The 56834-nt window shown below is 73.0% G+C and carries 55 protein-coding genes (2 of these 55 only partly in view); 48 read left to right on the top strand and 7 right to left on the bottom strand.

The genetic code is table 11. The features are described from left to right. Both rsmD and coaD read left to right on the top strand, forming a co-directional pair. Positions 1-36, top strand: partial view of a 16S rRNA (guanine(966)-N(2))-methyltransferase RsmD gene (rsmD, locus tag ACL03H_RS19140; protein ID WP_412812642.1) — the end only. The gene continues 558 nt to the left of window position 1, outside the view; 36 of the gene's 594 nt are visible here — the last part of the coding sequence; its start codon lies beyond the left edge, outside the window; it ends in the stop codon at positions 34-36. Positions 37-109: 73 nt separating this feature from the next. Then, positions 110-601 carry a pantetheine-phosphate adenylyltransferase gene (gene coaD, locus ACL03H_RS19135; RefSeq protein ID WP_412812641.1) on the top strand — a complete coding sequence of 164 codons (492 nt, stop codon included), beginning with the start codon at positions 110-112 and terminating at the stop codon, positions 599-601. Here coaD and ACL03H_RS19130 read toward each other — a convergent pair. Continuing rightward, positions 598-1053 (bottom strand): GNAT family N-acetyltransferase, encoded by a 456-nt coding sequence (locus ACL03H_RS19130; RefSeq protein WP_412812640.1) that lies wholly within the window; start codon positions 1051-1053, stop codon positions 598-600. The two genes, coaD and ACL03H_RS19130, sit on opposite strands and share 4 nt — an antisense overlap. Positions 1054-1156: 103 nt before the next feature. On the opposite strand from ACL03H_RS19130, the gene ACL03H_RS19125 reads away from it, so the two are divergent. From ACL03H_RS19125 to ACL03H_RS19080, 10 genes are all read left to right on the top strand, one after another. Then, on the top strand, positions 1157-1597 hold the full coding sequence (locus ACL03H_RS19125) for a guanyl-specific ribonuclease (protein ID WP_412812639.1): 441 nt from the start codon (positions 1157-1159) through the stop codon (positions 1595-1597). 204 nt (positions 1598-1801) lie between these two features. Continuing rightward, positions 1802-2539, top strand: a complete 738-nt coding sequence (locus tag ACL03H_RS19120; protein ID WP_412812646.1) for a DivIVA domain-containing protein — start codon at positions 1802-1804, stop codon at positions 2537-2539. A 299-nt stretch (positions 2540-2838) separates the two neighbouring features. Beyond that, positions 2839-3417 (top strand): YceD family protein, encoded by a 579-nt coding sequence (locus ACL03H_RS19115; protein WP_412812638.1) that lies wholly within the window; start codon positions 2839-2841, stop codon positions 3415-3417. Between the two features lie 2 nt (positions 3418-3419). Then, a complete protein-coding gene (rpmF, locus tag ACL03H_RS19110) occupies positions 3420-3602 on the top strand; it encodes a 50S ribosomal protein L32 (protein WP_184481814.1) in 183 nt (60 codons plus the stop codon). A gap of 17 nt (positions 3603-3619) precedes the next feature. Beyond that, a complete protein-coding gene (gene rnc, locus ACL03H_RS19105) occupies positions 3620-4420 on the top strand; it encodes a ribonuclease III (protein WP_412812637.1) in 801 nt (266 codons plus the stop codon). A gap of 134 nt (positions 4421-4554) precedes the next feature. Beyond that, positions 4555-5469, top strand: coding sequence for a bifunctional DNA-formamidopyrimidine glycosylase/DNA-(apurinic or apyrimidinic site) lyase (gene mutM / locus ACL03H_RS19100; RefSeq protein ID WP_412812636.1), 915 nt, complete (start codon positions 4555-4557; stop codon positions 5467-5469). A gap of 546 nt (positions 5470-6015) precedes the next feature. After that, complete coding sequence (locus tag ACL03H_RS19095; protein ID WP_412812635.1) at positions 6016-7299, top strand: bifunctional glycosyltransferase family 2/GtrA family protein; 1284 nt, start codon at positions 6016-6018, stop codon at positions 7297-7299. Further along, positions 7296-9383: an ArnT family glycosyltransferase gene (locus tag ACL03H_RS19090; RefSeq protein ID WP_412812634.1), complete on the top strand. Its 2088-nt coding sequence runs from the start codon at positions 7296-7298 to the stop codon at positions 9381-9383. The genes ACL03H_RS19095 and ACL03H_RS19090 overlap by 4 nt, the downstream gene beginning before the upstream one ends. 97 nt (positions 9384-9480) lie before the next feature. Beyond that, positions 9481-10206: a response regulator transcription factor gene (locus ACL03H_RS19085; RefSeq protein ID WP_412812633.1), complete on the top strand. Its 726-nt coding sequence runs from the start codon at positions 9481-9483 to the stop codon at positions 10204-10206. Continuing rightward, positions 10200-11645: a sensor histidine kinase gene (locus ACL03H_RS19080; RefSeq protein ID WP_412812632.1), complete on the top strand. Its 1446-nt coding sequence runs from the start codon at positions 10200-10202 to the stop codon at positions 11643-11645. Before ACL03H_RS19085 ends, ACL03H_RS19080 begins: the two co-directional genes overlap by 7 nt. A gap of 43 nt (positions 11646-11688) precedes the next feature. On the opposite strand, the gene asnB is transcribed toward ACL03H_RS19080, so the two are convergent. Then, complete coding sequence (asnB, locus tag ACL03H_RS19075) at positions 11689-13524, bottom strand: asparagine synthase (glutamine-hydrolyzing) (RefSeq protein WP_412812631.1); 1836 nt, start codon at positions 13522-13524, stop codon at positions 11689-11691. Between the two features lie 450 nt (positions 13525-13974). Here asnB and kdpF point away from each other — a divergent pair, with 450 nt between their 5' ends. The 6 genes from kdpF to ACL03H_RS19045 all read left to right on the top strand — a co-directional run bounded on the left by kdpF (position 13975) and on the right by ACL03H_RS19045 (position 21712). Continuing rightward, positions 13975-14070, top strand: a complete 96-nt coding sequence (kdpF, locus tag ACL03H_RS19070; protein WP_412812630.1) for a K(+)-transporting ATPase subunit F — start codon at positions 13975-13977, stop codon at positions 14068-14070. Then, entirely contained in the window at positions 14070-15731 is a 1662-nt protein-coding gene (gene kdpA, locus ACL03H_RS19065) for a potassium-transporting ATPase subunit KdpA (RefSeq protein WP_412812629.1), read from the top strand. The genes kdpF and kdpA overlap by 1 nt, the downstream gene beginning before the upstream one ends. Further along, positions 15728-17809, top strand: coding sequence for a potassium-transporting ATPase subunit KdpB (gene kdpB / locus ACL03H_RS19060; protein ID WP_412812628.1), 2082 nt, complete (start codon positions 15728-15730; stop codon positions 17807-17809). The genes kdpA and kdpB overlap by 4 nt, the downstream gene beginning before the upstream one ends. A 43-nt stretch (positions 17810-17852) precedes the next feature. After that, entirely contained in the window at positions 17853-18455 is a 603-nt protein-coding gene (locus tag ACL03H_RS19055; protein ID WP_412812645.1) for a potassium-transporting ATPase subunit C, read from the top strand. 78 nt (positions 18456-18533) lie between these two features. Then, on the top strand, positions 18534-21032 hold the full coding sequence (locus ACL03H_RS19050; protein ID WP_412812627.1) for a DUF4118 domain-containing protein: 2499 nt from the start codon (positions 18534-18536) through the stop codon (positions 21030-21032). Further along, positions 21032-21712, top strand: coding sequence for a response regulator (locus ACL03H_RS19045; protein ID WP_412812626.1), 681 nt, complete (start codon positions 21032-21034; stop codon positions 21710-21712). Before ACL03H_RS19050 ends, ACL03H_RS19045 begins: the two co-directional genes overlap by 1 nt. Here ACL03H_RS19045 and ACL03H_RS19040 read toward each other — a convergent pair. Next, positions 21694-21966, bottom strand: a complete 273-nt coding sequence (locus ACL03H_RS19040) for a hypothetical protein (protein WP_412812625.1) — start codon at positions 21964-21966, stop codon at positions 21694-21696. The two genes, ACL03H_RS19045 and ACL03H_RS19040, sit on opposite strands and share 19 nt — an antisense overlap. 148 nt (positions 21967-22114) lie before the next feature. Here ACL03H_RS19040 and ACL03H_RS19035 point away from each other — a divergent pair, with 148 nt between their 5' ends. The 8 genes from ACL03H_RS19035 to ACL03H_RS19000 all read left to right on the top strand — a co-directional run bounded on the left by ACL03H_RS19035 (position 22115) and on the right by ACL03H_RS19000 (position 28617). Further along, on the top strand, positions 22115-22975 hold the full coding sequence (locus ACL03H_RS19035; RefSeq protein ID WP_412812624.1) for a helix-turn-helix domain-containing protein: 861 nt from the start codon (positions 22115-22117) through the stop codon (positions 22973-22975). A 12-nt stretch (positions 22976-22987) separates the two neighbouring features. After that, a complete protein-coding gene (locus ACL03H_RS19030) occupies positions 22988-23188 on the top strand; it encodes a DUF397 domain-containing protein (protein ID WP_412812623.1) in 201 nt (66 codons plus the stop codon). 210 nt (positions 23189-23398) lie between these two features. Next, a complete protein-coding gene (locus ACL03H_RS19025) occupies positions 23399-23764 on the top strand; it encodes a hypothetical protein (protein ID WP_412812622.1) in 366 nt (121 codons plus the stop codon). Further along, complete coding sequence (locus ACL03H_RS19020) at positions 23761-24387, top strand: DUF3558 domain-containing protein (protein ID WP_412812621.1); 627 nt, start codon at positions 23761-23763, stop codon at positions 24385-24387. Before ACL03H_RS19025 ends, ACL03H_RS19020 begins: the two co-directional genes overlap by 4 nt. A gap of 23 nt (positions 24388-24410) precedes the next feature. Continuing rightward, complete coding sequence (locus ACL03H_RS19015; protein WP_412812620.1) at positions 24411-25667, top strand: PPE domain-containing protein; 1257 nt, start codon at positions 24411-24413, stop codon at positions 25665-25667. Positions 25668-25669: 2 nt separating this feature from the next. Further along, positions 25670-26488, top strand: a complete 819-nt coding sequence (locus ACL03H_RS19010) for an ESX secretion-associated protein EspG (protein WP_412812619.1) — start codon at positions 25670-25672, stop codon at positions 26486-26488. A 147-nt stretch (positions 26489-26635) separates the two neighbouring features. Continuing rightward, positions 26636-27994: a sugar porter family MFS transporter gene (locus ACL03H_RS19005; protein WP_412812618.1), complete on the top strand. Its 1359-nt coding sequence runs from the start codon at positions 26636-26638 to the stop codon at positions 27992-27994. Next, on the top strand, positions 27991-28617 hold the full coding sequence (locus ACL03H_RS19000; protein WP_412812617.1) for a nucleoside/nucleotide kinase family protein: 627 nt from the start codon (positions 27991-27993) through the stop codon (positions 28615-28617). The genes ACL03H_RS19005 and ACL03H_RS19000 overlap by 4 nt, the downstream gene beginning before the upstream one ends. A gap of 356 nt (positions 28618-28973) precedes the next feature. Here the strand turns inward: ACL03H_RS19000 and ACL03H_RS18995 are convergent, their stop codons facing one another. Next, a complete protein-coding gene (locus ACL03H_RS18995; protein ID WP_412812616.1) occupies positions 28974-29873 on the bottom strand; it encodes an NBR1-Ig-like domain-containing protein in 900 nt (299 codons plus the stop codon). Between the two features lie 249 nt (positions 29874-30122). Here ACL03H_RS18995 and ACL03H_RS18990 point away from each other — a divergent pair, with 249 nt between their 5' ends. After that, positions 30123-30497 carry a hypothetical protein gene (locus tag ACL03H_RS18990; RefSeq protein ID WP_412812615.1) on the top strand — a complete coding sequence of 125 codons (375 nt, stop codon included), beginning with the start codon at positions 30123-30125 and terminating at the stop codon, positions 30495-30497. A 535-nt stretch (positions 30498-31032) separates the two neighbouring features. Here ACL03H_RS18990 and ACL03H_RS18985 read toward each other — a convergent pair. Beyond that, the gene (locus ACL03H_RS18985) at positions 31033-31341 is read right to left on the bottom strand and encodes an acylphosphatase (protein WP_412812614.1); all 309 of its coding nucleotides are present in this window, start codon (positions 31339-31341) and stop codon (positions 31033-31035) included. 137 nt (positions 31342-31478) lie between these two features. Here ACL03H_RS18985 and smc point away from each other — a divergent pair, with 137 nt between their 5' ends. Then, positions 31479-35162, top strand: coding sequence for a chromosome segregation protein SMC (gene smc / locus ACL03H_RS18980; RefSeq protein ID WP_412812613.1), 3684 nt, complete (start codon positions 31479-31481; stop codon positions 35160-35162). Between the two features lie 153 nt (positions 35163-35315). Then, on the top strand, positions 35316-36098 hold the full coding sequence (locus ACL03H_RS18975) for a hypothetical protein (protein ID WP_412812612.1): 783 nt from the start codon (positions 35316-35318) through the stop codon (positions 36096-36098). Between the two features lie 121 nt (positions 36099-36219). On the opposite strand, the gene ACL03H_RS18970 is transcribed toward ACL03H_RS18975, so the two are convergent. Both ACL03H_RS18970 and ACL03H_RS18965 read right to left on the bottom strand, forming a co-directional pair. Beyond that, a complete protein-coding gene (locus ACL03H_RS18970) occupies positions 36220-37731 on the bottom strand; it encodes a sodium:solute symporter (RefSeq protein WP_412812611.1) in 1512 nt (503 codons plus the stop codon). Further along, the gene (locus ACL03H_RS18965; protein ID WP_412812610.1) at positions 37728-38921 is read right to left on the bottom strand and encodes an anhydro-N-acetylmuramic acid kinase; all 1194 of its coding nucleotides are present in this window, start codon (positions 38919-38921) and stop codon (positions 37728-37730) included. The genes ACL03H_RS18970 and ACL03H_RS18965 overlap by 4 nt, the downstream gene beginning before the upstream one ends. A gap of 108 nt (positions 38922-39029) precedes the next feature. Between ACL03H_RS18965 and ftsY the strand changes: the two genes are divergently transcribed. From ftsY to ACL03H_RS18870, 19 genes are all read left to right on the top strand, one after another. Then, positions 39030-40454 carry a signal recognition particle-docking protein FtsY gene (gene ftsY / locus ACL03H_RS18960; RefSeq protein ID WP_412812609.1) on the top strand — a complete coding sequence of 475 codons (1425 nt, stop codon included), beginning with the start codon at positions 39030-39032 and terminating at the stop codon, positions 40452-40454. A 97-nt stretch (positions 40455-40551) separates the two neighbouring features. Then, entirely contained in the window at positions 40552-41745 is a 1194-nt protein-coding gene (locus tag ACL03H_RS18955; protein ID WP_412812608.1) for a CynX/NimT family MFS transporter, read from the top strand. A gap of 132 nt (positions 41746-41877) precedes the next feature. Then, the gene (locus ACL03H_RS18950; RefSeq protein WP_412812607.1) at positions 41878-43215 is read left to right on the top strand and encodes an ammonium transporter; all 1338 of its coding nucleotides are present in this window, start codon (positions 41878-41880) and stop codon (positions 43213-43215) included. Beyond that, positions 43212-43550, top strand: a complete 339-nt coding sequence (locus ACL03H_RS18945; protein WP_412812606.1) for a P-II family nitrogen regulator — start codon at positions 43212-43214, stop codon at positions 43548-43550. The genes ACL03H_RS18950 and ACL03H_RS18945 overlap by 4 nt, the downstream gene beginning before the upstream one ends. 399 nt (positions 43551-43949) lie before the next feature. Further along, positions 43950-44537, top strand: a complete 588-nt coding sequence (locus tag ACL03H_RS18940) for a P-loop nucleotide/nucleoside kinase family protein (protein ID WP_412812605.1) — start codon at positions 43950-43952, stop codon at positions 44535-44537. A 319-nt stretch (positions 44538-44856) separates the two neighbouring features. After that, the gene (locus ACL03H_RS18935) at positions 44857-46842 is read left to right on the top strand and encodes a DEAD/DEAH box helicase (RefSeq protein WP_412812604.1); all 1986 of its coding nucleotides are present in this window, start codon (positions 44857-44859) and stop codon (positions 46840-46842) included. Positions 46843-46997: 155 nt separating this feature from the next. Beyond that, entirely contained in the window at positions 46998-48578 is a 1581-nt protein-coding gene (gene ffh, locus ACL03H_RS18930; protein ID WP_412812603.1) for a signal recognition particle protein, read from the top strand. Continuing rightward, complete coding sequence (locus ACL03H_RS18925; RefSeq protein ID WP_412812602.1) at positions 48575-49651, top strand: amidohydrolase family protein; 1077 nt, start codon at positions 48575-48577, stop codon at positions 49649-49651. Before ffh ends, ACL03H_RS18925 begins: the two co-directional genes overlap by 4 nt. Positions 49652-49817: 166 nt before the next feature. Beyond that, positions 49818-50624, top strand: a complete 807-nt coding sequence (locus ACL03H_RS18920) for a CPBP family intramembrane glutamic endopeptidase (RefSeq protein ID WP_412812601.1) — start codon at positions 49818-49820, stop codon at positions 50622-50624. A gap of 189 nt (positions 50625-50813) precedes the next feature. After that, a complete protein-coding gene (gene rpsP / locus ACL03H_RS18915) occupies positions 50814-51263 on the top strand; it encodes a 30S ribosomal protein S16 (RefSeq protein WP_412812600.1) in 450 nt (149 codons plus the stop codon). Next, entirely contained in the window at positions 51260-51499 is a 240-nt protein-coding gene (locus tag ACL03H_RS18910; RefSeq protein ID WP_412812599.1) for an RNA-binding protein, read from the top strand. Before rpsP ends, ACL03H_RS18910 begins: the two co-directional genes overlap by 4 nt. Positions 51500-51506: 7 nt before the next feature. Continuing rightward, entirely contained in the window at positions 51507-52037 is a 531-nt protein-coding gene (gene rimM / locus ACL03H_RS18905; RefSeq protein WP_412812598.1) for a ribosome maturation factor RimM, read from the top strand. A gap of 35 nt (positions 52038-52072) precedes the next feature. Beyond that, positions 52073-52867 (top strand): tRNA (guanosine(37)-N1)-methyltransferase TrmD, encoded by a 795-nt coding sequence (gene trmD / locus ACL03H_RS18900; RefSeq protein ID WP_412812597.1) that lies wholly within the window; start codon positions 52073-52075, stop codon positions 52865-52867. 202 nt (positions 52868-53069) lie between these two features. Beyond that, positions 53070-53429, top strand: a complete 360-nt coding sequence (gene rplS, locus ACL03H_RS18895) for a 50S ribosomal protein L19 (RefSeq protein ID WP_412812596.1) — start codon at positions 53070-53072, stop codon at positions 53427-53429. A 284-nt stretch (positions 53430-53713) separates the two neighbouring features. Beyond that, positions 53714-54637, top strand: a complete 924-nt coding sequence (gene lepB, locus ACL03H_RS18890) for a signal peptidase I (RefSeq protein ID WP_412812595.1) — start codon at positions 53714-53716, stop codon at positions 54635-54637. Between the two features lie 2 nt (positions 54638-54639). Beyond that, the gene (locus ACL03H_RS18885; protein WP_412812594.1) at positions 54640-55407 is read left to right on the top strand and encodes a ribonuclease HII; all 768 of its coding nucleotides are present in this window, start codon (positions 54640-54642) and stop codon (positions 55405-55407) included. Between the two features lie 33 nt (positions 55408-55440). Further along, positions 55441-55767 carry a DUF2469 domain-containing protein gene (locus tag ACL03H_RS18880; protein WP_224959986.1) on the top strand — a complete coding sequence of 109 codons (327 nt, stop codon included), beginning with the start codon at positions 55441-55443 and terminating at the stop codon, positions 55765-55767. 246 nt (positions 55768-56013) lie between these two features. Continuing rightward, entirely contained in the window at positions 56014-56427 is a 414-nt protein-coding gene (locus tag ACL03H_RS18875) for a YraN family protein (protein WP_412812593.1), read from the top strand. Next, on the top strand, positions 56428-56834 hold the 5' portion of the coding sequence (locus ACL03H_RS18870; protein ID WP_412812592.1) for a YifB family Mg chelatase-like AAA ATPase. Its footprint extends 1108 nt past the window's final position; only the first 407 of its 1515 coding nucleotides appear in the window; its start codon is at positions 56428-56430; the stop codon falls past the right edge of the window.

Below are 56834 nucleotides of genomic sequence, written 5' to 3'. Positions count from 1 at the left end.
GCTCCGGACGGCACCGGGGACGAACCGGTGGGTTGATCGTTCCCGTCGCCGGTGACCCGCACCACGTCCGGCCGGAGCGCGGCTCGCCCCGGTGCTAACGTCCGGCTCCATGAGGCGTGCGGTGTGTCCTGGCTCCTACGATCCGGCCACCAACGGCCACCTCGACATCATCGAGCGGGCCGCGGGCCTGTTCGACGAGGTCGTCGTCGCGGTCCTGGTGAACAAGAGCAAGCGCGGCCTGTTCACCGTGGACGAGCGGCTGGAGATGCTCCGCGAGGTCACCGAGCCCTGGCCGAACGTGCGCATCGACTCCTGGCACGGCCTGCTGGTGGACTACTGCCAGGCCAACGGGATCGCCGCGATCGTCAAGGGCCTGCGCGCGGTCAGCGACTTCGACTACGAGCTGCAGATGGCGCAGATGAACCAGCGGCTGTCCGGGGTGGAGACGTTGTTCATGTCCACCAACCCGCTCTACAGCTTCCTGGCCAGCTCGCTGGTCAAGGAGGTCGCGACCTACGGCGGGGACGTGGGCAGCCTCGTCCCGCCGAAGATCGAGCAGCGGCTGGTGGAGCGCGTCGCCGAGCGCAAGGCCGAGGGCTAGCGGCCCAGGTCCAGCTTCATGCCGACGTGGCTGAGCTCGAAGCCCAGCCGCTCGTAGAACCGGTGCGCCCGCTGCCGCGAGGCGTTGCTGGTGAGCTGCACGATCCGGGCGCCCCGCTGGCGGGCCTGCCGCACGGCCCACTCCACCAGTTCGCGGCCGAGTCCGCCGCCGCGTCGATCCGCGCGGATCCGCACCGCCTCCAGCTGCGCCCGGGTGGCCCCGGCGTGCGAGAGCCCGGGGATGAAGGTCAGCTGCAGCGTGCCCACGATCGCGCCGTCCAGCTCGGCGACCGCGAGCAGCTGGTTCGGGTCCGCGTCGATCGCCGCGAACGCCGCCGCGTAGCCGGGATCGCCGGGCCGCTCGCGGGTTCGCCCCAGCGAGTCGTCGGCGAGCAGGTCCACGATGGCGGGGAGGTCGGCTTCGACGGCCCGCCGGAGAACGGGAGAGGTCACGACCCCGACCGTAGCGCCACGGCCGGGTGAACTCCGGGCGCGGTCGGCTTCGTGTTCACGACAACGAGCCAGGTGATCATGACCGCGGGTTAGCGTCCGCGCCATGAAGATCTCGTCGAAAGCCCTGAACGTCCTGCTCGCCGGCCTGTTCGCCGTCGTGGGCCTGTTCGGCGTCTCCGCGACCGCGCTCTCGGCCACGCCGGAGCTCGCCCCCGCCCAGACCGAGCGGATCGCGGCGGTCTCCTGCGGCGACACCTCCGGATTCGAGTCGGTGAACCTCTCCGAGCTGCCCCCGGAGGCCACCGAGACCGTCGATCTGATCAAGGCCGGCGGCCCGTACCCGTACCCCCAGGACGGCGGAACCTTCTCCAACCGCGAGGGCATCCTGCCCGACTGCGAGGACGGTTACTACAAGGAGTACACCGTCGAGACCCCCGGCAGCGACGACCGCGGCGCCCGCCGCTTCGTCGTCGGCGACGGCGGCGAGTACTTCTACACCGAGGACCACTACGACAGCTTCGCCATCACGAACGTCGACTCGTGAACCGGTGCTCCCCGAGCGATCAGGGCCGCTCGTCCTTCGGGGGCGGGCGGCCCTGATCGCGTGAAACGGGACACGCCTGCGCGGCTTCCGGGCCTCGCCCGGCTCCCGGCGGCACACTGGAGATCGGCCGACCCGTGATCCCCGGGGCCGGGGTGTGGTGTCATGCTTGCCGCTCCGGGCGGCTACGACGGCAGGGAGTTCGAGGTGTACCGGGTTTTCGAAGCGTTGGACGAGCTCGTCACGATCGTGGAAGAGGCGCGCGGGGTACCGATGACCTCCGGCTGCGTCGTCCCGCGCGGCGACGTGCTGGAGCTGCTCGACGACGTGCGGGACGCGATCCCGCAGGAGCTCGACGACGCCCAGGACGTGCTCGACCACCGCGACGACGTGGTCTCCAAGGCGGAGGCCCAGTCCGGCAAGGCCCTCGGCGACGCCCGCTCGGAAGCGGAGCGCACGCTGTCCTCGGCGCGCGCCGAGGCCGAGCAGGTCCTCGCCGACGCCCAGGAGCAGGCCGATCAGCTCATCGCCGACGCCCGCGCCCGCGCCGAGGAGTCGGTGACCACCGGGCGCCGCGAGTACGAGGACTACGTGGGCCGCGCCCAGTCCGAGGCCGACCGCATGGTGCAGGCCGGACGCGCCGCCTACGACCAGTCGGTGCACGAGGGCCGCTCGGAGCAGGCCAGGCTCGTCGCCGAGACCGAGGTCGCGCAGGCCGCGCACGCCGAGGCGCGGCGCGTCCTGGACGCCGCCCAGGAGGACGCGGAGCGGCTGCGCGGCGAGTGCGACGCCTACGTGGACTCGCGGCTGGCCGACTTCGAGGACCTGCTGAGCCGGACGTTGCGCACCGTCGGCAAGGGCCGCCAGCAGCTGCGCAGCCCGGTCGGCGTCCCGTTCGACTACGAGGAGTCCCGGTCCGGCGCCGTCTCCTACGAGGAGAACTGACCGGGGCGATCGTCCGTGGTCGGGGGCGTCGCGTACGCTTGGTGCGATGGCCGTGCGAGGTCCGTCCCGGAGTGCTCCGGTCGCCGTTCGCTCCCACGTCGCGCCCGTCGATCCCGCCTCCCGGTCCTGCCGGGACCGGTGCGGACCGGGCCGGTGGGGCGGCAGCGCCCGGCCCCGGCCGGAGCTCGGCGTGCCGGACGGCCCTCGGCCGTTCCCGCCATCGCGCCACCGCGCCGGGTCTTCCCGGGCGGCGGCCGACCGGCAACCTGACCAGCCCCTCCGCTTCGACGAGATCCGTGATGTCCCAGAACCGTGACGCCGCAAGCTCCGCTCCGCAGGTCGGCCCGTGGGTGCTCGACACCCGCGAGATCGGGCACCGCGCTGGTAGCAGCCGCAGCTACACCCGCGACGCTCCGGCGCCCGCCGGGTTCGGGCTGGACATGATCGGGGTGCCCGAGGGCGCCCCCGTGGAGCTCGACCTGCTGGCGGAGTCGGTGGTGGAAGGAGTGCTGATCTCGGGCACCGCCGCGGCGGATCTCGCCGGTGAGTGCTCGCGCTGCCTGGACCCGATCTCCGAGGAGATCGAGATCGAGCTGCGGGAGCTCTACGCCTTCCCGGACAGCACCACCGACGCCACCACCGACGAGGACGAGGTCAGCCGCGTCGTCGACGAGCTGATCGACCTGGAGCCCGCGGTGCGGGACGCGATGCTGCTGGAGATGCCGACCTCTCCGGTGTGCAGCGAGGATTGCCAGGGGCTGTGCACCGGGTGCGGGGTGAAGTGGGCCGAGCTCAGCCCCGATCACACCCATGAGACGATGGACCCTCGCTGGGCCGCGCTGCGTGAGCGGTTCGGCGGAAACGAAGAGGAGAACTAGCCGTGGCCGTCCCCAAGCGCAAGATGTCCCGCTCCAACACCCGGCACCGCCGGTCCCAGTGGAAGGCCACCGCGCCGACCCTGGTGCAGTGCTCGAACCGGGCCTGCCGGGAGCAGAAGCTGCCGCACGTCGTCTGCCCGGCCTGCGGCCAGTACGACGGCCGCCAGGTCGTCCAGCCCGCCTGACGCCCGCGGGTCGCGGCGTGGGGGGAAAGCAGTCCCGGAACCGCCCGGTGGACCGGGCCCCGCTGATGGAAGCGCTCGGCGTCGAACTCGACGCCGAGCTGCTCACGCTCGCCCTGACGCACCGCTCCTACGCGTACGAGAACGGCGGCCTGCCGCCGAACGAGCGGTTGGAGTTCCTCGGGGACTCGGTGCTCGGCCTGGTGATCACGAACCGGCTGTACCGGGAGCACCCGGACCTGCCGGAGGGGCAGCTGGCGAAGCTGCGCGCGAGCCTGGTCAACATGCACGCGCTGGCCGGCGTCGCCCGCACCCTCGGCGAGGGCGGGCTGGGGCGGTACCTGCTGCTGGGCCGGGGCGAGGAGCTCACCGGCGGCAGGGACAAGGCGAGCATCCTGGCGGACAGCCTGGAAGCGGTGCTCGGTGCGGTGTACCTGGAGCACGGCATCGACGTCGCCCGGGACATGATCTACCGGTTGTTCGGGCCGTTGCTGAGCGAGGCGCCGCAGCGCGGTGCCGGGCTGGATTGGAAGACCAGCCTGCAGGAGCTCACGGCCGCGACCGGTCAGGGCGTCCCGGAGTACCGGGTGCAGGAGCGCGGGCCTGATCACCGCAAGGAGTTCAGCGCGTTCGTGTCGGTCGCCGGGGACACCCTCGGCGAGGGCGAGGGCAGGACGAAGAAGGAAGCCGAGCAGAAGGCCGCCGAGGCGGCCTGGCGCTCGTTGTCCGAGCGGCAGCAGGCCGCGGAGGACGGAGCGACCGGAGGCGACGCGACGCAGGTCGACGCGAAGCCCGCCGGTGGCGAGGACGGTTCGGCCTGACCGCACCGCGGTGAGGTCGGCTCGACGGCCGGTCGAGCGGTGGATTCTCCGGCGGCTTCCCGCCGCGGGATCCTCTGCTCGACCGGCCGTTCCGCTTTTCCCGGCTCCGCCGGGCTGTGCTGGAAGGTGGGCGCGTGCCCGAGTTGCCCGAGGTCGAGGTCGTCCGGCGCGGTGTCGCCGAGCACGTCGCCGGACGCACGGTGTCCGCGGTGGAGGTGCTGCACCCCCGCGCGGTGCGCAGGCACGTCCCCGGCCCCGACGACTTCGCCGCCCGGCTGGCCGGCCGTCAGGTGCTGCGGGCGCGGCGGCGCGGCAAGTACCTGTGGCTGGAGCTGGCCGAGGACGAGGCCCCGCAGGGCACCGAGTTCGTCGGCGCGGCCGAGGCGCCGGGCGAGGCGTTGCTGACCCACCTCGGGATGAGCGGTCAGCTGCTGGTGCAGCCGGTGGGCACCGCGGACGAGAAGCACCTGCGGGTGCGGTTCTCCTTCGCGGACGGCGGCCCCGAACTCCGGTTCGTCGACCAGCGCACCTTCGGCGGGCTGAGTCTGGCGGACCAGGTGGAGGTCGGTGGCGTGCTGCTGCCGACCCCGGTCGCGCACATCGCCGCGGATCCGCTGGAGGCGGTCTTCGACGTGGCAGCGGTGGTGGAGAAGCTGCGTTCCCGCCGCACCGGGATCAAGCGCGCGTTGCTGGACCAGAGCCTCGTCTCGGGCGTCGGCAACATCTACGCCGATGAGGCGCTGTGGCGCGCGAAGCTGCACTGGGCGCGCCCGACGGCGACGCTGACGCGCCCGGAGGTGCGCGCCCTGCTGGCGGCGGTCACCGAGGTGATGCGCAGCGCCCTGGACGCCGGGGGCACCTCGTTCGACGCGCTGTACGTCAACGTGAACGGCCAGTCCGGCTACTTCGACCGCTCGCTCGCGGTCTACGGCCAGGCCGACCGGCCTTGCCCGCGCTGCGGCACCCCGGTCCGCCGCGACGCGTTCATGAACCGCTCCTCCTACACCTGCCCCGCCTGCCAACCCGCACCCCGCAACGCCCACCGCTGACGGCTGCCCCCGCTGAGCGCGGGTGACCGGCGGGCGCACCGCGTGCGGTAGCGGCGGGCTCCGGGAACCGGGTTCGAGGCGCTCGTCCCCGCGCCGTCGGCCGGCCCGTCGCGGTGAACCGGCGAGGTCCGGCGAACCGCGGTGGCCTTCCCGCTCGCGGGTGGTGCGCGCGCATCCTCGTGGCCCGGCAGCGTCCCGCACCCCGGCAGCGCCACGAATCCCCGCGCTGGGCCGGTTCTCCTGCCCGGAGCCGTTCCCGCTCGCGGGCCGCACCTCCCCGCCCGATCCCGGTCGGTGAACCTGGGAACGGGCTGGGAGTCCGCTGCGGGGCTCCCCGGAACTCCTGGCACCGCTCGGAGCCGTCCGCCCCGCTCGGGGCGCTGAGCACGGCGACCTCCTGGCCCGTGGCCGTCGGCGGGCCCGCGATTCCCAGCGTTCTCCCACTGCGCCTCCAGCGGCGTGACAACCGGGCGGTGCTTGCTGGAACCCGGTGGCCGCGCACCGTCGGCCGCGCCAGGAGCGGGAGAACGCGAAGGGACGCACGCGATGCCGAGAGCAAGTGCCGAGACGGCGAGCCGGGGGGCCGCGCCGCGCGCCGCGGCGACGGTCGACCTGGTGATCCCGGTGCACAACGAGGAGCGCTCGCTGCCCGGGTGCCTGCGGGTGCTCCGGGAGCACCTGGTGCGCGACTTCCCGTTCGAGTGGTCGATCACGGTGGTGGACAACGCGAGCACCGACGGGACGTTGCGCGTCGCCCACGAGCTCGCCGACGCGATGCCGAACGCGCGGGTGCTGCACCTGGCCCGCAAGGGACGCGGCCTGGCCCTGCGCACCGCGTGGGGCTACAGCGACGCGGACGTGGTGGTCTACATGGACGTGGACCTCTCCACCGGGCTCGACGCGCTGCTGCCGCTGGTGGCACCGCTGGTGAACGGGCATTCCGACCTCGCGATCGGGTCCCGGCTGGCTCCGGGCTCGCGCACGGTCCGGGGAGCCAAGCGGGAGCTGATCTCCCGCTCCTACAACCAGGTGATCCGCTGGACGCACGGCGCGCGGTTCTCCGACGCGCAGTGCGGCTTCAAGGCCGCCCGCACCGACGTGGTCCGCCCGCTGCTGCGCCGCGTGCGCGACGACGCCTGGTTCTTCGACACCGAGCTGCTGCTGCTCGCCGAGCACAACGGCCTGCGGGTGCACGAGGTTCCGGTGGACTGGGTGGAGGACGTCGACACCCGGGTGAACGTCGCGCGGACCGCCGCCGACGACCTCGCCGGGCTGCTGCGGGTGGCGCGCGCCAAGCTCACCGGTGCCGCCGCGGTCGAGGGGCTGCCGAGGCGACCCGGGCCCCGCGCCGCGCACCCGCAGGCGGTGCTGGCGGAGCGGGAGAACGGCCTGCTGTGGCAGCTGTTCTCGTTCTCGCTCATCGGAGTTCTGTCCACTGCGGTCACCACGGTGCTCTACGCGCTGCTGCGGACGTGGTGGCCGCCGCTGCTGGCGAACCTGGTGGCGCTCACCGCGACGACCCTGTGGAACACCGAGGCCAACCGCAGGTTCACGTTCCTCGGCCGGGCTCCGGCCTCGGGGCGGGTGCACCTGCAGGGGCTGGTGGTGTTCGCCCTCTACTACGTCGTCACCTCGGGTGCGCTGCTCGCGCTGGACGCGACGGTGCCGGACGCCTCGCGCTGGCTGGAGGTGCTGGTGCTGGTGGGCTCCTCGGTGGTCGGCACGGCGCTGCGGTTCGTGCTGCTGCGCTCCTGGGTGTTCCGGCCCGTCGCGACGCGAACCGCTTCCGGCGGCTCCGAGCTCGTCGGCTCCGGAAGGGGCGACGCATGACCGCCGCCGCGATCGACCACGTCCGCGCGGGCTCCGCTGACACGTCCCGCCGGGTCAGGTGGCATCCGTTCGCGCTCGCGGCGATCTGCCTGCTCTCGGCCGTCCTCTACGCCTGGGGGATCGGGGAGTCCTGGGGTAACGCGTACTACTCGGCGGCGGTCAGGTCGATGTCGCGGAGCTTCGAGAACTTCCTGTTCGGCTCCTTCGACCCGGTCGGTGTCGTCACGGTGGACAAGCCGCCGATGGCGCTGTGGGTGCAGGTGGCCTCGGTCCAGGTGTTCGGGTTCAGCCGGTTCGCCGTGCTGTTCCCCCAGGTCGTGATGGGTGCGGCGGCGGTGTTCGTGCTGCACCGGACGGTCCGCCGCTGGGCGGGGGAGCACGTGGCGCTGCTGGCCGCCCTGGTGCTGGCGCTGACGCCGATCACCGTGGCGATCAACCGGGACAACAACCCGGACACGCTGCTGGTGCTGCTGGTGCTCGCCGCGGCCTACGCGCTCACCCGCTCGTTGTCGGCGCGGCGCGCCTCGGCCGCGACCTGGTGGCTGGTGGCGTCGGCGGCGCTGATCGGCTGCGGGTTCCTGACCAAGATGTTGCAGGCGTGGCTGCTGCTGCCGGTGTTCACCGTCGCCTACCTGGTGGGGCGCGAGGCGTCGTGGGGCCGCAAGGCGCTGGACCTGCTCGCGGCGGCGGGGACGGTGCTGGTCGCCTCGTTCTGGTGGGTGGCGGTGACGATGCTGTGGCCCGCCCCGAAGCCCTACATCGGCGGCAGCGAGGACGGTTCGGCCTGGGACCTGGTCTTCGGCTACAACGGTTTCGGCCGGATCTTCGGCGGCGAGGGCAACGGCGGCGGGGGCGGATCCGGCGGCGGTGGGCCCGGTGGGGGCGGCGGGTTCTCCGGTGAGTCCGGGCTGCTGCGCTTCGCCAACGAGCAGCTGGCGGGCCAGATCAGCTGGCTGCTGCCGCTGTGCGGGCTGGTGCTGGCGGCGGTCGTGCTCGGCGGGGTGCGTCGGCGCCGCGCGAGACGACCGGTGGACCGGTTCCGCGCCGCCGGCTGGGTGCTCTGGGGCGGCTGGCTGGTGTTCAGCTGGCTCGTCTTCAGCTTCGCGCAGGGCACGATGCACCCGTACTACACGACGATGCTCGCGCCCGCCGTCGGTGCCGTGGCCGCCGCCGGGCTGCTGCGGTTCTGGAAGGCGCACCGGGAGGGCTCGCTCACCGGGTGGCTGCTGCCCGCCGGAGTGGTGATCACCGTGGGCTGGGCGGTGGTGCTGGTGTCGCGGGAGCCGGAGTGGCACGGCTGGGCCGCCTACCTCGCGCTCGGGCTGGGCGGGCTCGGGGTGCTGGCGCTGGCCCTCGGACGGCGCGAGCACGGGCTGGTGCGCGCCGGGCTGGCGTTGTCGCTGGCCGCGGTGCTGGCGGTGCCGGGCACGTGGTCGCTGGCGACGGCGTTCGCCGGGGAGAGCGGCGGTGGCGCGGGTGGGGCGAACCCGACGGCCGGGCCGTCGACCGGTGGGTTCCCGGGCGGGATGCCGGGCGGTCCCCAGGACCGGGACGGCCAGGGCCGGGGTGGCGAGCCGCCGGGCGGGATGCCCGGGGGGATGGAGGGCGACTCGCTGACCTCGGAGCAGCAAGCGCTGCTGGACCTGGTCACGGCTCAAGCCGGGGACCGGGAGATCCCGCTCGCGGTCGAGGGGGGCGCGCAGGGCGCGAGTTCGTACATCATCAACAGCGACCTCCGGGTGATCGGGATGGGCGGGTTCACGGGCAGCGACGACGCGCCCTCGGTGGAGCTGCTGGAGCGGTGGAAGCAGCAGGGCAGCCTCGGCTTCGTGCTGCTCGGCGGTCGAGGGGGTCCCGGCGGCGGACCTGGCGGCCCGGGCCCGAGCGGCCAGGACCCGAGCGGCCAGGGCGATCAGGCCCGCGATGGCCGACCGGGCGGCGGGATGCCCGGCACGGGTGGTGCGTCCACCGAGCGGCAGGAGTGGGTCCAGCGGAACTGCACCCTCGTCGACCCCGCCGTCTACGGCGGCACCGCGAACACCGGCGAGCAGCAGGCGGACGGTCTCCACGACTGCCGCGGCTGAGGACCGCGCGCCTCGGCCCAGCCGGGCGGCCGGGGCGCGCACCTGGTTCCCAGCGTCCGTTCAGCGAACTCCCAGCCGGGTGGGAGATCCTGGCCCGGTGGCTGACGAGAAGGCGCCCTCGGCGCGGGTACTGGTCGTCGACGACGAGCCCAACATCCTGGAGCTGCTCACGGCCGCCCTGCGGTTGAGCGGTTTCGAGGTGCGGGGCGCCGCCAGCGGCGCTGAGGCGCTGCGCGCGGCCGGCGAGTTCCGCCCGCACATCGTGGTGCTGGACGTGATGCTCCCGGACCAGGACGGGTTCACCGTGGCTCGACGGCTGCGCGAGCGCGACGAGGCGGTGCCGGTGCTGTTCCTCACCGCGCGGGACGCGGTGGAGGACCGCATCGCCGGGCTCACCGCGGGCGGGGACGACTACGTGACCAAGCCGTTCAGCCTGGACGAGGTGGTGCTGCGGTTGCGCGCGATCCTGCGCCGCGCGCGGCCCGCGCCGCTCGCCGAGCCGGACTCCCGGTTGCGCTACCGGGACCTCGAACTCGACGAGGAGACCTACGAGGTGCGCCGGGCCGGACGGCTGGTGAACCTCTCGCCGACGGAGTTCAAGTTGCTGCGCTACCTGCTGGTCAACGCGGAGAAGGTGGTCAGCAAGGGGCAGATCCTGGACCGGGTGTGGAACTACGAGTTCGGCGGCGACAGCCGGATCGTGGAGTCCTACATCAGCTACCTGCGCCGCAAGGTGGACTTCGCCCGGCCCGCCCTGATCCACACCATCCGCGGCGTCGGTTACGTGCTGCGGGTCCCACCGGAGGAGCGAGCGCGGTGCTGAGGGGTCCGAGGTCGTTCGCGCGCACCCTGCGCGGCCGGCTGGTGCTGCTGCTGATCGGAGCGGCGGTGGCGGGTCTGGTGGCGATGGGCTTCGCCAGCCAGCTGCTGCTGCGGAACTCGTTGCTGGACAAGCTGGACGGGCGGTTGCACGAGATGTCCCGCCCCTGGCTCGACGTCCGGCCGCCGCCCCCGCCGGGGCCGCGGGACGGCGACGAGCAGGGGCCCCGACTGCCCACGGACTTCCGGGCGCTGCTGTTCGCCCCCGGCGGTGCGCTGGAGCAGGTGCACGGTCCGACCGAGTCCGACCCGCGGCAACCGATGATCGACCGTCCAGGCCCGGACGGGGAGATCATCACGGTGCCGGATCGCTCCGGCGGCGCGGACTGGCGGGTGCTCACCGAGACCCGGCCGGACGGGGCGCGCGTGTCGCTGGCGCTGTCCACCGGGGACGTGGACCAGACCTTGCGGTGGCTGCTCGTCATCGAGCTGGTCGTGGGCGGGATCGTGGTGGCGGTGCTCGCGGCGGTCGCGATGGTGACGGTCCGGCTGGGCCTGCGGCCGCTGACCCGCATCGAGCACACCGCGCACGCCATCGCCACCGGCGAGCTGGACCGCCGGGTCGCCGATCAGGACCCGGGGACCGAGACCGGGCGGCTGGGCGCGGCGCTGAACGCGATGCTCGGGCGCCTCGTCGCCGCGCTGCAGCAGCGCGAGCAGTCCGAACTGCGGCTTCGCCGGTTCGTCGCGGACGCCTCGCACGAGCTGCGCACCCCGCTGACCTCGATCCGCGGGTTCGCCGAGCTCTACCGGCGCAGCGACTCACCGGGCGAGCAGGACGTGCGGCGGATGATGTCGCGCATCGAGGGCGAAGCGGTGCGGATGGGCGACCTGGTGGAGGATCTGCTGCTGCTGGCCCGGCTGGACCGGGAGCGCACCATCGACCTGGTGGACCTGGACCTGGTCCCGCTGGCGCGGGACGTGGCCGGGGACGCGCGGGTGCGGGACGCGGGGCGGCGGATCGACGTGGTGGTGCCGGAGGGCGCGGTGCGGGTGCTCGGCGACGGCCCGCGGCTGCGCCAGGCGCTCACGAACCTGATGACGAACGCGCTGGTGCACACCCCGCCTGGCTCGCCGGTGCGGATCTCGGTGGCGCACGGAGCGGCGCGGGAGGACGTGTTCGCGGCTGGGGCTGATCCGGGTCCGGGGACGGCGATGGGCGTGGTGTCGGTCCGCGACAGCGGCCCGGGCATCGCGCCGGAGCACGCGCGGCGGATCTTCGACCGGTTCTACCGGGTCGACGACGGGCGGGAGCGCTCCGAGGGGGGCAGTGGCCTGGGTCTGGCCATCACGGCCGCCATCGCGGAGGCGCACCACGGCCGGGTCGAGCTGTCCACCGGCCCCGCGGGATCGACCTTCCGCCTGCTCGTCCCGCTGAGCTGACGGGCGGTGCCGGTAGCGGGGCGGACCGGCACCGCCCGGGTGCTCAGAGCTTCACGGTGGGGTTGTGCAGGTCGAACCAGACCGAGACGTCCAGGGCGCGCTCGAACACGTTCCGAGTAGGTGTGTCCACTTCGGACGGATCGAGCTCGGTGGCCCTCTTCACCCAGTCGCCGTTGAGCAGCTCCAGGGCGCGGTCGCCGGTGCTGACCAGCTCCTTGACCTGCTTCTGCAGCTCCGCCGCGTACGCGGGGTCCTGAGTGGACGGATAGGGGCTCTTGACGCGCTCGACCACGGACTTCGGCAGCACGTCGGCGGAGGCGCCGCGCAGCAGGCTCTTCTCCCGGCCGTCGAAGGTCTTCAGCGACCAGGGGGCGTTGAACACGTACTCGACCAGGCGGTGATCGCAGAACGGGACCCGGACCTCCAGGCCCACGGCCATCGACATCCGGTCCTTGCGGTCCAGCAGCATCCGCACGAAGCGGGTCAGGTGCAGGTAGCTGATCTCCCGCATCTTCGCCTCGAACGGGCTGTCCGACTCCAGGGTCGGCATCGACCCGATGGCCTGCTCGTACTCGGCCGAGACGTAGCCGGGGAGGTCCAGCGCGTCGGCGATGGAGGGTTCGAGGATCCGGCCGCTCTCGGCCTGCTGCGCGGTGATCGCGGCCAGCCACGGGAAGGTGCGGGCCTGCTGCACCTTCGGGTCGTGGAACCACTTGTAGCCGCCGAAGACCTCGTCGGCGGACTCCCCGGACAGCGCCACCGTCGAATGGCCGCGGATCGCCTTGAACAGCAGGTAGAGCGAGTTGTCCATGTCGCCGATGCCCATCGGGAGGTCCCGGGAGCGCACGGCGGCGCGGCGCACCGCGGGATCGGCCAGCGCCTGCGGGTCGAGCACGATGTCCTGGTGCAGCGAGCCGACGTGCTGGTGCACGTCCTGGACGTACGGGCCGTCGGGGGTCGCGCGCATCTCGTCGGGCTGGAAGTTCTCGGTTTGCCCGACGAAGTCCACGGCGAAGCTGCGGACCTGCTCGTCCCGCTCGGCGAGCTGCTGGGCGGCGAGCGCGGTCAGCGCGCTGGAGTCGAGACCGCCGGAGAGCAGCACGCAGCGCGGCACGTCGGCGACGAGCTGGCGGCGCACGATGTCGTCGAGCAGCTCGCGCACGCGCGCGACGCTGGTCTCCCGGTCGTCGGTGTGCTCGACGGCGTCGAGGCTCCAGTAGGTGTGCTCGCGCAGGCCGTTGCGGTCGAAGGTGACCACGGTGCCGGGCACGACTTCGCGCATCCCCTGCCAGATGGCCCGGCCGGGGGACTTGGTGACCGTGAACAGCTCGCGCAGGCCGTCGGCGTCGACGACCTTCTCCACCTCGGGGTTGGCCAGGATCGCCTTGGGTTCCGAGCCGAACAGCAGGCCGTTCCCGGTCTGCTGGTAGTACAGCGGCTTGATGCCCATCCGGTCGCGGATGAGCAGCAGCTGCTCGGTCCGGGTGTCCCAGACGGCGAACGCGTACATGCCGTTGAGCTTCTCGGCGACCTCGGCGCCCCATTCCAGGTAGCCGTGCAGCACGACCTCGGTGTCGCTGTCGGTCTCGAAGTCGTGGCCCCGTCGCCGCAGCTCCTCGCGCAGCTCGGTGAAGTTGTAGGCCTCACCGCTGTAGACGAGCCCGACCTCGCCGTCGGCGGTCCTGACCTCCATCGGCTGCGCGCCGCCGGGCAGGTCGATGATCGCGAGCCTGCGGTGCCCGAGCGCCGCGTGCCGCTTGACCCAGGTGCCTGCCCCGTCCGGCCCGCGGCAGGCCATGGTCTCGCACATGGAGTCGATGACGGGCTGTTCTCGGGTGAGGTCTCGGCGGAAGTCGATCCAGCCGGAGATGCCGCACATGGGCGTAGCTCCTTTCGCGCAGGTCCTTACTTAGTCAAGGTAACTAGATAGTTGCGTTGACGAAACCAGTTGGCGCGGTGGATTTTGGCCGGAGCAAAGCCCCTTACCAGCCAAAACGGGCGAAATTCGGTCGCTGCGCGTGGCCGGCGCCCGCATCGGAGCAGGTAACACCGCCGCAACGTCGAGCGTGCGTCCACCCGGGTGAAAGAGCCACCGGGGCCCGGCGACCCTCGCGTCAAGACCGCGTCAAGACGCGGCGCGGCCCCGTCAAACCCGCGTCAGGGACCTGTCCACCCGGCGGCGCGGGACGTTGAGTGGTCTCAGCAGGGCGCCACCCGGGCGCCCCTCACCTCGAAGGAGGCGCGTGATCGTGGTCGATCTGGCGTACGCGGTGCTGCTGATCGGCGGCTTCCTCGTGCTGGCGCTGGCGCTGCGCGGTCTGGAGCGGTTGTGACCGAGCTCCTGGCCAACGCCGCGGGCGGGCTGCTCGCGCTGCTGCTCACCGCCTACCTGTTCATCGCCCTGATCAGGCCGGAGAACTTCTGATGTCCAGCCTCGCGGTCGGCCTCCTCCAGGCCGGTCTCCTCGTCCTCGCCCTGGCGGTCGTCCACAAGCCGCTCGGTGACCACATGGCGCGCGCTTACACCGACGAGCGGCACTGGAAGGTGGAGCGCGGGCTCTACCGGGTGCTGCGGGTGGACGGCGACTCCGGCCAGCGCTGGCCGACCTACGCGGCCGCCGTGCTCGCCTTCTCCTTCGTCTCGATCGCGCTGCTCTACCTGCTCCAGCGGATGCAGACCCTGCTGCCGCTGGACTTCGGTCGCCCGCCGGTCGAACCCGCGATGGCGTTCAACACCGCCGTCAGCTTCGCCACCAACACGAACTGGCAGTCCTACGTCCCCGAACAGGTGCTCGGCCACGCCGTCCAGCTCGCCGGGCTCGCGGTGCAGAACTTCCTGTCCGCCGCGGTCGGCATGGCCGTCGCGGTGGCGCTGGTGCGAGGGTTCACCCGCTCCGGGGACGACCGGATCGGGAACTTCTGGGTGGACCTGACCCGCGGCGTGGTGCGGATCCTGCTGCCCCTCGCGGCGGTCTCGGCGGTGCTGCTGGTGGCGCTGGGCGCAGTGATGACCTTCGCCCCCGCGTTGCAGGTGGTCGGCCTCGACGGGCAGCCGCACGCGATCGCGACCGCACCCGTCGCCAGCCAGGAGGCGATCAAGGTGCTCGGGACCAACGGCGGCGGCGTGCTCAACGCCAACTCGGCGCACCCGTTCTCGAACCCCACCGGGCTCAGCAACCTGCTGGAGATCTTCTTGCTGCTGCTCATCCCGGTGTCCCTCACCCGCACCTTTGGAACCATGGTCGGCGACCGCAGGCAGGGCCTCGCGCTGCTGTCGGTGATGGCCGGGCTCTTCACCGCCGTGCTGGCGGTGGTGTGGTGGGCCGAAGCGCACCCGGGCGGGCCGGCCGCGATCGCCGCCGGGGGCGCGATGGAGGGCAAGGAGGCCCGCTTCGGGACCTACCTGTCCGGGCTGTTCGCCACCGCCACCACGGGCACCTCCACCGGCGCCGTGAACGCGATGCACGACAGCTTCAGCGGACTCGGCGGCGGGGTGGTGCTGCTGAACGTGCTGCTCGGCGAGGTCGCCCCGGGCGGTGCCGGTTCCGGGTTGTACGGGCTGCTGGTGCTCGCCGTGCTCGCCGTGTTCCTGGCCGGGCTGATGGTCGGGCGGACCCCGGAGTACCTGGGCAAGAAGCTGGGCCGCCGTGAGATCAGCGCCGCCGCGCTGTCGATCCTGGTGATGCCGACCCTGGTGCTGCTGGGCGCGGGGGTGGCGATCGCGCTGCCCGCGACCCCGGCGGCGATGGCGAATCCCGGCGCGCACGGGTTGACCGAGGTGCTCTACGCCTACGGTTCGGCGGCCAACAACAACGGCAGCGCCTTCGCCGGGCTCACCGTCACCGGTGACTTCTTCCAGGTGACCCTCGCGCTGGCGATGCTGTTCGGCCGGTTGCTGCCGATCCTCGCGGTGCTGCTGCTCGCGGGTTCGCTCGCGCGGCAGCAGCGGGTCCCGGCCGGATCCGGAACGCTGCCCACCACCGGGCCGCTGTTCGCGGGGCTGCTCGCGGGCACCGTCGTGCTCGTCGCGGCCCTGACCTTCCTGCCCGCGCTGGCGCTCGGGCCGATCGCGGAGGCATTGGCATGATCACGCAGGAACGAGGAGCCCGCGGCGCGCTCGCCGCGGTGGCCGCCCCGCGCGGGCGCGCGGTCCCGGCCGGGGCGTTCAGCCCGCGCCACCTGCTCGGCGCGCTGCCCCAGGCCCTGCGCAAGCTGCACCCCCGGCACCAGCTGGGCAACCCGGTCATGTTCGTCGTGTGGGTGGGATCGGTGCTCGCGACGGTGCTCGCCGTCGCCGAACCCGGTGCCTTCGTCGTCGCGGTCGCCGCCTGGCTGTGGTTCACCGTGCTGTTCGCCAACCTCGCCGAGGCCGTCGCCGAGGGCCGGGGCCGGGCGCAGGTCGAGGCGCTGCGCCGCACCCGCGCCGAGGCGGTGGCCCGCCGCCTCGGCGCGGACGGGGAGGAGCGGATCCCCGGCACCGGTCTGCGCGTCGGGGACCGGGTCGTCGTCGAGGCGGGCGAGGTGATCCCCGGGGACGGCGACGTGGTCGAGGGCATCGCGACCGTCGACGAATCCGCCATCACCGGCGAATCCGCCCCCGTGATCCGGGAATCCGGCGGCGACCGCTGCGCGGTGACGGCCGGGACCACCGTGCTCTCCGACCGGATCGTGGTGCGGATCAGCACCGCGCCAGGGGAGACCTTCGTGGACCGGATGATCGCCCTCGTCGAGGGCGCGCAGCGGCAGAAGACGCCGAACGAGATCGCGCTCACGGTTCTGCTGGCCACGCTCACCATCGTCTTCCTGCTCGCGGTGACCGCGTTGCAACCGATGGCGGGCTACGCGGGCTCGCTGCTGCCGGTGGTGACGCTCACCGCGCTGCTGGTGTGCCTGATCCCGACCACGATCGGCGCGCTGCTGTCCGCGATCGGCATCGCGGGGATGGACCGGCTGGTGCAGCGCAACGTGCTGGCCAAGTCCGGGCGCGCCGTGGAGGCCGCCGGGGACGTGGACACGCTGCTGCTGGACAAGACCGGCACCATCACCTTCGGCAACCGCCGCGCCACCGGCCTCGTGCCCGTCGGCGCCGCCACCGAAGCGGAGCTGGCCGAGGTCGCGGTGCTCGCCAGCCTCGCCGACCCGACTCCCGAGGGCGTCAGCATCGTCGAGTTCTGCCGCGAGCGCTTCGCCCCGCCCGAGGCCCCGCCCGGACGCGGCGAGCCGGTGGAGTTCACCGCGCAGACCCGGATGAGCGGTCTCGACCTCGACGGCCGGGAGATCCGCAAGGGCGCGGTCAGCGCGGTGCGGGACTGGGTGCGCGCGGGCGGCGGAGCGGCCGGAGCCGAGGTGGACTCCGCGGCCGAGGACATCGCCCGCGAGGGCGGCACCCCGCTGGCGGTGGCCGAGCACCGGGACGGCGCGTTCCGGGTGCTCGGCGTGGTCCGGCTCGCCGACGTGGTCAAGCCGGGGATGGCGGCGCGCTTCGCCGAACTGCGCGCGATGGGCATCCGCACGGTCATGGTCACCGGCGACAACGCGCTCACCGCCGCCGCCATCGCGCGCGAGGCCGGGGTCGACGAGCACCTCGCCGAGGCGAAGCCCGAGGACAAGATGGGGCTGATCCGCCGCGAGCAGGCGGGCGGGCGGCTGGTGGCGATGACCGGCGACGGCACCAACGACGCGCCCGCGCTCGCGCTGGCCGACGTCGGGGTGGCGATGAACACCGGCACGGCCGCCGCCAAGGAGGCCGGCAACATGGTCGACCTCGACTCCGACCCGACGAAGCTGATCGAGATCGTCGAGATCGGCAAGCAGCTGCTCATCACGCGCGGGGCGCTGACCACCTTCAGCATCGCCAACGACCTGGCGAAGTACTTCGCGATCCTGCCCGCGCTGTTCGTGGTCGTCCACCCGCAGCTGAACCGGTTGAACGTGATGCAGCTGGCGACGCCGTCCTCGGCGATCCTCTCCGCGGTGATCTTCAACGCGCTGATCATCGTGCTGCTGATCCCGCTGGCGCTGCGCGGAGTCCGCTACCGGCCGTCGAACGCGGCCGCGCTGCTGCGCCGCAACCTGCTGCTGTTCGGCGTCGGCGGGGTGCTCACGCCGTTCGCCGGCATCTGGCTGATCGACCTCGTGGTGCGCACGATCCCGGGCCTGGGCTGACCGCCCGGCGACAGCCGGTCGAGGGGAGTTCCTGGAGATGACGATGTTCAAGACGTTGCTGCGGCAGGCCGGAACCGGGATCCGGGCGCTGCTGGTGTTCACGGTGCTGCTCGGGTTGGGCTACCCGCTGGCCGTGTGGGGCGTGAGCCGGTCACCCGGTCTGCACGAGCACGCGGAGGGCTCCCCGCTGGTGGTGCGCGGTCAGGTGGTCGGATCCGAGCTCATCGGGGTGGACCCGGTGCCCGCCGATCCGGCGCGCGACCCGTACTTCCACACCCGCCCGTCGGCTTCGGCGGTCGGGCCGCTGGGGCCGGGCGATCCCGCCACGTCCGGCGGGTCCAACCTGTCGGCCGACAACCCGCAGCTGCTCGCCGCCGTGCGGGAGCGCCGCGCCGCCATCGCCGCCCGCGAGGGCGCCGCGCCGCGGGCGGTGCCGGTGGACGCCGTCACGGCCTCGGCCAGCGGGCTGGACCCGGGGATCAGCCCCGCCTACGCGGAGCTGCAGGCTCCCCGGGTCGCGCGGGTCACCGGTCTGCCGCCGAGCGAGGTGCGGCTGCTCATCGCCCAGGCCACCTCGGGCGGCGGGCTCGCGGAGCGGACGGTCGCGGTGCCCGCGCTCAACGCCGCCGTCGCCGAGCGGCGGTGAGCACCGGGCGGGCCGCGCCGGGTGCGCGGTCCGCCCGACCGGCAGGATCGGGGTCACCGACCGGAGGGAAGGCGGCGGATGAAGCGGGGCGAGCTGCGGATCTACCTGGGCGCGGCGCCGGGCGTGGGCAAGACCTTCGCGATGCTCGACGAGGCGCGGCGGCGCGGTGCGCGCGGCACCGACGTCGTGGTCGGCCTCGTCGAGACCCACGGCCGGGTGGAGACCGGCCGGCTGCTGGAGGGCTTGGAGGAGGTGCCCCGCCGCGCCTTCGAGCACCGCGGCGTCCGGGTGACCGAACTCGACGTGGACGCCGTGCTCGCCCGCCGGCCGCAGGTCGCCGTCGTCGACGAGCTCGCGCACACCAACGCCCCCGGCTCCCGCCACGAGAAGCGCTGGCAGGACGTCGAGGAGCTGCTGGAGGCCGGGATCACCGTGCTGTCCACGGTGAACGTGCAGCACCTGGAGAGCCTGAACGACGTCGTGGAGGCCATCACCGGCGTCCGCCAGCAGGAGACCGTGCCCGACGAGGTGGTGCGGCGGGCCGAGCAGATCGAGCTCGCCGACATCACCCCGCAGGCGCTGCGCCGTCGCCTCGCGCACGGCAACGTGTACTCCGCCGACAAGGTCGACGCCGCGCTGGGCAACTACTTCCGCACCGGCAACCTCACCGCGCTGCGCGAGCTGGCGCTGCTGTGGCTGGCAGACCAGGTCGACGTGGCGCTGCGCCGCTACCGCGCCGAGCGGCGGATCACCGACACCTGGGAGGCCAGGGAACGGGTCGTCGCCGCCATCACCGGGGGAGCGGAGAGCGAGACCCTGATCCGCCGCGCCCGCCGCATCGCCGCCCGCGCGGGCGCGGAGCTGCAGGTGGTGCACGTGCTGCGCGGCGACGGCCTCACCGGTGCGTCCCCGGCGAACCTCGCCCGCGCCCGCAAGGTGACCGACGACGTGGGCGCCAGCTTCCACACCGTCGTCGGCGACGACGTTCCCGAGGCGCTGCTCGACTTCGCCCGCGCGGCCGACGCCACCCAGCTCGTCGTCGGCACCTCCCGGCGCTCCCGCTGGGCGCGGGTGGCGGAGGAGGGCATCGGCGCCACCATCGTGCAGCGCTCCGGCACCATCGACGTGCACATGGTCACCCACGCCGAGGCCGGGCGACGCCGGTCCCGGCGCCCGGCGCGGAATCCGCTCTCCCGGGTGCGGCAGGCGTGGGGTTGGGCCCTCGCGTTCGCGCTGCCCTCGGCGGTGACCGGGGTGAGCACGCTGCTCGGCGACTTCGAGCTCTCCACCGACGTCGTCGGTTACTTCCTGGCGACGGTGGTGGTGGCGCTGGTCGGCGGGATCGCGCCCTCGCTGGCGGCGGCGCTGCTGGCCGGGGGGATGTTGAACTTCTTCTTCACCGAGCCGACGCACTCGCTGGCGGTGAGCAGGCCGGAGACGCTGGTGACGGTGCTGGCGATGATCGGCGCGGCGCTGATGGTGGCGGTGGTGGTGGACCGCGCGGCCCGGCTCGCCGAGCGGGCTGCCCGCGCCCGCACCGAGGCCGCGCTGCTCGCCTCCTACGCGCGCACCGTGCTCACCCACCCCGATCCGCTGCCGAGGCTGCTGGAGAAGCTGGTGGAGAACTTCGGCCTGTCCTCGGCGGCGCTGCTGGAGCGCGCCGGGGACAGCTGGCGCATCGCCGCCTCGATCGGCACCCGGCCGTGCGGCAGACCGGGGGACGCCGACGTGGACGTCGAGATCACCGCCGACGTGCACCTGGCGCTGCGCAGGCCCGGTGGCCGCCCGCTGCCCGCGGACGACCGCACGGTGCTGGAGGCCGCCGCCGGGCAGGCGCTGGTCGCGCTGCGCCAGCAGCGGATGGCCGTCGAGGCGGCCGAGGCGCAGCGGCAGGCGGACGCGAGCCGGCTGCGCACCGCGCTGCTCTCGGCGGTCGGCCACGACCTGCGCACCCCGCTGGCCTCGATCAAGGCCTCGGTCAGCAGCCTGCGCATCCCCGGTCTGGAACTGTCCGAACAGGACACGGCGGAGCTGCTGGCCGGGGTGGAGGAATCCGCGGACCGGCTCGCGGACCTGGTGGACAACCTGCTGGACTCCTCCCGGCTGGCCACCGGTGCGATCGTCCCCCAGCTGCGCCCGGTCGGTTACGACCAAGCGGTCGCGGGGGCGCTGGCGGGGTTGGACGGGCGGGAGAAGGTGGTCGTGGACACCGACGAATCGCTGCCCGCCGTGCTCGCCGACGTCGGGCTGCTGGAACGCGTCATCGCCAACGTGGTGCAGAACGCCCTGAAGTACGGCGGGGACGGCGTCGCCGTCCGGGCCAGCGCGCACGCCGCGCGCGTGGAGCTGCGCGTCGTCGACCACGGCCCCGGCCTGCCCGAGGACACCGCCGAGTCGGTGTTCGCGCCCTTCGAGCGCGGCGGCGAGCCCGGCGACACCGGCCCGCCCGGGGTGGGGCTCGGGCTCAGCGTGGCGCAGGGCTTCATGCAGGCCATGGATGGCACCATCCAGGCCGAGGACACTCCCGGCGGCGGGCTCACCATCGTGCTGTCGCTGCCGGTGGCGGCGGAGGGATGATGACGAAGGTCCTGGTCGTCGACGACGAACCGCAGCTGCTGCGCGCGCTGCGCATCAACCTCACCGCGCACGGCTACGAGGTGGCGGTGGCCGCCGACGGCGGGACCGCCCTGCGCCTCGTCGCCGAGGCGCGCCCCGACGTGGTGGTGCTCGACCTCGGCCTGCCCGACCTGGACGGCGTGGAGGTCGTCGAGGGCGTGCGCGGCTGGACGAAGATCCCGATCATCGTGCTGTCCGCCCGCACCGAGTCCACCGACAAGGTCCGCGCCCTCGACGCCGGGGCCGACGACTACGTCACGAAGCCCTTCGGCATGGACGAGCTGCTGGCCCGGCTGCGCGCGGCGGTCCGCCGCGCCCACGTCTCCGCGACCGGCGACGAGCCGGTGGTGGACGCCGGGACCTTCCAGGTGGACCTGGCCGCGAAGAAGGTCCGCCGCGACGGGGAGGAGGTGCACCTGACCCCGACCGAGTGGGGAATGCTGGAGGTCCTGGTGCGCCACCGCGGCCGGCTCGTCGCGCAGCGGCAGCTGCTGCAGGAGGTGTGGGGTCCGGCCTACGCGGACGAATTCCACTACCTGCGCGTCTACCTCGCCCAGCTGCGCCGCAAGCTCGAAGCCGACCCGAGCCGCCCCCGCCACCTCATCACCGAGCCGGGCATGGGCTACCGGTTCGAGGTCTGAGCGCGCTCCTTCGACCGCTGGCGGGCGAGGTCCTCCCGCGCCACCGCCATCGCCTCGTCCAGCGCCCGCCGGAACACCGCGATCTCGCTGTCCCGCAATCGGAAGTAGCCCTGCTCCTCCGGGCCGAGCACCTCGATCTCCCCGGCGGAGACCCCGACGGAGCACAGCGCGATCTCCGCGTCGTCATCGCTGCACCGGCACAACCACTCCCGCTGCGGGCTGCCCTCCGCGAACCGCACGACCTTCTCGTCCATGGATCCTCCTTCTGCTCCGGATGTGGTGAAGCGCCAAGAATTGCGTTAATGCATAAGTTGAGGCAATTACGCGATCGTGTGATCGCGAGCGCATGTGTCCCCTGGCAACCTTGCGGGGGAATACCAGCGTGATGACAGGAGATCTGCGATGCCCCGCCGCCCCGGACCGTCTGCCCGTTCCCGTCGCCTCGCGCAATCCCTGCGCAGGATCCGGGCGCAGAAGGGGCTCAGTGCCACGGAGGTGGCCAAGGCGCTGGGGATGTCCGGTAGCAAGATCAATCGCATCGAGACCTGCGAGATCGGCGTCTACCTGGACGATCTGGAACGGATGCTCGACTTCTACGCTCCGTCGAAGAAGCGCCGCGTCGAGCTGTTGGACATCGCCCGCCACGCCGAACAGCGCAGTTGGCTGCGCACCCGCAACCCGCACTTCCCGGCGGATTGGCAGACCTGGAGCGACTTCGAGGATGAGGCGACTGGGTTGCGGTATTACGAGCCGATGATGGTTCCCGGTCTGGTGCAGACGCCTGAGTACGCGCGAGCCGTGATCGCGGCTACGGGGGCAGCGCTGAGCGATCTGGAAATCGACGAACTGGTCAGCAGCCGCATCGCACGCCGCCGGGTGCTCTCCGGGAAGGACCCGCTCGAACTTCACGTGATCATCGAGGAAGCCGCGTTGGAGCGGCCCTTCGGCGATTTCGGTTGCCGAGCTCGTCAGCTCCGCTATCTCATCGAGGAAGCAGATCGGGCGAACGTCGTCGTCCAGCTCCTCCCCACCTCTGCCGGGATCCACGCGGGCATGACGGGCGCGTTCATCCTGGTCGAGTACGGCGAGTCGCTCGGTTCGGTTTGGCTGGAGCAACTCGTGTCGAGCATCGTGCTGGACGAGGATGAGCACCTGCAGCTCTACGGAGCGGTCTGGGACGAGTTGGCGAAGATCGCCCGCACTCCCGAGGAGTCGGTCGACCAGTTGCAGCGCATGGCTGTTCAGGCGCGGCACGATCGATGACATCCTCCCCGTATGAACGACCTTCAGCAGCAAGGGGCCTCCTGGCGGAAGTCCAGTCGAAGTGCGAGCAGCGCCAACTGCGTGGAGATCGCTGTCGGCGCGGAGGTCGTCGGAGTCCGGGACTCCAAGGATCCGGGCGGACCCGTGGTGGCCGTTTCCAGGCAGCGGTGGTTCGACTTCCTCGCTGCGCTGGGTGAATCGTCCCCGGCGTGAGCGCTCCGCTGATGGCGGGCGGCGATTGGTCCTTCCGGGTGTACCGGGTGGTCGCGCTGACTCGCGTGCGGGGCGCCGGTGAACCGGTTCGGGTGGAGACCGGGCGGTCGGTGTGAAGTTGGCGGAACTTCCGCCGGGGCGGGAACCCCCGCTGCTACTGTCTGCGTCGCACTGGTGATCAGCAGCCGCGCGACTTGGGGGTCCCCCGCGATGACCGCACCAGCACCGCCCCCCGCCCCGGGCGGGCCGGGCCAGACCATCACGGTCACCCCGGAGAACGTCCTCGCGGCCCGCCGAGTCATCGGCGAAGCGGCGGAGGACGCGCGGAAGAGGCTGTTCCAGCTCAGATTGGACCTGCGCGTGCTGCCCGCTGCGACCGACGAGATCAGTCTGGCCGCCTCCCAGGCCTGGACGGCGAACCTGATCGGCGATCCCGACTCGCACTTCAGCCGGTTGCTGGACTACGTGACCAATGTGCAACAGCTGGGTGAGCAGCTCGAAGAGGTCGCCAGGCAGTACGGCATCGACGACGAAGAGATCGAAGCATCCTTCAAGCAGGCTGGGGGCTCCGAGTGACTTCGTCTCTAGTGAGGCGTGGCCCGGTGTTCGCCGTGTTGCTGAGCGCCGTGCTTCTCTCAGGTGGTTGTGCGCTCGGCGGCGGTGAGGCGGTCGAGCCCCAACCCGCACCGGCCTACCCGGAGCAAGGTAGTGGGCTGGATCTGCCGCCTCGACCTCGTGATCTCCCTATTGCGGGAATGGCAGAGGCTAGGATCTGCGAGATCTTCAGTGCGGAGCAGCTGGAACAGCTTGGAGTCGGCCCTGGATCCCCTTCTCCGAAGAACGGGACTCGCAACTTTCCCGGGTGCATGTGGTTGAGCGATCCCGAAGCCGCCGCGTCCACCGGCATTTCAGTATCCGTGGCGCCTGTGGGAATCGCGGAGCTTGAGGCGCAGTCGCAGGAAGGATCGCCTGATACCGCTGCCTCGTACACCGTCGGTGGCGGTTTCGGCGCGGTCCAGTCGCAGATCCCGGGCGCGGAGAGCCTGGGATGCACGGTCGATGTGGACGCGGCTGAACGAAGTGCGCTCGAAGTCGGTTTCGCCTGGCAAGGCGGTGCCGAGATGACCAACCAGGACATGTGCGCCAAGGCGAAGCAGGCGGCGGAGTTCGCCGTGGGGAACCTGCGGGCGCAGGGTTAGATCAGGACGCTGAGGGGGCTGGCGTGGAGGACTTGAACCCGATCCGGAACCTGCGTTTCCAGGGCTTCGACATCCCGGAGCTGCTGACCTGGATCGGCAGGATCAAGGACGGTCGCGGCACCGAGTCGATGGACGGGGCGGCGATCGCGTTGCAGCGGTGCGCGCAGATCGTCACCGAGCTGGACGAGACGCTGCGCACCGAGCTGGGCAAGCTGCGGATCGAGTGGACCGGCAACGCCGGGGCGATCGCGCAGGAGGCCACGGCGAAGCAGTCCGCGGTGATGCAGCAGTCGCAGGACCCGCTGGCGACCTCGGCGACGAGCGTGGAGGCGCAGGGGCGCGGGTACGAGTCGGCGAAGAACACGCTGCCGAACCAGAACGAGATGCACAACAGCGAGTCCGAGAACATCTTCGAGAAGGGCGCCGGGTACTTCGGCTACACCAGCGACTACGACGAAGAGGCCAAGAAGATCGAGGGCCGCAAGCAGCTCGCGCAGCAGACGCTCGGCTCGTACCGGGACACCACGGTGCGCCAGGCCGAGAACTTCCAGCCCATGCCCGAGATGCGGCCCGCCGCCGTCACCGCGCAGTCCGCCACCGGCGCCGGTGGCGCGAGCTCCGGGATCGGGGCCTTCGCGGCGCCGGGCGGCGTCTCCGGCGGGGTCGGCGGTCACTCCGGCGGCGACGCGGCCACCGGTGCGGTCGGCGGTCGCGGCGGCGCGTTCTCCGGCGGCTCCCGGGGTTCCGCGGGCGAGACCCCGCTCGGCGGTGGTCGCAGCGGCAGCAAGGAGGAGCTCGGTCGCGGGACCGGCGGTGACGCCGCCAGCACCCCGACCGCTCCGGCCAAGCGCGGCCTCGGCGTCAGCGGCGCGATCGGGATGGGGGCCGGCGGTGCCGCGGTCGCCGGACTCGGCGCGGTCGCCGCGGGCAAGTCGCTCGGCAGGCCCGGCGCGGCCGGAGGCGGTGCGCGCGGTGGGGGTGCCGCGGGCGGCAAGGACGGCCGGAGCGCCCCGCTGCGCGGTGGCTCCTCCGGGGTCGGCGGCGGCCCGGGTGACACCACCGCGGGCCGCACCGCGAGCGGGTCGGCCACCAGCAGGCCCGCGCCGGGTTCGGCGATGGGGCCCGCCGCCACCCGTGGCCGCCCCGAGTCGGACGAGGACGCCGAGCACGAGAACAAGTACTTCCAGGAGGAGACGCCCTTCGACGACAACCGGCTGGTGGCCCCGCCGGTGTTCGGAGCGGACTCCGGGTCCGGCGACGACCCGGCGAAGCGGGGCTGAGCGTGCGCCCGGGAGCGGACGGGGAGACCGTCGTCCTGTCCGCCACCGAGTTCGACGTGGTGTGCGAGGCCGAGGGGCTGACCGAGCGCAGGCACGTGGTGCTCACCGTGCCGAGCCCCGGCGCCACCCACGACGAGCGCGCCGAGCTCCTCGCGCGGGTGTGGCCGGGACTGCGGTCCCGGGGACTCGCCGAGGCGGCCACCGACCGGGTCGAGGAGGACTTCGCGGACCTGCTGGTGCTGCTGGACCGGCCGCGACTGGCCGTGGACCTGCGCATCTGGGCGCCGGACCGCTCCATCCGCGCGCTGGGTTCGGCGAACGGCAGCGCGGGGCTGGTGACCGTGGTCGACGGTGATCTCGTCGAGCTCACCCCGGTGCGCGGCGGCTCGCTGGCCGAGGCCGTGGTCTCCGTCGCGGGTGACGGTCCGCCGGGCGCCGGGCGGCCGGTCAGCCTGCCGCACGAGGCGCTGCTGGACGCCAGCGCCCGCGCGGGCAGCGACCTGCGGCGGTTCGAGGACGAGCTGCGCGGTTTCGGCGTGGTCGGCGAGGACGCCGCCGCGCTCGCCGGCATGGCCGACGGGATGGGGATGCGCGGGCAGTTCGGCGTCGAGCACGCCCCGAGCCGCTCGGCGAAGCCGCACCGATCCGACCGCGTCGTCGGCTTCCACGACACCCCGGCCGGGCGTTACCTGCACTCGGTCCGCGCCAGCGGCGACGGCCGGCTGTGGAGCACCGTCGCGCCCTGCGACAACAGGCGCCTGGCCGAATACCTCCACGAGCTCGTCGAGGAGACGACCGAACGTCCGCCAACCGGCTGCTGACGCGCGGTCGTGCCGCTGGTCGGACACCGGCGAAGTGCTCGGACCGGCGGGTCCGCGCCGGCCCGCCGGGGTTCGTCGTCTAGCGCCTCGTCGGCCGGGCGGGGGAAGATCGTTCCGCACGGACGCCGTCGAGGAGGACGCACAGGCATGAGCTCACCCCGTTCCGGACCAGGGCGCGGCGCCGTCCTCGTGGCCTCCGCGGTGGCCGCGCTCGGCGGCCTGCTGTTCGGCTACGACACCGGCGTCCTCTCCGCCGCCCTGCTCTACATCGCGCCCGCGTTCGGGCTGGACGACGGGATGCAGCAGGTCGTGGTGGCCTCGCTGCTGCTCGGCGCCATCGCCGGCGCGCTGGCGGGCGGGCGCGTCGTGGACGGGATCGGGCGCAAGCGCACGCTGCTGCTGGTGGCGGTGGTGTTCACGCTCGGGGCGCTGCTGTCGGCGCTGGCCCCGAACGTCTCGGTGCTCATCGCGGCGCGCGTGGTGCTGGGTCTGGCCATCGGCGCGAGTTCGCTGGTGGTGCCCACCTACATCGCCGAGATCGCCCCGTCCGCGGTGCGCGGTCGGCTGGTCTCGATGAACCAGCTCATGATCACCATCGGGATCTTCACCTCCTACCTGGTCGGCTACGCCTTCGCCGACAGCGGGAGCTGGCGCTGGATGCTGGGGCTGGCCGCGCTGCCGTCGCTGCTCATGCTGGCCGGGCTGGCCGGTCTCGGGGAGAGCCCGCGCTGGCTGCTCGCGCGCGGGCGCACCGAGCAGGCCCGGGCGGCGCTGCTGCGCACCCGCGCCCCGGAGGAGGCCGAGGCCGAGCTCGTCGAGATCGCCGAGGCGATGCGGGAGGAGCGCTCGTTCTCCTACCGAGATCTGGTCGGCCCCCGGTTGCGGCCCGCCGTGCTGCTCGGCGTCGCGGTCGCCGCCACCAACCAGCTCGTCGGCGTGAACGCCGTCATCTACTACGCGCCCACCATCCTCAAGCAGGCCGGGCTAGGCGATTCCGCCGCCATCCTGTCGTCGGTGGGCATCGGCGCCACGAACGTGGTGTTCACCGCGCTCGCCCTGCTGCTCGTCGACCGGGTGGGGCGGCGGCCGCTGCTGCTCGGCGGCACGGCGGTGGTGATCCTGGTGCTGTTCGGGCTCGGCGCGCTGTACCTGCTGCCCAGCGTCGCGGGGCTCGGGACGCTGCTGACGGCGGGCCTGATGCTCTACGAGGCCGCGTTCGCCGCCAGCCTGGGCATTGCCATCTGGTTGATCAACAGCGAGGTGTTCCCGACCGCGGTGCGCGGCAAGGCTTCCAGCGTCGGCACCGTGACGCACTGGGTGCTGGACTTCGCCATCTCCATCTCGGTGCTCACCCTCATCAGCGCGCTCACGGCCACCGGGCTGTTCTGGATCTACGGGGTGTTCGGGCTAATCGGGCTCGGCTACCTGCACCGGAGGCTGCCGGAGACGAAGGGCCGCAGCCTGGAGGACATCGAGCGGTCGCTGCGCGGCGAGGTGCGGTCATGAGCCCCGGCCTGGACGAGCTCCGGCGCCGCGCCCGCGCGCTCGCCGAAGAGGGGTCCCGGCGGATCCTCGGCATCACCGGTGCCCCCGGTGCGGGCAAGGGCACCGTCGCCGACGCCCTGCTGGCGGACCTGGGACCGGCGGCGGTGCTGGTGCCGATGGACGGGTTCCACCTGGCGGGCGCCGAGCTGCGCCGGCTGGGCCGCCAGGACCGCAAGGGCGCGCCGGACACCTTCGACGCGGCGGGATACGTGGCGCTGCTGCGCCGAATCCGCGATCAGGGTCCCGAGATCGTGTACGCCCCGGAATTCCACCGCGAGGTCGAGGAATCGTACGCGGGGGCCATCGCGATCCGGCCCGAAACGCCGCTGGTGATCACCGAGGGCAATTACCTGCTGCTGGACGAACCACCGTGGAACGAGGTCCGGGAACTGCTGGACGAATCGTGGTTCCTCGCCCCCGACAACACCGAGCGGCTCTCCCGGCTCGTCGCGCGGCACGTCCGCTACGGCCGAACCCGGGACCAGGCGCGGGAGTGGGTGCTGCGCAGCGACGAGCGCAACGCCGAGCGGGTGTCCCCCACCAAGGTGCACGCCGATCTGCTGATCCAGGGCGACCCGTCCTGACCCGTTTTGTCTCCTGGACAATTCGCTGAGCTGCCAGGACATTGAGCGCGGCAGGCCCGGTCAATGATCGCTCGGCCGGGCCGCCGGGGGAGTGGCAACGTGGTCGTCGCGGCAGCGGGCAACACTCGTCCGGGGGGACGGGGCGCGCGAGCCGGAGCGGTCGCCGCGGCAGGGGGTCAGGTCAGCCTGAGCGGATCGCGGCGATCCCTCGAACCACCGGAAAACGGGGGCGAACGATGTCGGATTCGGGGCCGCGTCGAATGCACACCCCTGGGGAAGAGGTGGTGGGTGCCTTCGCTCGTGAATCGCGGGCGAAGGCACCCCCGTCGCGGGCGGACCGCATTCCGGGAACGGGGTCAGCCCTGCGCGGGAACCACGTCGATGTCGAAGAAGACGGGGCGCAACGCCTGATCCGGGAAGAACAGATCGCCGTTCTCGTCGACCATCTTCCACGAGATCTTGCACTGGCCGACCCGGTCGCCGGCCAGCACCGGCACGATCACCCGGACCCGCTCGCCGGGCGGGGTGTCGCGGATCCACACGCGGCCCGGCGCGGTGCAGTCCCCCGAGCCGATGCGTTCCCCGGTTTGCTCCAGGTACCGGCCCGTCCACGGCACCCGGCCGACGTTCATGATCTCCCAGGACTTCACGACGCTCGTGCCCGCCGCGATCCGGGTGCCGTCCGGGACGGTCTCGCTGAGCATCAGCGAGGCGTCCCCGGGGATCGGCCGCTCCGGACCGGACAGCAGGTAGGCGCTGAGCGCGAGCACCGCCAGCACCACCGCCAGCCCGGTGCCCGCCAGCACCCACGCCCGGCGCCGGCCCGCACCGGGGGCGGTCTCCGGATCGGGCGGCGCGGCCGGCGTTTCGCGACGCACCGGCTGCGGGGCCGTCCCCGGCCCGCCCGCCTCCGGTTGCTCGGCCGAGGCCCGGGCGTGCTCCCAGCGTCGCGACCACTCGCGGCGCACCGTCTCGACGTCCTGGCCGAGCGCTCCCACGGCCAGGCTGCGCACGAACTCCCAGGAGGTCTCCCAGGACGGCAGGTCCTGCCCGCGGGCCGCCGAGGACAGCGCGGACTTCGACGCGGCCGCCCCGAGCTCGGTGCGCATCCGGTCGTAGGACGGGTCCCCCGCTGATTCCTTGAGCTCGCACAGCCGGTAGGCGAACGCGGCCACCGGACCGTCCGCCGGGTCGGGGCGCAGTTGCTTGCGGCCCCGCTTGCCCCCGGCCACGGGGCTCACCTCTGATTCGCTCATCGCTGCCTCGGGTGATGTTCGGGCCTGCCCGGGAGGTTCGGCGTACGGCGGGACGGGATCCGCGGATGCGGCGTGCTCGAGGGCATGGGACCCGTATTAGCACGCTGCGCGCGGGAGTTCCGCCGCTGGTCGCGCGAATGGACCGTTCGAACGCGGGTTCCGGGCGAACGGGCCACCGGCCCGAGCCGATCGGACGCGGTCCGTGACGGTCAGGCGGCCGAACCGGACGAAGCGGACGACTCCTCCGAGGTGGTCGACCCGGGGGAGGAGCTCGTCGAGGTCGGACCGGGGCGCGGCGCCGAGGACGAGCCGCTGGACGTGGTCTCCGTCGGTGGGGTCGTCGGGTCCGAGCTCGGCGGCGGGGAGGTGCTCGACGGGGGCGGCGACGTCGAGGACGTCGGCGGGGGCGGCGGAGGCGGCGGGGGGCCGGAGTCCGGTGGCGGCGCGCTCGGGCGCGGGGGCTCGGGGGAGTCGCCGGGCGGGGGCGGGAGCTCGGTCTCACCGCTCGTCGGATCGTCCGATTCGGTGGTGGTGATCTCCACCGCCGCCGAGGAGGTGCCCGGGGACGGAGCCGGAGGTGGCCCCAGCAGCGGCGGCCCGGAGGGACGCGACACCCCCGGGTAGCCGCTCGTGGTGAGCAGCGTGGTCTCGCCCGGCGAGACGGCCGGGAACTCCTCCGCCGCGTCCTGGCGTTGCTGATCACCGACGATGACCGCGGCCGAGGCAGCGAATCCGGTGGCCACGACCACTCCGGCGGTCGCCCACAGGGCGAGCCGACGGGGCCGCGCCCCGGGTGACTCCCCGGCCTGCGCGGCGGGGTCAGGTGTCAAAGGGTCCATCGTGTCCCACTCGTTCAGTCCCGACGGCACGGGCCGGCGAACCCGTGCCGCTGCTACCGGCAGCGCCCGGTTCGGATCTGAGCCGACTTTCCGGACGAAGCGCGTGGATCTCGCGACACGGTAGCCGCCCTGGCAAGCCCCACCGAGCGCGGGTGCCTTCCGCCTCGGAGCGCGATCCGCGTGCTGCGCTGGCACTTTCGTCAAGATCAGACACTTTCGGGTGATCGCGGAGCGCGACCCGGGCACGAGAGGACGTCCCGGACCACCGGGGCACCGGTTCGTCCGCCCCGATTCGCCGGTCGAACGGGCCGGTCAGCGGGTCAGCGCTCGACGAAGTCCGTGCGCCCGCCCTTCGGCGCCGACCACTGCTCGGCCACGTGCTCGACGCGGCCTGGCGCGTCGCCGGAGCGCAGCGCGGCCAGCAGCCGCTCGCAGGCGTCCCGGGGGCCCTCGGCCACCACCTCGACCCGGCGGGCGGGCAGGTTCGTGGCGCTGCCGACCAGTCCGAGCTCCAGGGCGCGGGAACGGGTCCACCAGCGGAAGCCGACGCCCTGGACGTGCCCGTGCACCCAGGCGGTCAGCCGGGCCTGCTCGCCGGCTCCGGCGGAGATCTCCTCGTGGTCGCTCACACCCGCATGATGCCCGCCGCGGATCGGCGCGCGCCGGGCCGGGCCCGGAGCGGTTCTGCGAGGTGGCGCGTGCGGCGCCGGGTACGCTCTGCCGAACGCCGCACGCAATCGCACTCGCGGAAAGGTCGTTCGCAGCCGTGCACTTGAAGAGCCTGACGCTCAAGGGGTTCAAGTCCTTCGCCTCGGCCACCACGCTGCGCTTCGAACCGGGAATCACCTGCGTGGTGGGGCCCAACGGCTCCGGCAAGTCCAACGTGCTGGACGCCCTGCGCTGGGTGATGGGCGAGCAGGGCGCGAAGGATCTGCGCGGCGGCAAGATGGAGGACGTCATCTTCGCCGGGACCTCCGGGCGCGCCCCGCTGGGCCGCGCCGAGGTCACCCTCACCATCGACAACGCCGACGGCGCGCTGCCCATCGAGTACACCGAGGTCTCGATCACCCGCCGGATGTACCGGGATGGCGCGAGCGAGTACGAGATCAACGGCAGCGGCTGCCGCCTGATGGACGTGCAGGAGCTGCTCTCCGACTCCGGCATCGGCCGCGAGATGCACGTCATCGTCGGGCAGGGCCAGCTCGCCTCGATCCTGCAGGCCAAGCCGGACGAGCACCGCAGGCTCGTCGAGGAGGCCGCGGGCGTGCTCAAGCACCGCAAGCGCAAGGAGAAGGCGCTGCGGAAGCTCGACGCGATGCAGGCCAACCTCACGCGCCTGACCGACCTCACCGGTGAGCTGCGCCGCCAGCTCAAGCCGCTCGGCAAGCAGGCCGAGATCGCGCGCAAGGCGCAGACCGTCCAGGCCGATCTGCGGGACGCGCGACTGCGCCTCATCGCCGACGACCTGCTCACCGCCCGCGCCGACCTCGCCCGCGACCAGGCCGACCAGGAAGAGGCCAGGGCCAAGCGCACCGAGGTGGAGCGCGGCCTGCAATTCGCCCAGTCGGAGGAGAAGGGGCTGGAGGAGAAGGTCGCCGCCGACGCGCCGCGCCTCAACCTCGCCCAGGACACCTGGTACCGGCTCTCCGCGCTGGAGGAGCGGCTGCACGGCGCGCTGCGGCTCGCCGCCGAGCGGCACAAGCACCTCACCGCGCAGAACACCGAGCAGCGCACCGGCCGCGATCCCGACCTGCTCGACGCCGAGGCGGAGGAGGCCGCCGAGCAGGAGATCGAGCTGCGCGAGGAGGTCGAGCGGGCCCGCGAGGTGCTGGCCGAGGTGGTGCGCCGCCGCGCCGACCTGGAATCCAGGCTGAAGGACGCCGAACGCGAGCACCTGGCCGCCGTGCGCGCCATCGCCGACCGGCGCGAGGGCGTCGCGCGGCTGTCCGGGCAGGTCGAATCGATGCGCAGCAAGGCGGGCGCGACCTCCGACGAGCTGGAGCGGCTGAACGTCTCGCTCGCCGAGTCCCAGGAGCGCGCCGAGGTCGCCGAGACCGCGTTCGCCGATGCCGAGGCGGACAGCGGCGGGCAGGAGTCCGACGACGCCGGACTCGCCGAGCGGCAGTCCAACGCGGCCGCGGCCCGGGACGCCGCCCGCTCCCGCGTCGAGGAGCTGGTCAAGTCCGAACGCGCCGCCGAGCGCGAGATCGCCTCCTGGCAGGCGCGCGTCGAGGCGCTGTCGATGGGCCTGAACCGCAAGGACGGCGCCGGGGCGCTGCTGGCCGCGGGCGACGGCGTGCCCGGTCTGCTCGGGTCGGTCGCGGCGCTGCTCACCGTCGACCCCGGTGCGGAGGCCGCGCTGGCCGCCGCGCTCGGCGCCGTCGCGGACGCGGTCGCCGTCACCGGCGTCGGTGATGCCGTCAGCGCGCTGGAGCTGCTCAAGGCCGACGCCGCCGGAAGGGCCGGGGTGCTCGTCGGCGGGGCCGGCGAACCCGAGCGCGGCGACTGGCCGTCGCTGCCGGGCGGGGCCGACTGGGCCGCGGACCTGGTGCGCGCGCCCGAAGGCCTGCGCGCGGCGGTGACCAGGGCGCTGCACCGCACCGCGGTCGTCGCCGATCTCACCGCCGCCCGGGACCTGGTCGAGGCGCACCCCGAGATCACCGCTGTCACCCGGGACGGCGACGTGCTCGGCGGGCACTGGGCGGCGGGCGGCTCCGACGACGCGCAGAGCGCGATCGAGGTGCAGGCCGCCGTCGCCGAGGCCGAGCAGGAGCTCACCGCCGCGCAGCGCCGCCTCGAGCAGCACTCGGCCGCCCTGGAAGGCGCCCGCGCTGAGGAGCAGTCCCGCCGCGACGAGGTCCGCGCCGTGCAGGAACAGCTCAACGAGGCCAAGGTCGCGGCGGCTCGCAGCTCCGAACGGCTCTCCAGCCTGCGCAAGGCCGCGCAGTCCGCCGCCGCCGAGGTGGAGCGGGTGCGCCAGCAGCGCGCGAAGGTCGAGCAGTCCCGGGAGCAGGCGCTGTCCGCGCTGGCCGAGCTGGAGGAACGGCTCGCCGCCGTCAAGGACGAGCAGGAGGAGCAGGCCGAACCGGACACCGAGCTGCGCGACCGGCTGGGCGGCGAGCTCAGCACCCTGCGGCAGGAGGAGATGGACGCCCGCCTCGGCCAGCGCACCGCTGAGGAGCGGGCCCGCGCCGTGCAGGGCCGCGCCGACCAGCTCCGCCGCGCCGCCCGGCAGGAACGCGAGGCCCGCGCGCGGGCCGAGGCCGCCCGGCAGGCCAGGGAGCGGGGCGCCCGGGTCGCGCGGGCCGTCGTCGACGGCGCCGAGCGGGCCCTGGAGCGGATCGCCGTCTCGTTGCGCCGCGCCACCGAGGAGCGCGACTCCGCGCAGGCGTTGCAGCGCGAGCACGAGCAGGCGCTCGGCGCCGTGCGCGCACGGGTGCGCGAGCTGTCCGGCGAGCTGGAGAAGCTCACCGACGCCGTGCACCGCGACGAGGTGGTGCGCGCCGAGCAGCGGCTGCGCATCGAACAGCTCGAAACCAAGATCATCGAAGACTTCGGGATCGGTCTCGACGACCTCGCAGGGGAGTACGGCCCCTCGGTCCCGGTGCCGCCGAGCCCGGCCGAGGTGGCCGAGTACGAGGCGGCCAAGGAGCGCGGCGAGGACGTCACCGCGCCGCCCCCGGTCCCGTACGACCGCGCCACCCAGGAGCGCCGCGCCAAGCGAGCGGAGAAGGACCTCTCGCTGCTGGGCAAGGTCAACCCGCTGGCGCTGGAGGAGTACGCGGCGCTGGAGGAGCGCTACCGGTTCCTGTCCACGCAGCTGGAGGACGTCAAGTCCACCCGCCGCGACCTGCTGGACGTCGTCAAGGAGGTCGACGAGAAGATCCTGGAGGTCTTCCAGTCCGCCTTCCACGACGTGGCCGCCGAGTTCGAGAAGGTCTTCTCGGTGCTGTTCCCGGGCGGTGACGGGCGGCTGGTGCTCACCGACCCGGACGACATGCTCACCACCGGCATCGAGGTGGAGGCCCGGCCGCCGGGCAAGAAGGTCAAGCGGCTCTCGCTGCTGTCCGGTGGTGAGAAGTCGCTGACCGCGGTCGCGATGCTGGTGTCCATCTTCCGGGCCCGGCCCTCGCCGTTCTACGTGCTCGACGAGGTGGAGGCCGCGCTCGACGACACCAACCTGCGGCGGTTGATCATCCTGCTGGACCAGCTGCGCAGCACCTCGCAGCTGCTCATCATCACTCACCAGAAGCCGACGATGGAGATCGCCGACGCGCTCTACGGCGTGAGCATGCGCGGCGACGGCATCACCACGGTGATCTCGCAGCGGCTGCGCGGGGCGCGGGGCAAGACCTCCGGGGAGGGACCGCCACCGGAGGCCGTCGTCGACGGTTCGGCTCCCGCCGACGCCACCGCCACCTCGGCGCAGGCGGGCCCGGCGGGGGCCTGACCCGCCGATCGGCCGCGCCGGGATTCCTGGTGCGCGGTGGCCCGCGCGGCGTCACGGGTCCCGGTGGATCGATCCGATCCGGGGCGGGGGCCGGTGCGCCCGGCTCAGGGCATTACGGTGTGCGTCGCGCTCGTCGTGCCCCAGGAGGCCCTCATGTCGCAGCCCCACGGCCCACCGCCGGGACAGCCGCACCCCCAGCCCGGAGCTCCGGCACCGCAGGGGCCCGCCTCCGGGCCGTTCGCGCAGCCCCACCCGGCGTCCGGACCGTTCCCGCAGCCGCACCCCTGGCAGCCGAACCCGGGGTCCGGCTCGTTCCCGCAGCAGCCCCCGAGCTCCGGGGCGCACCCGGTTTCCGGCCCGCTGCCGCAGCAGTCCCACCCCTACCCGGGCGGTCAGCCGCACCCGGGGCAGCAGCCCCCGCCCGGCCCTCCGGCGCCCCCGGGATCCGCGCCGTGGCCGCAGCAGTTCGCCCCGCCCGGCCACCCGCATCCCGGTCAGCCGCACCAGGCCCTCCCGCCCGGGATGCCGCGAGCGCTGCCGGGGCCGCCGCCCGCCGGCATGGGGCGGATCGTGCTCAACGCCTCCTACCCCGCGCTGGCGTTCACCCTCGGGCTGTTCAAGCCGGGCGTGACGATCAACGGCCAGCCGGGCCCGCCCGCGAGCTGGGGCGCCACGGTGATCGACCTGCCGCCCGGTCAGCACCGGGTCGAGGTGCACGTGAACTACCTGTGGAAGTTCGGCTCGGCCACCGCCGTGATCCCGGTGCAGCCGGGCAGGCAGCTGGAGGCCTACTACAAGCCGCCCATGCAGACCTTCGGTTCCGGCGCGATCGGGCCGGTGCCGCAGTCCACGCCGAACGTGGGGCTGACGGTCGCGCTGTGCGTCCTCGCGGCGGTGCTGGGCCTGCTCATCGGGATGCTGCCGCAGTTGCTCTGAGGAGAGCGCAGGTCAGCGGGCTGCTGATCATGATGGGCGCGGTCAGCCGCTGCTAATAGCGGGCATTCCCGGTTCGATGATCGTGATCCGGTGCGGGCGCGGGCCCGCACCGGACCCCTGATCAGGCCCGCTCGCCGACCGCCTCGGTCCGCTCCGGCGCGGGCGGGACCGGGTGCCGCAGCGAGAGCAGGCCGCCGACGAGCAGCGTGACGAGCACCCCGACGGGGGTGAACCACGGGAACGCCAGCGAAGCCTCGCCGCCCTCCCCGTCCGGGAAGGTCACGCCGAACGCGAGGACCAGCACCACCACCAGCGTCGACACGAACGCGATGATCGCGTCGGCCTGCCGCGCCCGCCGCACCAGCAACCCCAGCAGGAACGCCCCCAGCAGCGCGCCGTAGGTGTAGCTGGCGATGCTGAGCCCGATCTCCACCACCGGGTTGTCGGTGCCGCTGAACAGCGAGGCGAACACGACGAACACCAGCGCCCACACCAGCGTCCAGACCTTGCCGAGCCGCAGCACGCTCGCGTCGTCGACGTCGCGCCGCCCGATCCGCCGGTACAGGTCGCTCACGGTGGAAGTGGACAGCGAGTTCAGCGAGGACGACAGGGTGCTCATCGCCGCCGCGAGGATGCCCGCGATCAGCAGCCCGGACAGCCCCGGCGGCAGCTCGGTGACGATGAACCGGGGGAACAGCTCGTCATCGCTGCCCATGCCCATCGCCGAGGGGTCCGCGCCCCGGTAGAACGACCACAGCTGGGTGCCGATGAACAGGAACAACCCGAACTGGAAGGCGACCACGACGCCGCTGGCGATCAGCGCGAGCTGGCTGTCCCGGAGGTTCCGGCAGGACAGCAGCCGCTGCACCATGAGCTGATCGGCGCCGTGCGAGGCCATCGCGAACACCGCGCCGCCGATCACCGCGGTGAAGAAGGCGTACTGCTCGGTGACGATCGAGGCGCCGAAGTCGAACAGCTGGAACTTGCCCGCCTCCCAGGCGGTGGACGCCCAGTCGCCGGGCAGGGCGCCGACGAGCACCACCGCGGCCCCCACCGCCCCGGCCACGTAGACGAACATCTGGATCGCGTCCACCCACACCACGGCCTTGATCCCGCCGAGGTAGGTGTAGACCACGGTGAGCGCCGACAGCGCCAGCACGATCTGCCAGTAGGAGACGCTGAGCCCGAAGACCTCCAGCATCACCTTCACCGGGATCGCCGTGGCGAACAGCCGCAACCCGTCCGCGAGCAACCGGGTGATGAGGAAGGTGACCGAGGCGGTGCCCTGCAACGCGGAGCCGAACCGCTGCCCGAGGAACTCGTAGGCGCTGACCAGGTTGCCCGCGTAGTACTTCGGCAGCAGCACGAACGCGACGACCACCCGGCCGATCAGGTAGCCGATCGCCAGCTGCAGGTAGGTGAAGGTGCCGAGGTAGGCCACCGTCGGCACGCTGATCACGGTCAGCGTGGAGGTCTCGGTGGCGACCACGGAGAAGCACACCGCCCACCAGGGCAGCGTGCGGCTGCCGACGAAGTACTCCCGCGAACTGCGCTGCCGACCGCTGAGCAGCAAGCCCAGCAACGGCATCGCGACCAGGTACAACCCGATCACGACGAGATCGATGGACCTCATGCGGCCTCCCGTGGGGTGGTGGAGTGGGCGATGCGCAGGCGGCGCACCGGTTCGCTCGCGGGTTCCGGCAAGCGCAGCGGCCCGGCGCCCGGCGTGATCGAGCCGAGCAGCCGCGGGCCCTCGGCGCCCGTCGTCCCCGGCACGTTGCCCGGCAGGCCGTTCCAGGTCAACCAGCCCAGCAGCGCCGTCAGGTAGCCCTCCTTGCCGTCCGCGGGCAGGCCGAGCTCGTCGCTGACCCGCAGCTCGACCTCGCCCAGCCGCGCCCGCAGCGCCGCCATCAAGGCCGGGTTGCGCACCCCGCCGCCGGAGGCGACGACGCAGCGCGGGGCGTGCGCCAGGCAGGCGTCGGCGACGGTGGCGGCGGTCAGCTCGGTGAGCGTGGCCAGCAGGTCGGGCCCGCTGAGCGCCACCTCGCGCACGGCCTCGGCGAGGTAGGCGGGGCCGAAGTGCTCCTTGCCGGTCGACTTGGGCGGGGGCGAGCGGTAGTAGTCGTCGGCGAGCATCTCCGCCAGCAGGCCGGGGTGCACCCGGCCCGCCGCCGCGAGCCGACCGCCGAGGTCGCTGGTGGCCGCCCCGTCGGTGACCCGCCACGCGGCCGCGTCCAGCAGGGCGTTGCCCGGGCCGGTGTCGTAGGCCAGCGGCTCGGGGCCGCCGACGACGGTGATGTTCGCGATCCCCCCGAGGTTCAGCGCGATCGCCGGTCCGGGCCGTCCGGCGAGCCACAGCGCGTCGAGCACGCCCGCCAGCGGAGCCCCGTGCCCGCCCGCGGCGACGTCGCGGGCCCGCAGGTCCGCGATCACCGGCCGTCCGGTCGCCTCGGCGATCCACGCCGGCTGGCCGAGCTGGGTGGTGCCGCGCGCCCGGCCGTCCTCGACCCAGTGGTAGAGGGTCTGCCCGAGCGAGGCGACCAGGTCGACGTCGCCGAACTCGGCGGTGCCCCGCTCCGCCGCCTCGGCGAAGGCGCGGCCCACCTCGGTGTCGAGCGCGCAGAACTCGCGCGCGTCCAGCTCCGCCGGGGGCAGCGCCGCCACCAGCCGTTCCCGCAGCCCGGCGGGGTAGGGGAGTTCGGTGCACCCGACCGGGCGCAGCTCGGCCACCCCGTCGCCGAGCGGGCGCAGCTCGGCGACCGCGACGTCGATGCCGTCCATCGACGTCCCGGACAGCAGGCCCAGCACCCGGCACGAGGACATGCTCAGTGGTGTATTGCACGTCGCTGGGGGATGCAAGCGCCTTTCCGCCATTGTTGGTTAATCGCCCACCTTGGGGTTGCTCCGCCGCTGCTCCGGGAGGGTGCGAGGATGGGCGCCGTGTCCACCTCGAACCTGATCCTGATCGCCGTTGTCGTCGTTGTGGTGCTGGTCCTGGCCGTGGTCACCGGCATCGTGCTGGCGCGCAGGCGCCGCATCAGCCTGCGGGAGCAGGAGGCCGAGCGCTCGGCCGTGCAGGGCGGCGGTTACCAGGCGGGTGGCGGCTTCAGCTTCTCCAGCGGCGCGACCGCGACCGCCCCGCCGGAGCACCCGGTCGAGCAGCGCCCGGAGACCGACGGCGAGCCCGGCGTCGGCGACGACGCCGCGGAGCCGAGGGACAGCGCGCGCCCCGGGATCGTGGACGTCCCGCTCCCGGCGGAGGGCGAGGTGGAGGCCGAGACCGGCACGCCCCGCGAGCAGCCCGCCGACACCGCGCCGACCGGCTCGGCGCCCGTGGAGCTGCCCGGTCAGGACCGCGCCGAGGCCCCGCCGGAGCCCGCCCCCGCCGAGCCCGAGCAGCTCGCGGAGATCGAGGAGATCGAACCGACCGAGGGCCGCCTGGAGCGGCTGCGCGGCAGGTTGTCCCGCTCGCGCTCCTCGCTCGGTCAGGGCCTGCTCGGCCTGCTCGGCGCGGGCGATCTGGACGAGGACTCCTGGGAGGAGGTCGAGGACACCCTCCTGCTCGCCGACCTCGGCGCGGCCACCACGACCGAGATCGTCGAGCGGCTGCGCACCGAGATCGCCTCGCGCGGCGTGCGGACTCCCGAGGAGGCCCGGTCGCTGCTGCGCGAGGTCCTCGTCGACGCGCTGAGCACCGAGGCGGCCCGCTCGGTGCGGGCGCTCCCGCACGGCGATCCCGCGCAGGGCGGGAAGCCGGCCGTGCTGCTCGTGGTCGGGGTCAACGGCACCGGAAAGACCACCACCACCGGGAAGCTGGCCCGCGTGCTCGTCGCCGACGGCCATCGGGTGCTGCTCGGCGCGGCCGACACGTTCCGCGCGGCCGCGGTCGAGCAGCTCGCCACCTGGGGCGAGCGGGTCGGCGCCGAGGTGGTGCGCGGCAACGAGGGGCAGGACCCGGCGAGCGTCGCGTTCGAATCCGTCTCCCGAGCCGGTGAGGTGGGCGTGGACGCGGTGCTGGTGGACACCGCGGGCCGCTTGCACACCAAGACGGGGCTGATGGACGAGCTCGGCAAGGTCAAGCGGGTGGTGGAGAAGCGCGCCCAGGTCGACGAGGTGCTGCTGGTGCTCGACGCGACGACCGGCCAGAACGGCCTGGTGCAGGCGCGGGTGTTCTCCGAGGTGGTGGACGTGACCGGCATCGTGCTCACCAAGCTCGACGGCACCGCCAAGGGCGGCATCGTCTTCCAGGTGCAGCGCGAGCTCGGCGTCCCCGTCAAGCTCGTCGGCCTCGGCGAGGGGCCCGACGACCTCGCGCCCTTCGAGCCCGAGGCCTTCGTCGACGCCCTGCTGGGCTGATCGCCTCCCGGCGCCGGGCGGACCTCGCCCGCGCGCGCCGGGGGTGCGGAGCAGATCACGTATCGGGTGATCCGGCTTCCGTGGTGGACTGGCGGGCGTGACGGTGCGGGAGAGGCAGGCCGGGCGGCTCGCGGCGGGAACCCTGGTGCTGGTCGTGCTCGTGGCGCTGGCGCTGCGGCCACCGGTGACGGCGGTCGCGCCGGTGCTGGATCGGATCTTGGCCGACCTGGGGCTCTCCAGCGCGTTCGGCGGGGTGCTCACGACGCTGCCGGTGGTGTGCCTGGGGGTGTTCGCCTTCGTGGCGCCGCGGCTGCGGCAGCGCTTCGGCGACGAGCGGGTGCTGGTGGCCTGCCTGGTGGTGCTGCTGGCCGGGAACCTGCTCCGCTCGTTCGGGTCGGTGTGGACGCTGCTGGGCGGGACCGTGGTGGTGGGCGCCGGGATCGCGGTGGCGAACGTGGCGCTGCCCGGCCTGATCAAGCGCGACTTCCCGGAGCGGGTCCCCGCGGTGACGGCGCTCTACACGATGTGCCTCACCCTCGGCGGGGCCGCGGCGGCGAGCGTCGTGGTGCCGCTCGGGCGGGCGCTGGGCTCGGAGTGGCGCCTGCCGCTGGGGCTGCTGGCCGTGCCGGTGCTGCTCGCCCTCGTGCTCACCGCCTTCGCGCTGCGCGGCGCGCGCTCCGGGCAGCGCGCCGTCCGCCCGGGCCGCCTGTGGCGGGACCCGCTGGCCTGGCAGGTCACCGCGTTCATGGGCCTGCAATCGCTGCTGGCCTACGTCGTCTTCGGGTGGTTGCCGTCGATGGCGCACAGCCGCGGGCTGTCCCCGGAGACCGCGGGGCTGCTGCTGGGCGTGCAGGCGGCGGTGCAGGCGCTCGGTTCGCTGTCGGTGCCGGTGCTGTGCCGGCGGACGCGGGACCAGCGCTGGATCGCGGCCTGCCTCGCGGCGCTCACCGCGGCCGGGTTCACCGGGGTGCTGCACGCGCCGGGCGCGGTCGGGATCTGGGGCGCGGCCGTGCTGCTCGGGCTCGCGCAGGGCGCGACGTTCGGGCTCGCGCTGACCCTGTTCGGCCTGCGGTCGCCGGACGCGGAGACCACGGCGGCGCTGTCCGGCATGGCGCAGGGCGCCGGATACCTCATCGCCGCGTTCGGCCCGCTGGTGATCGGGCTGGTGCACGCGGCCACCGGAGGCTGGGGAGCACCGCTGGTGCTGCTGCTGGGCGTGTGCGCTGCGCAAATCGCGGCGGGGCTGGGCGCCGGGCGGGCGCGTTCGGTCCCCTCGGTGATCGGCTCGTAACCCGGCGGTGACCCGCGCGCGCCCCCGTAACACCCGGACCCGAACAGTTCACCGCCGCGAAACGAGCGGACGGATCGCCTGAAACAGGCGTTTCCCAGGATGCCGTCATCTCGGTCCGCACGGGGAGGCGACGTGAATTCAGGCGATACCGCATGGGTGCTGATCAGCGCCGCACTGGTGCTGCTCATGACACCAGGGCTGGCGTTCTTCTACGGCGGAATGGTCCGCGCCCGGGGCGTGCTCAACATGATCATGATGAGCCTGGGCAGCATCGGCGTCGTCGGGGTGCTGTGGGTGCTGTTCGGCTACTCGGCCGCGTTCGGCAGCGACCTCGGCGGGCTCGGCCTGCTGGGTGATCCGACCGAGTTCTTCGGGCTCGGGCAGCTGCTGGGCGAGGACCAGCTCTCCGGCACCATTCCGACGCTGGCGTTCGTCGGTTTCCAGGCGATGTTCGCGATCCTCACCGTGGCGCTGATCTCCGGCGCGATCGCCGACCGCGCTCGCTTCGGCCCCTGGCTGCTGTTCGCCGCGCTGTGGGCGACGGTGGTCTACTTCCCGGTGGCGCACTGGGTGTTCGCGTTCGACGAGACCGACGGCGCGGGCAACGTCACCGCGGTCGGGGGCTGGATCGCCAACCGCCTCGCCGCCGTGGACTTCGCGGGCGGGACGGCGGTGCACATCAACGCCGGGGCCGCCGCGCTGGCGCTGGCGCTGGTGCTGGGCAAGCGCACCGGTTGGCCGAAGGAGAGCGGCAAGCCGCACAACTTGCCGTTCGTGGTGCTCGGCGCCGGGCTGCTGTGGTTCGGCTGGTTCGGCTTCAACTCCGGTTCCGCGCTGGCGGCCGACAGCTCCGCCGCCGTCGTCCTGGTCAACACGCTGGTGGCGACCAGCGCCGCGATGCTGGCCTGGCTGCTGGTGGAGCGGCTGCGCGACGGGCACGCGACCACCCTCGGCGCCGCCTCCGGCATCATCGCCGGGCTGGTCGCGATCACCCCCGCCTGCTCCTCGGTGACCCCGCTGGGCGCCATTGCGGTCGGCGGCATCACCGGGGCGGTCTGCGCCCTGGCCCTGAGCCTGAAGTACCGGCTGGGTTACGACGACTCGCTCGACGTCGTCGGCGTGCACCTCGTCGGCGGGCTCGTGGGCACGCTGCTCGTCGGCTTCTTCGCCTCCGACGCGGCACCGGCCGGGGTGAACGGGCTGCTTTACGGTGGCGGTCTCGACCAGCTGTGGCGTCAGGCGGTCGGAGCGGTGGCGGTGTTCGCCTACTCCTTCGTGCTCAGCCTGGTGCTCGCCTGGATCGTCAAGGCGCTGGTCGGTTTCCGCGCGACCCCGGAGAACGAGGCCGAGGGCATCGACGAGACGGAACACGCGGAGGCCGCGTACCACTTCGGCGACGGTCGCTCGGCCCGCCGGTCCCCGGTTCGCGCCGAGAGCGCCGAACGCAAGCTGGAAGGCAGCAAGGCATGAAGCTCGTGACCGCGATCGTCCAGCCGAACAAGGTGGACGCGTTGAAGGACGCCCTCGGCAAGCTGGGCGTGCTGGGCCTGACCGTCAGCGACGCCCAGGGCTACGGGAGGCAGAAGGGCCACACCGAGGTCTACCGGGGAGCCGAGTACGAGGTGGACTTCGTGGACAAGGCCAGGGTGGAGGTCCTGGTGGACGACGCCAGGGCGGGCGAGGTCGTGGACGGCATCGTCGCCGCGGCCCGCAGCGGCAGGGTCGGCGACGGCAAGGTCTGGGTGACCGCGGTCGACTCCGTCGTCCGGGTCCGCACCGGGGAGACCGGGGTGGACGCGATCTGACCGCGTGCCCGCTCGGCGGGCGCCGCACGACCACCGGAGCGCCGGGGGAGGACCAGCGGGTCCGCCTCCGGCGCTCCGGCGCGTTCCGGGGCGTGCGTAGTTCCGCTCAGGGGTGTTCGGGGGAGTTCACGGTCATGCGGCCGCGCCGATCGCGGCAGACTTCGCCCGGGGCGCAGAGCCGGGACGGCACCGCGCCGGGCGGGGCGGATCCGCATCTCGGGGGTGGGGGAAGAGGGAGGGATTCCCGGGCCGGTGGGGGCCGGCGCGGCGGGATCCCGGGGAGGCGGGGGTGGGGGGAGCGAACCCGGGGCGGACCGTGGAGGGGGCGGTCCGCCCCGGGTTCGCGCCACCGCGCTCACCCCGAGCGGCAGCAAGATCGTCGTCGCGTAATCTGGCCGAGTGGTGGACATTTCGGACGAGTCCGCCAGCGCTGGCGGTCAGATCCCCTCCGTGCGCACCCCGCGCCGCGCCCTCCTGGTCGTGGCCGGACTTCCCGGGGCGGGCAAGAGCACCGTGCTGCACAAGCTGACCGCGCCGCCGGGGACCGTGGTGCTCGACTCGGAACAGGTGCGCGCCCGGCTCCGGGCGCTGCTGCCGGCGGCCGTCCCGTACCGCTGGTACCGCCCGCTGGTGCACGCCGCGCACCGCGCGCGCATCGCCTGGGCGTGCCTGCGCGCGGAGGGTCGGGTGATCGCCCACGAGCCCTCCACCCGCGGGACGACGCGGCTGATGCTGGTGCTGTTCGCGGTGCTCGGCGGTCGGCGGCGGGTCCTGGTGTGGCTGCACGTGGGCCCGGAGGAGGCGCTCGCCGGGCAGCACGCTCGCGGCAGGCTCATCCGCGGCCGCTCGTTCCAGCTGCACGTGCACCGCGCCAACCGGTTCCACCGCGCGCTGCTGGCCGGGAAGGCTCCGCGCGCCTGGCAGGACGTGCGGCTGTTCACCCGGGAGGACGTGGTGGCAGGCCTGCGGGTGACCGGGCCGAGGTGAGATTCGTCCCGAAGGCACGGGTGGGGTCTTCCCCGTCAGCGGTTGATCGCTACCCTTGGACGACGGCGCGGGGGAGATACCCGCCGCGCCTGGCTGAGACAGCGAGCTGCGAGTGACTGGCAACAGTGCGTGTGCGTGCCAGGTGTGCGCGGCTTGACATGCGCGAGCAGCCCCGCGCGAGCCCCCTCGGAAGGCGGCGACGGCGGAGCTGTGTTCGGACCTGGCTGTTGCGATCGCCGCGTGCAGTGGACGTCGGTGCAGGGCCGTGACGCATCCCGGTTCAGCCCTGGCGACCATTGACAGGAGACCCGCTACTTCCATGCCTCAAATCGATCACGCCGCGTCCGCCCAGCTCCTGGCGGACGACGCGAGCACCGAGCTGCCCGCCGCCGAGCAGGACCTCACCGCCTCGATCGACTCCGTCGAATCCGCGCTGAGCGAGCAGGCGGCCGCTGACCAGGCTCCGGCCGAGCAGCCCGCTCCGGCGCAGCCCGCCGCCGAGCAGCCCGCCGCCGAGCAGTCCGCTTCTGCGCAGCCCGCCGACGAGCAGGCCCCGGCCGAGCAGCCCGCCGACGAGCCCAACGGCTTCGACGCGCTCGACCTCGACCCGATGGTCCGCAAGGTCCTGGGCGAGCTCGGCTACGAGAACCCCTCGCCGATCCAGTCCCAGACCATCCCGCCGCTGCTCGAAGGCCGCGACGTGATGGGCCTGGCGCAGACCGGCACCGGCAAGACCGCGGCCTTCGCGCTGCCGATCCTCACCAACCTCGACCTCCGGGCGCCCGGTCCGCAGGCCCTGGTGCTCGCGCCGACCCGCGAGCTGGCCATCCAGGTCGCGGAGGCCTTCCAGCGCTACGCCAAGCACCTGCCCGGCTTCCACGTGCTGCCGATCTACGGCGGTCAGAGCTACGGCCCGCAGCTGGCCGGGCTCAAGCGCGGCGCGCACGTCGTCGTCGGCACCCCGGGTCGGCTCATCGACCACCTGGACAAGGGCTCGCTGGACCTGCGTCACCTCAAGCACCTGGTGCTGGACGAGGCCGACGAGATGCTGCGGATGGGCTTCATCGAGGACGTCGAGCGCATCCTGCAGTCCGTGCCCGCGCAGCGGCAGGTGGCGCTGTTCTCGGCCACCATGCCCGGTGCGATCCGCAAGATCAGCCAGTCCTACCTGCGCGAGCCGGTGGAGATCTCGGTCAAGACCAAGACCTCCACCGCCACCAACATCACCCAGAAGTTCGTGCCGGTGCGCGGCCCCTACAAGCTGGACGCGCTCACCCGCATCCTCGAGGTGCAGAGCTTCGACGCGATGATCGTGTTCGCGCGCACCAAGCAGATCACCGAGGAGCTCGCCGAGAAGCTCAAGGCCCGCGGGTTCAACGCCGCCGCCATCAACGGCGACGTCCCGCAGGCGCAGCGCGAGCGCACCATCGGCCACCTGCGCGAGGGCCGGATCGACATCCTCGTGGCCACCGACGTCGCGGCTCGCGGGCTCGACGTCGAGCGGATCTCGCACGTGCTCAACTACGACATCCCGCACGACAGCGAGTCCTACGTGCACCGCATCGGCCGCACCGGCCGGGCGGGGCGCAGCGGGGAGGCGATCCTGTTCGTCTCGCCGCGCGAGCGGCACATGCTGCGCTCCATCGAGAAGGCCACCCGGCAGTCCATCGAGCAGATGGACCTGCCGAGCGTCGACGACGTCAACGACCAGCGGCTCGCCCGCTTCGCGCAGAGCATCACCGACACCCTGGAGAAGGGTGGCCTGGAGCTGTTCCACAACCTCGTGCAGGAGTACGAGCGCACCCACGACGTGCCGGCGGCGGAGATCGCGGCCGCGCTCGTGGGCATGGTGCAGGGCGACCGCCCGCTGCTGCTGGAGCCGGAACCGCAGGACAACCGGCGCGGCCGGGACGCCGGGGGCTTCGAGCCCGCCGGCTCCGACACCGACACCTACCGGGTCGAGGTCGGGCGCCGGAACCGGGTCACCCCGAGCGCGCTGGTCGGTGCGCTGGCCAACGAGGGCGGCCTGCACAGCAAGCACATCGGGCACATCGACATCCGGGCCGAGCACACGCTCATCGAGCTGCCCGCGAACCTGCCCGAGGACATGCTGCGGCGGCTCAGCAAGACCCAGGTCGCCGGTCGCGGTCTGCGGATCAGCCGGGCCGAGGGCGAGGTCCTGACCCGGCGCCCGCCGCGCCCGAGCCGGGACAAGCCGCGCCCGCCCCGCAAGGGCGGCCCGCGGAGCCCGCAGGGCGGCCGCTCCGGCGGTTACGGCAAGCGCCCCAGCCGGGACCGCACCTGATGACGAGGGCGGCGCGACCTCCGCGGTGAGGGCGCGCCGCCCGCTCGTCCGCGCCGCGCGCGCGGGGTCCCGCCCGGCGGCCGCCCTCGGCGCCGACGAGGGCGGTTACCCTCGACCCCCAGGTACACCATTCGACTCAGGAGCGGCGAGAACCCGTGTTCGACACCCTTAGCGATCGGCTCACCTCGGTCCTGCAGAACCTGCGCGGCAAGGGCCGGCTCTCGGACGCCGACATCGACGCCACCGCGCGCGAGATCCGCATCGCGCTGCTCGAAGCGGACGTGGCGCTGCCGGTGGTCCGCGCGTTCATCGCGGGTGTCAAGGACCGCGCGAAGGGTGCCGAGGTCTCGGGCGCGCTCAACCCCGCCCAGCAGGTCATCAAGATCGTCAACGAGGAGCTCGTCGGCATCCTCGGCGGCGAGACCCGCAGGCTGGAGCACGCCAAGAACCCGCCCACGGTGATCCTGCTCGCCGGTCTCCAGGGCTCCGGCAAGACCACGCTCTCCGGCAAGCTCGCCAAGTGGCTGGCCGGGCAGGGGCACACCCCGATGCTGGTCGCCTGCGACCTGCAGCGCCCCAACGCCGTCACCCAGCTCCAGGTCGTCGGCGAGCGCGCCGGGGTGCCGGTGTTCGCACCGGAGCCCGGCAACGGCACCGGTGACCCGGTGGACGTGGCGCGGCGCAGCCTCGACGAGGCCAAGCGCGCCCAGCACGACGTCGTCATCGTCGACACCGCGGGCCGCCTCGGCGTCGACGAGGAGATGATGCGCCAGGCCGCCGACATCCGGGACGCGGTCCAGCCGGACGAGGTCCTGTTCGTCGTCGACGCGATGATCGGTCAGGACGCGGTGTCCACCGCGGAGGCCTTCCGCGACGGGGTCGGCTTCTCCGGCGTGGTGCTCACCAAGCTCGACGGCGACGCCCGCGGTGGTGCCGCGCTGTCGGTGCGGCACGTGACCGGCCAGCCGATCATGTTCGCCTCCAACGGGGAGAAGCTGGAGGACTTCGACGTCTTCCACCCCGACCGGATGGCGAGCCGGATCCTCGGCATGGGCGACATGCTCACCCTGATCGAGCAGGCCGAGCAGGCCTTCGACGCCGACCAGGCCGAGCAGGCCGCGCAGAAGCTCGGCTCCGGGCAGCTCACCCTGGAGGACTTCCTGGAGCAGATGCAGGCGGTCCGCCGGATGGGCCCGCTGCAGAACCTGCTGGGGATGCTGCCGGGTGCCGGGCAGATGAAGGACCAGCTCGCCAACTTCGACGAGAAGAACCTGGACCGGGTTCAGGCGATCATCCACGGCATGACGCCCGCCGAGCGCGCCGACCCGAAGATCATCAACGCCTCCCGGCGGCAGCGCATCGCCAAGGGCTCCGGTGTCAACGTCAGCGACATCAACGACCTGGTGAACCGGTTCTTCGAGGCCCGCAAGATGATGCAGCAGATGGCCGGCCAGTTCGGCGGCTTCGGCGGCGGGGGCGGCGGCAAGAAGGGCAAGAAGGGCAAGGGCAAGAACCGCAAGGGGAAGGCCAAGGGGCCGACCCCGCCGAAGGGGATGCGCGGGATGCCCGGCGGATTCCCCGGCCTGCCGCCCGGTGGGATGCCCGGCGGGCTCCCGGGCGGGATGCCCGGCGGCGCGGGGAAGCAGGACATGTCCAAGCTGGAGGGCGGGCTCAACGAGCTCCCGCCCGGATTCGACCCGTCCAAGCTGAACTTCGGCGGCAAGAAGAAGAAGTGACCGCGCCGCTGCACCTGCGCGGGGTGCTGCTGCCGGAGGGCGAACCCGGTGATCTCTGGATCGCCGGTGGCCTGCTCAGCCGCACTCCGCTGGCGGGCGCGACGACGGTGTTCGACGGGGGCTACGTGCTGCCCGGGCTCGTCGACGCGCACTGCCACGTCGGGATCGGTCCGAAGGGCCCGGTGGAGCTCGACGAGGCGGTGCGCCAGGCGGAGGCCGACCGCGACTCGGGCGCGCTGCTGCTGCGCGACTGCGGATCGCCGATCGACACCCGGCCGCTGCAGGAGCGCGCCGACCTGCCGCGGCTCATCCGCGCGGGTCGGCACCTGGCGAAGCCCAAGCGCTACATCCCGTACCTCGCGGATCAGCTGGAGCACGAGTCGCAGCTGCCCGCGGCGGTCGCCGAGCAGGCGGCCGCGGGGGACGGCTGGGTGAAGCTGGTCGGGGACTGGATCGACCGCTCCGCCGGGGACCTCACCCCGCTGTGGAGCGATGAGGTGCTGGCCGAGTCCATCGCCGTAGCGCACGCGCACGGCGCCCGGGTCACCGCGCACGTCTTCGGCGAGGACGCGCTGCCCGGCCTGCTCGCGGCGGGCATCGACTGCGTCGAGCACGGCACCGGGCTCACCGACGACACCGTCGAGCTGATGGCCCGCACCGGCACCGCGCTCGTCCCCACGCTGGTGAACATCGAGAACTTCCCGTCCTTCGCCGCCGCGGCGACGAAGTACCCGGACTACGCGGCGCACATGACCGCGCTCTACGACCGGGGCGACGCGACCGTCGCCAAGGCCGTCGAGGCGGGCGTGCCCGTGTACGCGGGCACCGACGCGGGCGGTGGCATCGAGCACGGCGTGCTCGTCGACGAGATCCGCGCGCTGCACCGCGTCGGCATGTCCGCCGAGCAGGCGCTCGGCGCCGCGTCCTGGGCGGCCCGCGACTGGCTCGGGCACGACGGGTTGCGACACGGTGCCCCGGCCGACCTGGTCTGCTACGACACCGATCCGCGCCACGACCTCGCGGCGCTGCGCCACCCCCGGCGCATCGTGCTGCGGGGTGCCGTCGTCACCTGAACGACGGCCCACCCGCGTCCGGGATCGGATGTGGGCCGCGCGAGGGCGAAGGTAACCTTGCGATTCCGCCGGAATTCGGCGTGCTGGAGAACAGACCACGGCCGAGCGGTGGGATTCCCGGACGAGCGCGTCCCGGAGCGCCGCTCTCGGCGAGACGGAGGCGCCCGTGCAGGTACCGCAGCCCGAGCCCGCGGAAGGCGTTCCCGCCTCGGACGGCGGTCCGCTCCCCGGCGGCACCGGCACGGCGACCCGAGTCCCGACCCCGCCCGCCGAGCGCGATCACCGCTGGGGCTTCGGCGCGTTCTTCCTCGCGGAGGCCGTGTTCATCCTCGCCTCGGTGACGCTGGCCGCGCTGTTCGGCGATCCGCGGGAGAGCTCGTGGTTCTCGCTGGCGCTCGTGCTGATGCTGATGCTGCCGACGCTGCTGTCGGCCGCGGTGGCGGTCGTGATCACCGTGGTGCGCGGGAACGGGCCGCGCCTCGACTTCGGGCTGCACTGGCGGTGGTCGGACGTCACCACCGGGTTCGGCATCGGGTTGATCGGCCTGCTCAGCACGACGGTCGCGTCGATGATCTGGATGAACTGGGTGGGTCCGGAGAACGCGACCTCCACGGTCAGCAGCCTGCTCGACGGGGTGCGCTTGCCGCTGCCGCTGGCAGTGCTGATCTTCTTGCACGTGTGGCTGATCGCCCCGGTGTGCGAGGAGATCCTCTACCGCGGGTTGCTGTGGGGGGCGATGGAGCGGTTGCGGTGGAGCCGGATCAGCGCCTTCGTGCTCAGCACGGCGGTGTTCGCGATCGGGCACCTGGAGCCGGAGCGCACCTGGCTGTTGCTGATCATCGCGATCCCGATCGGCGTGGCGCGGATGCGCACCGGACGGCTCACCGCGAGCGTCGTCGCGCACCAGGTGAACAACTTCCTGCCCGCGGTGGGACTGCTGCTGATCTCGCTGGGCGTGCAGGCCCCCGCCTGAGCTGCGGCCCGGCCGGGACCTCCTGCGAGAGCGGGCCGGGCATCTGGCAGAATAAGCGCCTGTTCGCTGCGAGTCGGTCCCTCTCACCGTCCGCGGCCATCGACGTATGAGCGTTCCACACCGTAATTCCCCACACGGCTTGGTTTGCTCACCCGAGCACGAACGAGAGTTTGAGGAGCACCAGCACCCGTGGCTGTGAAGATCAAGCTGGCGCGGATCGGTAAGATCCGGGAGCCGCACTACCGCATCGTCGTCGCCGACTCGCGCACCCGCCGCAACGGCCGGGCGATCGAGACCATCGGTCAGTACCACCCGATGGACGAGCCGAGCCGCATCATCGTCGACTCCGAGCGGGCGCAGTACTGGCTGGGTGTCGGCGCGCAGCCGACCGAGCCGGTGCAGAGCATCCTGGAGGTCACCGGCGACTGGCAGAAGTTCAAGGGCCTGCCGGGCGCGGAGGGCACCCTGAAGGTCGCCGAGCCGAAGCCGAGCAAGCAGGAGCTGTTCAACGCCGCTCTGGCCGCCGCCGGTGAGGACACCGTCGCCGCGGCGACGACGCCCAAGAAGAAGGGCGGCAAGAAGGCCGAGGCCGACGCGGCCGCCGCCGAGGAGCAGAAGCCCGAGGACGGCCAGGCGTGACGGTCCTCGCGGACGCGCTCGAACACCTGGTGCGCGGCATCGTCGACAACCCCGACGATGTCCGCGTCCAACTCCTCACCACCCGGCGCGGTCGCACCCTCGAGGTGCACGTGAACCCCGAGGACCTGGGCAAGGTCATCGGGCGCGGCGGTCGCACCGCGACCTCGCTGCGCACCGTGATCTCCGGGATCGGCGGCCGGGGAATCCGGGTCGACGTGGTCGACACCGATCGGTGAGGACGGCATGACGAGTCCGGTGCTGGCCGTCGGCAGGGTGGTCAAGCCGCACGGCGTGCGCGGCGAGGTCGTCGTGGACGTGCGCACCGACAGCCCCGAGCTGCGGTTCGCGCCGGGCGCGGTGCTCGGCGTCCAGCGGCGCGGAGCGGCCGTGCCGGACTCGCTCACCGTGACAGCCGCCCGGCCGCACGCCGGGCGGCTGCTGGTGCGCTTCGAGTCCGTGGACGGCATGGACGAGGCCGAGCGGCTGCGCGGCGCCACGCTCACGGTGGGCGCCGACGAGCTGGAGGCCACGGAGGACCCGGACGAGTTCCACGACCACGAGCTCGAGGGCCTTCGCGTCGAACTGCCGACGGGGGACGAGGTCGGCGTGGTCCGCGAGGTCGTGCACACCCCGGGCGGGGAGCTGCTGTCGGTGCGCACTCCCGAAGGCGTGGAGCGACTCGTGCCGTTCGTCGCGGAGATCGTGCCGGAGGTCGATCTGGCGGGCGGCCGCGTGGTGGTGGACCCGCCCGAGGGCCTGCTCACCGACGACTGACCGCCCGATCTCCTACCCGCTAAGGAACGCCCCCGTTGCGCATCGACGTCGTCACGATCTTCCCGGAGTACCTGGCCCCGCTGCGCGCCGCGCTGCTGGGCAAGGCCATCGAGCGGGAGAAGATCTCCGTCGGCGTGCACGACCTGCGGGACTGGACCCACGACGTCCACCGGGCCGTGGACGACAGCCCGTACGGCGGCGGTCCCGGCATGGTGATGAAGCCCGACGTCTGGGGCGAGGCCCTGGACGAGATCAGCGGTTCCGGCGAGGGCGTGCCCCGGCTGGTGGTGCCCACCCCGGCCGGCCGGCCGTTCACCCAGCGGACCGCTGTCCGCTGGTCGGCTGAACCGTGGCTGGTGTTCGCCTGCGGTCGCTACGAGGGCATCGACCAGCGCGTGATCGACGAGGCGGCCGACCGGATGCCGGTCGAGGAGGTCTCGATCGGTGACTACGTCCTCGTCGGCGGCGAGGTCGCCGCGCTGACCATGATCGAAGCGGTGGCGCGGCTGCTGCCCGGGGTGCTGGGCAATCCCGCCTCCGCCGAGCAGGACTCCTTCTCCGACGGCCTGCTCGAAGGCCCCAGCTACACCCGTCCCGAGGTGTGGCGGGAGCGACCGGTGCCGGAGGTGCTGCGCTCCGGCAATCACGCCGCGATCGCCCGCTGGCGCCGCGATCAGGCCCTGGAGCGGACCTACCGCCGGCGTCCCGACCTGCTCGCGGAACTGCCCGCGGAGGCCCTGGACGCGAAGGACCGAGCCCGGCTCGATAGACTCCGGGGCGAAGATGAAGCGGATGTCCCGGACGGGACGCCGCTGCAGGGGCAGGGCTGATCCGCCGGTGCGAGCGCTCCAGCGGGGCCGGTTCCGGCGCCTGCCTGCGCGTCTGGCACACTTGACGGGTTGCTGAAGCCGGAGGTTGTACCGGCGCGCACATCGCAAGACAACCCCCGTGTCAGGCGGCGGCCGCGGTGCAGACCCGGCCACGATCCGCGAATGCACGGGTGCCTACGACACGGATGAGGACGGCCCACCGATGAACACCCTGGACGCTCTGGACGCCCAGTCGCTGCGTTCCGACATTCCGGCCTTCCGGCCTGGCGACACGCTGAAGGTCTACGTCCGCGTCATCGAGGGTTCGCGCGAGCGGAACCAGGTCTTCCAGGGCGTCGTGATCCGCCGCCAGGGCGCGGGAGTCCGCGAGACCTTCACCGTCCGCAAGATCTCCTTCGGTGTCGGCGTGGAGCGCACCTTCCCGGTGCACAGCCCCAACATCGCCAAGGTCGAGGTCGCCACCCGCGGCCGGGTCCGCCGCGCGAAGCTGTACTACCTGCGCGAGCTGCGCGGCAAGGCCGCCAAGATCAAGGAGAAGCGGGAGCCGATCGCCGCTTCCTGAGCGGTACCGCCCGTGGCGGGCGCGTGACTTCCGGACGGTCCGGGCGCTTCGGCGCCCGGGCCGTCCTTTTCGTTCCCGCTGAGGATTTCCTTGATCCACGATCAGGTGAACGCGACGGGTGGCCCCCGGCACATCGCGCCCCGTCACCCGTTCCCCGGAGCCCGGGCTGATCGCCTTCCGGCGGCGAACCCGCACGTCACCGGCGGAACGCCGCCACGAGTGCCGAGGCGGCCCCGCGCGGGGGAGTCGGCTGGGACGGACCGCGGTTCCAGTAGCCTGACCGCGTGGCCGACGTCATGCGCTCCACCGGACCAGAAGAAGAGCCCCGCGACAACGCGGCTGCCGAACACCCTGACGGGGAGGGCGGTGGCCGCTCGCGGGGGCGCCGTTCGCGCGAGCGGAAGGGGTCGTTCTGGCGGGAGCTGCCGATCCTGATCGTCACCGCCCTGGTGCTGACGATCCTGATCCAGGCCTTCCTGGCCCGGGTCTACGTGATTCCCTCGCAGTCGATGGAGCAGACGCTGCACGGCTGCACGGGCTGCCAGAACGACCGGGTGCTGGTGGACAAGGTGTCCTACCGGTTCACCGACCCGCACCCCGGTGACGTCGTCGTGTTCCGCGGCCCCGAGACCTGGGGGCAGAACGACTTCGAGGTCCCCGAGCCCTCGAACCCGGTGGTGGGCTTCCTGCAGGGGGCCATGTCGCTGGTCGGCTTCGGCTCGCCGGACGAGAAGGACTTCGTCAAGCGCGTGATGGCGACCGGCGGGCAGACCGTCGAGTGCTGCGACGACCAGAACCGCATGATCGTCGACGGCGAGCCGCTCAACGAGCCCTACATCTACTGGGAGCCCGGCCGCAGCGACAAGCAGCCCGACTTCGCGCCGATCACGGTGCCCGAGGGCTACCTGTGGGTGCAGGGCGACAACCGCAACGACTCGTCCGACTCCCGCTTCCAGGGCGGTGGGGGCCTGAACGGCGCGGTTCCCGTGGACCACGTGATCGGCAAGGCCCAGTTGATCGTGCTGCCGCCGCAGCGCTGGCAGAGCGTCTCGGACTTCGACCCGCAGTCCGACGCGCAGAGCCTGGGCGCGCCCGCCTGGCAGGCGGGGCTGCCCGCCGGGGTCGGCCTCGCCGCCGCGTTCCCGGTGGTGTGGACGGGCCGCCGGATCACGGCCTCGCTGCGCAGGCGTCGCGAGGAGCGTCGCTGACGGTGGCACCGAGGCTCGCTGCCGCCGAGGCGGGCTGGCGCCCGCCGCGACCGGTGATCCGCCGCAGCAGCGGCAACTGGGCGCTGCAGAGCGCCGTGGATCGCTGCGGGCTGGGGCCGGTCGCCGGGGTGGACGAGGCCGGGCGCGGTGCGTGCGCGGGGCCGCTGGTGGTGGCCGCCTGCGTGCTGCGGCCCGGCGACGCCCGGCGGTTCGAGGGCCTCACCGATTCGAAGGTGCTGTCCGAGGCCGAGCGGGAGCGGCTGCACGCGGTGATCGTGCGGCGGGCCGCGGCCTGGTCGACCGTCGTCATCGAGGCGGCGGACGTGGACGCGCTGGGCGTCCACGTGGCGAACCTGGAGGGGATGCGGCGCGCGGTCGCCCGGTTGCCGGAGCACCCGGGCTACGTGCTCACCGACGGCTTCCGGGTTCCGGGGCTGGCGGCACCGAGCCTGGCTGTGCTCAAGGGCGATCTGGTGGCCGCCTGCGTGGCGGCCGCGTCGGTGCTGGCGAAGGTCACCCGGGACCGCATCATGCGCGAGCTCGACGAGGCGATGCCGCAGTACGGCTTCGCGGGGCACAAGGGGTACTGCACGGCCGAGCACACCGCGGCGATGCGCGCACGGGGACCGAGCGCGCAGCACCGGTGGTCCTACTCGAACGTGGTGGCCGCGGCTCGGCTGCGCGGGATGCGCTCGCCGCGCACCGTCACCAGCAAACCCGGTTTGTTCGATGCTTCGGAGGGGGAAGTGGTGGACAATGGGCCAACGTAGGACGAACGGCGACGGGGAAGGGCTCGCACTGGGATGAGCGCCGAGGATCTCGAGAAGTACGAGACCGAGATGGAGCTGCAGCTCTACAAGGAGTACCGCGACATCGTCGGGCAGTTCACCTACGTCGTGGAGACCGAGCGGCGCTTCTACCTGGCGAACGCGGTGGACGTGCAGGTGCGCAACTCCGATTCGGAGGTCTACTTCGAGGTGTCCATGTCGGACGCGTGGGTGTGGGACATGTACCGGCCAGCGCGGTTCGTCAAGAACGTCCGTGTGATCACCTTCAAGGACGTCAACGTCGAGGAGCTGGACAAACCCGATCTCCGGTTGCCGGAGAACGGGCCGTTCGGCGGGAGCTGAGCGGCCGGACCGGGCGGGTGGCCCGGTGGAGGTTCGTCGAACGGGTGGTCATCCGCGGGTGACCACCCGTTCGACGTGAGCGGGGTCGCCCGGCGGCTTTCATAGATCGTTCTCGATGGAGTTGTCCACAGGGCGGCGATCCATCCACAGATTTCCCAGTTGGGTCTGGTCGGGCCCGATCGGCCGGGGCACCGTGGGAAGCGCGGCGGAGATCCGCTCCGCCTTCCCCGAGCCCTGGAGGACGACATGGCCGCGCCCACCCTCGACTACCGGCCGCTGCGCGGAGCGCTCTCCGACGTGCACGGCGAAGGAACCCACGCGCTCGGGCGCGCCGGAGAACGGCTCGCCGCCGAGCACCTGGAGGCGTTGGGCGTCTCCGTGCTCGCCCGAAACTGGCGCACCGCGCACGGCGAGCTCGACATCATCGGCACCGACGGTCAGCGCGTGGTGTTCTGCGAGGTGAAGACCCGCTCCGGGATCGACTACGGGGCGCCGGTGGACGCGCTGGGGCCGAACAAGATCCGGCGGTTGCGGGAGCTGGCGCGGGCGTGGCTCGCGCACCAGCGGCTCAGCGGATGCCAGGTCAGGTTCGACGTCATCTCCGTGCTGTGGCCGGCGCGGGGTCCCATCACCCTCGAACACCTGCCGGGGGTGATCTGAATGGCGCTGCGCAGGACCTACGCGGTGGCGCTGTTCGGGGTGGACGGCGTGCTGGTGGAGATCGAGGCCGACGTGCGCACGGGCGGGCTGCCGAGCGTGCAGTTGCTGGGCCTGCCGGACACGGCGCTGCAGGAGTCGAAGAACCGGGTGCGCGCCGCGGTGCGGAACAGCGGGGAGGAGTGGCCGAAGAGCTGCGTGACGCTGGCGCTCTCACCCGCCGCGCTGCCGAAGGCGGGCACCTCCTACGACCTGGCCCTGGCCTGCGCGGTCCTCGCCGGGGCCGAGCAGGTCCCGCCGCGGCGGCTGGAGGGCGCGGTGCTGTTCGGAGAGCTCGCGCTGGACGGGCGGATCCGCCAGGTCCGCGGCCTGCTGCCCGGGCTGCTGGCGGCGCGGCGGGAGGGCATCCG

This window comes from Saccharopolyspora antibiotica (assembly GCF_047200635.1).
In the GTDB taxonomy this organism is placed as follows: Bacteria; Actinomycetota; Actinomycetes; order Mycobacteriales; family Pseudonocardiaceae; genus Saccharopolyspora_C.
The sequence above is the reverse complement of the archived record's forward strand: the minus strand, read 5'-3'. Positions and strand labels throughout refer to the sequence as shown.

Excerpts from the sequence above, each read along its gene's own strand:
- ACL03H_RS19125 (WP_412812639.1), top strand. The coding sequence starts at position 1,157 with ATGAAGATCTCGTCGAAAGCCCTGAACGTCCTGCTCGCCGGCCTGTTC.
- ACL03H_RS18995 (WP_412812616.1), bottom strand. The coding sequence starts at position 29,873 with ATGAGCGAATCAGAGGTGAGCCCCGTGGCCGGGGGCAAGCGGGGCCGC.
- ACL03H_RS19055 (WP_412812645.1), top strand. The coding sequence starts at position 17,853 with ATGTTCAAGACGTTGCTGCGGCAGGCCGGAACCGGGATCCGGGCGCTG.
- ACL03H_RS19005 (WP_412812618.1), top strand. The coding sequence starts at position 26,636 with ATGAGCTCACCCCGTTCCGGACCAGGGCGCGGCGCCGTCCTCGTGGCC.
- ACL03H_RS19090 (WP_412812634.1), top strand. The coding sequence starts at position 7,296 with ATGACCGCCGCCGCGATCGACCACGTCCGCGCGGGCTCCGCTGACACG.
- ACL03H_RS19025 (WP_412812622.1), top strand. The coding sequence starts at position 23,399 with ATGACCGCACCAGCACCGCCCCCCGCCCCGGGCGGGCCGGGCCAGACC.
- rplS (WP_412812596.1), top strand. The coding sequence starts at position 53,070 with ATGAACACCCTGGACGCTCTGGACGCCCAGTCGCTGCGTTCCGACATT.
- ACL03H_RS18975 (WP_412812612.1), top strand. The coding sequence starts at position 35,316 with ATGTCGCAGCCCCACGGCCCACCGCCGGGACAGCCGCACCCCCAGCCC.
- kdpA (WP_412812629.1), top strand. The coding sequence starts at position 14,070 with ATGTCCAGCCTCGCGGTCGGCCTCCTCCAGGCCGGTCTCCTCGTCCTC.
- ACL03H_RS18945 (WP_412812606.1), top strand. The coding sequence starts at position 43,212 with ATGAAGCTCGTGACCGCGATCGTCCAGCCGAACAAGGTGGACGCGTTG.
- ACL03H_RS18875 (WP_412812593.1), top strand. The coding sequence starts at position 56,014 with ATGGCCGCGCCCACCCTCGACTACCGGCCGCTGCGCGGAGCGCTCTCC.
- asnB (WP_412812631.1), bottom strand. The coding sequence starts at position 13,524 with ATGTGCGGCATCTCCGGCTGGATCGACTTCCGCCGAGACCTCACCCGA.
- ACL03H_RS19050 (WP_412812627.1), top strand. The coding sequence starts at position 18,534 with ATGAAGCGGGGCGAGCTGCGGATCTACCTGGGCGCGGCGCCGGGCGTG.
- ACL03H_RS19030 (WP_412812623.1), top strand. The coding sequence starts at position 22,988 with ATGAACGACCTTCAGCAGCAAGGGGCCTCCTGGCGGAAGTCCAGTCGA.
- ACL03H_RS19040 (WP_412812625.1), bottom strand. The coding sequence starts at position 21,966 with ATGGACGAGAAGGTCGTGCGGTTCGCGGAGGGCAGCCCGCAGCGGGAG.
- kdpB (WP_412812628.1), top strand. The coding sequence starts at position 15,728 with ATGATCACGCAGGAACGAGGAGCCCGCGGCGCGCTCGCCGCGGTGGCC.
- ACL03H_RS19095 (WP_412812635.1), top strand. The coding sequence starts at position 6,016 with ATGCCGAGAGCAAGTGCCGAGACGGCGAGCCGGGGGGCCGCGCCGCGC.
- ACL03H_RS19115 (WP_412812638.1), top strand. The coding sequence starts at position 2,839 with ATGTCCCAGAACCGTGACGCCGCAAGCTCCGCTCCGCAGGTCGGCCCG.
- ACL03H_RS19045 (WP_412812626.1), top strand. The coding sequence starts at position 21,032 with ATGACGAAGGTCCTGGTCGTCGACGACGAACCGCAGCTGCTGCGCGCG.
- ACL03H_RS18935 (WP_412812604.1), top strand. The coding sequence starts at position 44,857 with ATGCCTCAAATCGATCACGCCGCGTCCGCCCAGCTCCTGGCGGACGAC.
- ACL03H_RS18965 (WP_412812610.1), bottom strand. The coding sequence starts at position 38,921 with ATGTCCTCGTGCCGGGTGCTGGGCCTGCTGTCCGGGACGTCGATGGAC.
- coaD (WP_412812641.1), top strand. The coding sequence starts at position 110 with ATGAGGCGTGCGGTGTGTCCTGGCTCCTACGATCCGGCCACCAACGGC.
- ACL03H_RS19035 (WP_412812624.1), top strand. The coding sequence starts at position 22,115 with ATGCCCCGCCGCCCCGGACCGTCTGCCCGTTCCCGTCGCCTCGCGCAA.
- ACL03H_RS19000 (WP_412812617.1), top strand. The coding sequence starts at position 27,991 with ATGAGCCCCGGCCTGGACGAGCTCCGGCGCCGCGCCCGCGCGCTCGCC.
- rimM (WP_412812598.1), top strand. The coding sequence starts at position 51,507 with ATGACGAGTCCGGTGCTGGCCGTCGGCAGGGTGGTCAAGCCGCACGGC.
- ftsY (WP_412812609.1), top strand. The coding sequence starts at position 39,030 with ATGGGCGCCGTGTCCACCTCGAACCTGATCCTGATCGCCGTTGTCGTC.
- ACL03H_RS18970 (WP_412812611.1), bottom strand. The coding sequence starts at position 37,731 with ATGAGGTCCATCGATCTCGTCGTGATCGGGTTGTACCTGGTCGCGATG.
- ACL03H_RS18880 (WP_224959986.1), top strand. The coding sequence starts at position 55,441 with ATGAGCGCCGAGGATCTCGAGAAGTACGAGACCGAGATGGAGCTGCAG.